A 57,671-nucleotide genomic window follows, 5' to 3' on the forward strand; every position below is an offset into this window, starting at 1 on the left:
AGCTTTCTCCTGGAGCAACACTGCCATAATCCTTCATTTCCCCTGTTTTTGGATCATAGCGGCCAGCTTTTGCATTTGGGAACGAACCAAAATAGACACGTCCCTCTTCATCATAGGACAAACCGTATACAACACTCTCTCCTATACCCCCAAGATTCCTAACTTCCTTTGTTACTGGGGAATATTCATATAGATACCCATTGCCGCCAATATAGACATTACCATTTGGTACCGTAATATGTGTCCAAACAGCTCCAGTTCCTTCTAGCGGATATGTTCTAAGTACCTCCTGGCTTTGAAGATCTATAACCTGAAAGATGGCCGGCTCACCGCTTGCAGTTGTGTACATTATATTCCTTCCATCTTCAACTCCATAAGTAGAGTCATATACTGCTACACTTTGAATGAGAGAACCCAAGTTAATAGGATCATTAAATCTTTTTTCTACTTCTGCAGAAACGGGATGGCTATAAAGAAATGAAGATGAAACAATTAATACAAGTGCAACTAAAAGAACTACAATATTTTTCGAAAACGCTTTCAAATTACTCCACTCCCTACTAAAGATATATTTTCATAAAATAATAACCTGTTATACTCCTCTCTTTTGTAATATTCTAAAAATATCAAATTTACCAATGCTTATAAAGGTCCATAAACTGCCTTAAATTAATTTCAGGAATATAGACCTGTGGAATTTAAATTTAAAAGATGATTCAGCGGTTATTACAGCCCTTATGATTCAAGCCTATACTACTACAACATATATATTACTACTGCATAATTGACTTCTGTTCCACAGAAATCCTCTTATCTTGTAATACCTTCATAAATTTTTATCATTCTTTTTCTTTAAATATGTTCTAAAACACCTATTAGGGTTCTCCGCTTATTGACTTAGGGACACATTGTAGAAGTATATACCACTCGCTTTAGTCAAAAGCATATCGAGGTTTACTTTGATGAAGTATTTTTATAGGTTGAAAAGCATCAAATTTCCTTCTCGTATCGGTATTTTTTACACCGTGTTGGTATCTTACGGGTATTATTATATCTAGATAAAATAGGGAGATATTCCCGTTTAGAACGAAATTATACATTGAAAACCTATATAAAAAAATTTTTATTAAAACAATACATAAGTACTAAACCAAAAAAACAAACCGCTTTTAAGCGATTTGTTTGGGATTCTAGCTATTTACTATTATCTTTTTTCACCTTATCCTCGTAAAACACACTAAAGTTAGGATCAACAATTCCTATATTTAAGTATCTAGCTTTGTAATCTCGAAGCAACTCGAAGAACTTTTTGCTTAAGAACAGTATAACGATTAAGTTAACAAAAGTAGGAATTGCTGTCGTAATATCCGCAAAATACCAAACTGCTTTTCCTGGCATGTCATTCATCACTGCATATATTACCATTAATGAGCCGGGCACAGGATATAGCCATTTAAACAGGGTTAATATTTTGTACTTCAATGCAAGCTTCTTCTCATTATTAAATACATGTCTTAACAATATCTCATAATACGTATACCAACCCGTAGAAGTGGTTAGTCCAAATAAGAAGATGGAGATTGTAATAATATATCTACCAAACTCTCCAATCCCAATTTCAAAAGCAGATAATGTAAGAGCAGCACCATCCAAACCTGAAGACCATACACCTGTTATGATAATAGTAAACGCAGTGATTGAACATACGATAATGGTATCCGCGAATACCTCCATCGCCCCCCACATTCCTTGCTTAACAGGGTGGGCAGTTTTAGCCGTGGAATGAATCATCGGGGAAGTACCCCATCCAGCCTCATTACTATAAACCGCACGTGCAACCCCCATACGAATAACCTGAGCAATTGCCGCTCCTGTGAAGCCACCTACTGCTGCCATTCCTGAAAAAGCACTATCAAATATTAAAGAAAAAACAGGAATAATTTCAGAGTAATTTTTAAAAATGATAAAAAGCCCAGCAATTACATAAAACAAGCACATAAACGGAACGAGCAAAGAAGCAATCTCACCAATCCGTTTGATACCACCATAAATAATAATATAAATAATAGTCAAATAAATAAATGAGGCAGGAATCATTCCGATATTGAACGTAGAGCTAACTGCTTCTGAAATCGTATAATTTTGAAGCGTAATAAAAAATGTTGTGAAAATACCTAAGCCGAATAGTATGGCCGGAACTTTCCAATACTTGAATTTCTTTTCCTCACCAAGACCTTTTTCCATATAGTAAGTTGGTCCACCATATGGGTTGCCTTTTTCATCTGTATTTCGGTAGTACACAGATAAGGTTACTTCTACCGTTTTTGTAATCATACCGAGTAAAGCGGTAATCCACATCCAAAAAACTGCTCCTGGTCCTCCAATAGCAATGGCAGTTGCAACGCCACCAATGTTCCCTACCCCTACACTCCCGCCTATGGCTGTACTGACAGCTTGAAAAGGAGTTAGTATTCCCTTTGTATCTTCCGATTTATCTTTTTTACCAAATACTTTTCCAAATGTTTCTTTAAAAATATGAGGTAAACGAATAAACTGAAAAAGTTTACTTCCAATGGTAAAATATAAGCCTACAAATAGAACCGTAAAGATTAGTGGTAATCCCCATAACCAACCAACAATCGTTTCTAGAATTGCATCCAAAAACATAACCCCTCTCCGATTTGTGATTTTACATGCTTATCTTTGGTACCTTATTTCTCCTCCAATGACGGTCATTTCCGCACTTGTTGTTAATAATTCATCGGGACTTTCCATTTGAAAAGGATCATGAGATAAAACAGTCATATCACCTAACTTGCCTCGTTCTAATGTTCCTTTCAAGTTTTCTTCATTGGTTGCGTAAGCGCCCCCCACTGTGAATAAATGAATAGCTTCATACATAGACAATTTTTCTTGCTCGATATAGCCTTCATGGTTTTCTCCAGCTTTCCTTCTTGTGAGGGCTGCATGAATACCTAATAAAGGATTTAAAGGTTCAATTGGAGCATCGGAGCTTCCCGCACTAATAACTCCATTTTCTAATAAGCTTTTAAAAGGATATGCAAATCTTGCTCGTTCCTTACCGATTCTGTCTTCAATCCAAGGAAAATCACTCGACACAAATTTAGGTTGCAAATCCACAATTCGATTTGGACTACTTAATCTTTGTATTAAACGTTCGTTCAATACAGAAACATGTATGAGCCTATCCCGATATTTGGACGGTTTGAATTGATCTAATATATCAAGGACATCGATAAGCGCCTGGTCCCCAATCGTATGTATGGCAACAGGCATATGCTGCAGTCTAATATCACGTATTAGTTGAAATAAGACTTCGTTATCGTACATTGCGTTACCAACATTATCAGGATCATCCAAATAGGGCTCTGATAGATGAGCTGTCCTGCCACCCAATGCGCCATCAGCAAATAATTTTATCGCCCCTATCATAACCTTGTCATTTCCATAGCCCGTTCTCATTCCAGAGGTAACCATCTCCTCTAAATAATCATAATCTATTAACAGATTACTTCGAGGTCCAATTCCATCATGATTGATAAGTTCATCGAATAATCGATATGTTTGTCGTGCACCGCCAAGATAATTCGGATCATTTGTATGGATACTTGTTAAACCTACACTTAATGCTTTTTGTAAGCCCGCTTGTAAAGCAATTTTCAATTGTTCGTAGCTCTTTGTTGGAATATGCTTCGAAACAATGACGGATGCAGTTTCAAGCAATAACCCATTAGGTTTTTTCGTAGAAGAGTCTAATACAATTGTCCCTCCATATGGAATATCCATATCTGGGTGGTAGCCACTTACTTTCAGAGCAATGCTATTAACCAAAAAAGCATGTCCACAAATTCGAGGCAAAAAAAGTGGATTATTCGGCGAAACCTTGTCTAACTCTTCAATAGAAGGAATTCTTCTATCTGGAAATATATTTTCATCCCAGCCTCTTCCCAAAATCCACTCACCAGGTTTCATATTAACTGCCCAACTCCTGATGGAAGCTAATAAATCATCTGTAGTTTTCACGTTAGTGAGATCCAGTTCTTGAGAATTGATACCAACACTCGAAATATGCAGATGACTATCTATCAATCCTGGCAAAACAGTCCTACCTTCCAAATCGATAATTTTAGCTCCATTTCTTCCCCATTGATGTAGAATTTCTTCATTCGTCCCAATATCTACTATTCGCTCATTTTGAGTAAAGATGGACTGCACAATAGGTTCCATTGGATTCATCGTGTATATCTGACCATTTATAAAAATAGATTTCACATTATTCCCCTCCTTTATCATATTTTTATTATAAAGTATGCTTGTAGCAAATTAAATGGAACATTTTGATATTTTATAATATTCGGTCTTTTAAAAAGTATATGAGGTCAAGAAAAAATGTAGAACAATTTAAAGTTAGCAACAAATAGTAAACACATTTAATAGTAGAAGAATTGTGAGTCACTCCCCAAACTGATTATGAGTTTCAACGACTAGTACGCTAGGTTTTTTGAGTTGAACAGGACTTTTCAAAATGAAAAACACTCTTTAGTCTTTCCATGACTAAAGAGGATCTTTTTAGTGTTATTCAGATGTGTTAGAAATTATCTTTTTACTATTAATTTTTGTCATGTATCGTTTTTAATCCTTAAAGCAACTCTACCGTTAGTCAGAACTATTCATTCAGAAAGATAGCTCTTCGTTTTATCGATCTCATGTCATCTTCCCAAATCCTTGACACTTGTACCACCAATAGCCCAATGCGTCTTTGGTACTTCTGTAACAATAACCCGGATATTTTTCTTTGGCGCATCCAAAGACTCACTGACTGTGTCAGTTACATTTTTCATTAAATCATTAATCATTTCCTGTGATCTGCCTTCTATAATTTGAATATTGACTAGCGGCAAATGTATCACTCTCCTGTATAGCCATTTTTATTTAGATTATATATACGTTAGATAAAAGGACTTAAACTGTAGTTGAGGGAGTAGGAGCTGAAATTGAAAGGAAAGCGAATGGCACCTGATTAACTTTCGATTTTCAAACAGCCCGAAAAAACTTTTACCTACTCCATTACTTCACAAAGAAAGATATATCCCCAAGCCCTCCATATTTGGCGCTTACATAGTCTCCTGGCGACAAATGTACCGCTGCTGTTAGAGCCCCTGTCAAGATTGGCTGACCAGCCTTGACCTTCTCCCCTTTTTTACTCAGCATGTTTGCCAATCTTGCAACTGAATTTGCTGGGTGTCCCAGCACTGCTGCACCAGCTCCGAGTGCCTGGATTTCACCATTGATAGATAAAGTCACGCCAACAACATCGAGTTCAACCTCATCTGCGCGCTTTAGGCTCGTTCCAAAAACCGCTCCGGCTGCAGAGGTGTTATCTGCAATGACGTCAGGCAATGTGAAATTGAAATTTTCATAGCGGCTATCTATGATTTCAATCGCCGGAAAAACATACTCAGTAGCACTCAAAACATCAAGTGCTGTCACCCCCGGACCTTCTAAATCTCGTGATAAAACAAATCCAATTTCTGGTTCCACTTTTGGATGGATGTAATCATCGATGGAAATGGATTCCCCTTCATTCACAACCATGTAGTCGAAAATATAACCATAAATCGGATTATCTACATTCATCTGTTTCATTTTCGCTTCACTGGTGATTCCCATTTTAGGCCCGATGATTTTTCTACCTTCTTCTAACTTTTGCTTAACCAATTCCTCCTGAACCAGATATGCATCTTCAATGGATAGCTCCGGGTACAATTCCGCAGTGATTTTAATTATTTCACGTTTTTCTTTTTCAGCATTATGAGTATAATCGGCAAGTTCTTTAATAAGTTCCTTATCCATTTTCTTCCTCCCAGTAACTTGCTAGATTCTATGTTTCTTTGCCATCTCTGGAGCGACATCGATAATCGTATCTTCCAGACCACCTATGATTCCAGATTACCAAGATCTATCAAAAATATTAAGTGAAGCCAAATTGTATCGCTTTGCTGCTGATTAGTACTATTGAAAGCTTGAGTACCTATCTGCAATTCCTAATGTCAAAACATCTTTTGTTAATTCTTGAGGCTTCGTCAGGATTGAGGTCTTCTGCGAAAGACGTTAGTCAATGCCTGTGTCGATTCCCATTTTTTTAAGCCTCGTCACAATTCCTCTGTCTGTATATTTCCCAAACCTTCTCCACGACAACGAACGCTAACATCAAGCTGTTCACAGTACTCAACCATTGCCATCCCAAACCGTATTTATTCAGTAAAACTTACACTCACTTCACCAAGCTCAGCAAATTTTGCTCTGAAATGATCGCCGGGTTTTGCCTCAACAGCTGCGGATAATGCTCCCGATAAAATTACTTCACCAGCTTTTAAGGTAATATCATATTTCGCCAGCTTATTCGCGAGCCATGCCACGCAGTTCACAGGATCACCAAGTGCCGCTGCACCCACCCCTGTATTTTGCAATTCATTATTCTTATATAGAGCCATGCCTATTTGTTTGATATCGATTTCCGTGATTTTCTTCGGAGTACCTCCTAGCAAATATAATCCCGAAGAAGCGTTATCTGCCACTGTATCTGCCAGTGTAATTTTCCAATCTTTCACCCTGCTGTCGACAATTTCAAGTGCCGGCACAATTACATCCGTAGCCTGAAGAACGTCCAGTGAAGTGACATTTGGGCCAACCAGATCTTCTTTTAAAATAAAAGCAAGTTCCCCTTCTACCTTAGGCTGCAACACACGTTTAAAGGAAATCTCCCCGCCATTCTTCACTTCCATAGCATCTGTCAAATGGCCATAATCTGGCTCGCCGACACCAAGCATATCCTGCATCGCTTTTGATGTCAGCCCGATTTTCTTACCAGTAATTTTTTGGCCGTTTTCAACATATTCCTGGATAGTGTGCAGCTGCACGTAATATGCATCATCAATGGATAACTCTGGATCCAGAGCTGTTAGAGGCTGAACCCCTTCCCGATTCCTCCAGGAACTAGCTAAATGCTTTGCATGACTTTCTATCTTCGAATCATTTTTCGTTTCCATAAACATCCTCCTACAGTTTCAATGTAACGTTCGTTAATTCCGTGTAGAAGTCCATACTGTGTGCTCCACCTTCACGACCAAGTCCACTGTGCTTCATTCCGCCGAATGGTGTTCGCAAATCACGTAGGAACCAAGTGTTCACCCATACCATGCCCGCTTCGATTTGTGCTGAGAAACGTGCAGCACGCTTAACATTTGTTGTCCACAAACTTGCACTTAATCCATAATGAGTATCATTTACCTGTTCAAGCACTTCTTCTTCAGAATCAAATGGAACCACTGTTACAACTGGCCCGAAAATTTCTTCTCGGACACATCTGGAATCTTTTCCAAGGTCAGTGATTATCGTTGGCATAATGTAGAATCCTTTATCCTCAAAAAGTGTGTTTCCGCCTATAAGGAAGGTTCCACCTTCTTCTTTGGCAATATCTAAATAGCTTACTACTTTGGTATAGTGTTCTTCACTTACCATTGCCCCTACTTTTGTATCAGGATTGAACGGGTCTCCCACTTTCAGTTCCTTCGCTTTTGCAGCGAATTTTTCCAAAAACTCATCGTAAATGCTACGTTCCACATAAATTCTAGAACCACAGAGACAAACTTCACCCTGGTTGATAAAACTTGATTTCAATGTTGTTTCAATCGTGTCATCCAGGTCGGCATCAGCAAAAATGATATTTGGATTTTTTCCACCTAGCTCAAATGATAATTTTTTCAGAGTAGGTGCTGCTGCTTTCATAATTGCACTTCCTGTTATTGTCTCACCTGTAAAAGCAATTGCATCCACATCCTCATGAGAGGTGATAGCTGCACCTGTTTCTCCCATCCCATGCACAAGATTTACAACACCCTCTGGTACTCCAGCGTCTGTACAAATCTGTGCCAAAACAGTGGCTGTCATTGGTGTTACTTCAGATGGCTTCATGACAACAGTATTTCCCGCCGCTAGTGCTGGAGCCAATTTCCAAGTCAACAGCAACAATGGAAGGTTCCACGGATTAATCAAACCAACCACACCAACTGGTTTGCGGACAGAATAGTGAATTGCGATATCATCTTGCTGATACGATTCATTTCCTACCGCAGTCATATAATCTGCGAAGAAATGGAAGTTATTTGCTGCCCTATCGATATCTACACTTTTTGAGAGCCAAAGTGGTTTCCCCGTGTCCAACGTTTCGAGCGCAGCCAATTCTGGCAATCTTTCTAAAATCAGGTCCCCAATTTTACGTAGAATCTGAGAACGTTTTTTCGCAGGCATGGTTCCCCATTCACCTTTCAGCGCTTTTCTTGCCGCCTTAACTGCCTGATCAACTTCCACTTTCCCACCAAGCTGAACTCTCCCTAGCACTTCCTTCGTAGCAGGGTTGATATTTTCAAATGTTTCTCCACTGTTTGACTGCACATATTTTCCATTAATATAATGTTCGCAATCAATAGGTTTTACTACTGGTGTTGTTCTAGTAACTTGCATGTGATATTCCTCCTTACGTTTTTTGGGAAACGCATTATTCTTTCCTTAATTTAAACCATTAATTTTATTTATTAATCTTGCATTTTCATTATAGGTTCGGTTAAAGAATTAAATAAGGCTCCAATTCCTCTATGCGGAACAAGTAGTAAAATAATATAGAAATTAGTGATTTCGTCAGGAATTCATTGATTTTCCGTTTCCTTTGTAAAGTTGAAGCGTGATTGATGAAAGAATTGTCACCAATTTTTTCGTTTAATCTCTATGTTTGTTCTTATCACTTAATTTCATCCTTTATAAGGATTTTTATAGACATCAGAACAATTTAGTAACCGTTTTGGAGAATAGCGAAATTAAATTTTCATAGTGCAATGATAATGATAGAACGTAAATACCCAATAAAATACACCATGCGGTTTCTCACGCACGGTGTGTTACCGGTTGAAATATTTAAAATTGGAAAACTTTTAATACATAACTGCCCCACCATCGACATTTATCGCTTGACCTGTTATATATCCTGCCTCGGAAGATGCCAGATAAGCTACCATTGATGCAATTTCATGAAGCTCCCCCGATCTATGTAGTGGGATATTACTGAGCATTTTTTCGATGACCTCTCCTTTTGGACGTTTAAAATTTTCGACATAGTGTTCGTCAATTTTATCCCACATTGTAGTATGGACAAAGCCTGGACAAACTGCATTTACATTAATATTATGCTCTGCCAGGTCGGTGGCGGCCGAGCGAGTGATGCTTATAACCGCAGCTTTGGAAGCTGCATAAACAGGATAATCAGGTCTGCTTGATTTACCTGTAATAGAGGAAATATTTATAATTCTCCCCCCATTACCGAGCAAAATCATATTTCTTGCGGCTTCTTGCATACTGAAAAAAAGTGATTTTGCATTTAAATCCATCACTACATCCCAGTCCTCTGGTGTGAGTTCCAAAAACTTATTTACTTTAATAATCCCAGCGGCATTTACTACGATATCAATCGAACCAAAATCATCGATAATTGATGCATACAGGGACTTAATCTCCTGTATTTGTCCCAAGTCTCTTACATATGAAACTGCTTTTACACCAAGCTCATTTAGCTGAGATGCGGTGACCTTGCCATTTTCCTCATCTATATCAACAACTGCAATATTGGCACTATTGGCTGCCAACTTCTCTGCAATAGCCTTACCAATTCCTTTTGCTGAACCGGTTACTACTGCAGTTTTCCCCTGTAAATTCATACATACAACCCCCTTGGATTATAAAATCCATAATTTATTCTGAAATCGAAGGAATCCATAATGTAAGACCTGGAATAAACGTAACTAGCAATAATATAACTATAGATACTAAAACAAATGGCCATACCGCTTTAACAAACGCTTCAATGGAAACCTTTCCTAAAGAAGTTGCTAAAAATAAACCGGAACCAACTGGCGGTGTCAGTATACCTATAACAACATTCAAACAAATAATCACTCCAAAATGAATTGGATCAATACCAAAAGCCGGTAAAATAGGAACGAAAATAGGAGTCAATATAATAATCAAAGCAATACCTTCTACCAGCATACCTAGCAGTAACAATAGTATATTTACAAGAATTAAGAACATAAGAGGATTACTTGAAACTGTTGTCATCCATTCCGCAATCGCCTGAGGAACACGTTCAAATGTCATTGCCCAGCCAAAAATATTTGCCATCGCTATAAGCAAGGTTACAATTGCAGTAGATATAGCTGTGTTCACGAAAATACCTGGGAGTTCTCTTAAATTTAATTCTTTATAAATGAAAAAACTGACAATCAATGCGATTACACAGGCAATACCAGCTGATTCTGTTGGAGTAAAAACACCAGTAACTATACCCCAAATTAAAACTCCTGGAACTAATAAAGCTGGTATTATTTGATAAAATGATTTTCCTCTTTCTCTCCAGGAGGCTTTAGGTCTCGAAGGGAAATTTTGTTTATACCCCAGATAAGCGACTAATATTATAAAAGCTAAAGACAATAGAATACCAGGTAAAATACCCGCTAGGAACATATCACCAATGGATGTGCCTGAAGTTGCCCCATAAATAATGAAAAGCATACTTGGTGGAATTATTGGACCAAGCATTCCAGCTGCTGCTGTCGTAGCTGCTCCGAATTCACGCTTATATCCTTCCTTTTCCATTGCAGGAACCATAATTTTTGTCATCATTGCAATCTGCGCAGAAGCCGAACCAATTATTGAAGCCAAGAAGGTATTAGCAACTATATTCACATAGGCCAAGCCTCCTCTGTAATGACCAACGAATTTCTGCGCAAATGAGATCAGACGACTGGTAATCCCACCTGTATTCATAATTTCACCGGCAAGCATAAATAATGGAATGGCTAGTAAACTATAGCTCTCCAGTGACGAAAACAGCCGTTGAGGTGAATTTAGAAGCATATCACTATTTCCACTAAGAAATAACAGCACACAGCCGGAAATACCTAAAACAATTGCTATTGGGATTCTTATAAGAAGCACGAACGCAAATATCAGCATTGTCAGTATCATTCAATCACCTTCCCTGCTCTGGTAAACCGTAATGATTCTAGGAACCAATTAATAAAATGGATGGACATAAAAAGCAGACTTAATGGAATGCAAATATACATATAAATCATGGGTGTTTGTGTTGTAATTGATTTTTGTAATAGAATTGTTGGATTCGTGATCCAATTGATAGATAAATAGAGTATCCAAATGGAAAATAAAGAAGAAACAAACAATCCTATTACGATTAGAATATTTCTTAATTTTGGATTAACTTTGTCAACGAAGAGGTTCACTGCAACTGCCTCTTTAGATTTAATACTCATACTGGCACCGATAAAACTTGACCAGACAAATGTATAAAGGGCATACTCCTGTCCCCATACTAATGGGGAATTTAGAAAATACCGGTAAAAAATATCAAAAGACATTGCCATTAGCATGAAAGGTATTAAAAGAATGACCAATATCTTTTCCACTTTAAAAATAGTATCGCTTATAGCTTTCATTTTCATCTCCTCCCATCAATAATTATTGAATTGCTTTGCTAATAACTTAAACTGGCCACCTGAGGTTAGTCCTCCATCAAGAATTACCTCAGTCCCTGTCATATATGAAGAATCATCTGAAGCAAGAAACGTCACTGCCTTAGCTATTTCAAAGGCTTCTCCTGCCCTGCCCAGTGAGTTCATACCATTGGACAACTTGATAAGATCCTGGATTGATTCATTAAATGGTGTATTGATAAAACCAGGATGAATAGAATTTACCCGGATACCTAATTCGCCAAATTCCATAGCAGCTGATTTTGTCATTCCTCTAACAGCCCATTTTGAAGCTGTATATGCTACTGCAAAATACCCAGTCAGACCTGTTATGGAAGACATATTGATAATGGAGGCATTTCCGGATTTTTTCAATAACGCCAAGCAATATTTCATTCCAAGAAATACCCCTGTTTGGTTAACGGTTATAACATGATTCCAATCTTCCAATGTGCATTCCTGAAAAGTAGCCCGTTTGTTTACACCTGCGTTATTAACCAGCACATCCAATTTATTTATTTTTTTGCTCATCTCATCAATAAAATCTTTCCACTCATTTTCACTGGTTACATCCAGACGATAAGTAATGATCTCAGCATTTCCATATTGTTTTACTGTCTCTTTTGCTTCCAATAATCTTTCATTATTATCGCTAACCATTATTACGGTATCTGCTTTTTCTTTAACAAATTCTATAGCATCTGCTAGCCCAATCCCATTGCAAGCTCCAGTCACTAATGCAGTCTTCCCGTTTAATTTTCCTGACATGACAATAACCCTCCATATAGATATCAAAAAGGTTGTCTGCACAAACATTTATCACTGTTTTGAGACAACCTCTTCATAAAATTATTGTTTCTTCACTGTGTCAATAAATTCTTTTATTAATTCATTGTTATTGGCGTATTCTTCATGAACTTTTTTAGCCTCTTCAATAAATTCATCACGGTTATCCAGTTCATAAATATTTATTAGTTCTTTCAGTTCTTTTTCGTCTTCAACATCATTAATAAGTAGTTGTTCTGTCCCCCACTTAACAGATGATGTAAACGCTTCATCAATAATTTTCCGGTCATTTTCAGGCATATTATCATAATTTGCTAGACTAGAAGCAACCACACCACCGAATACCATATGTCTAGTCAATACATAGTTTTCAGCTATTTCATAATACTTTTCTGATAAAATTGCATTTTTATCTATAGAAAGACCATCAATAACACCTGTCTGTAGGGCATTATATACTTCAGGTAATCCCATCGCTATTGGACTTGAACCAAGTCCTTTCCAAAAATCCAATACAGCTGCTCCACCAGTAAAACGCAATTTCTTCCCATTTACATCATCCATGACTTTTATTGGTTCCTCTTTGAGAAGAAGATTATGAGTTCCTGCATGTAAGTAACCCAATCCTTTAATGCCCTGCTCTTCAAGTAATCCAAGCATTTCCTTTGCTGGTGCTGTTTCAGTCGCTGCGACGGCAGCTTCCAAATCTTCAAATAAGAACGGTAGGTTCCATGCATCGAATTCAGGGACACGTGTGCTTAGATAAGGAACAGTAAGTATAGCAAAATCAAGTGAACCACTTGACATTTGTTGCACCATATCTGCTTCAGGACCTAACTGTGCTGCCGGAAAAAGTTCAAGTTTCATTCTGCCATCAGATCTCGCATCTAATTCTTCTTTGAACTTCTCTGCAAATTTATGCCAGTTATGACCTGTTTGCGTAACATATGACATTTTAAAGTTATAGGTACTCTCCCCCTCAGCAGTAGCAACATCTGTTTCAGTTTTACTATTACCACATGCACCTAATAAAAGAACAGCCGACATCAAAATCATGCCAAACATTTTTTTTGGATTCTTCATGAACTTGCTCCCCCCATTTTTTACTATCAAATTTTAACCAATTCATTCAATCCTAGAAATTCCAAAGCGTTCTGTCCAAGCATTAACTTTGCATCCTCTTCTGAAATACCAACAAGGTTGTCAATTACCTTTCCTACCGGTTTTTCACGCAGTAGGAATGGATAATCGGATCCGGCTATAATTTGCTTTGCCCCAAAACGATCGATCATGAATTTCAAATTATCTGGATCGTATACAAGTGAATCATAATACAATTTTTTCGCATAGGAACTTGGTGGTTGTACTGTATTCCGGGTTTCCGGCCAGACTTCCCAGCCTTGATCCATTCTTGGAAGGATATAAGGAAGGGACCCACCCCCGTGTGCAAAGCAAACTTTCAGATTCGGCAGTTTGTCCAGCAGCCCGCTCATAATGATACTTCCTGCTGCAAGAGCAGTTTCTGATGGCATTCCCACAGTATACATTGTATTGAAACGCTGCAACCTTTCTTTACCTAGAGTTGCCCATGGGTGAACAAAAAGTGGGACATTCATTTCTGCTGCTGCTTCAAAAAATGGATACAATGAATCGTCATCCAGGTTCAGTCCGTTTACATTGGAACCTATCTGTATTCCTCTAAGCCCTAGCGCTTTAACAGCCCTTTCCATCTCATCTACCGCCAGTTTCATATCTTGTAGTGGAACTGTTCCCATTCCGATAAATCTGTCAGGATATTTTTTCGACACAGAAGCGATAAAATCGTTTTGTGACTGGGAGAGCTCCAGTGCAGCCTGACTGTCCGACCAGTATGATAGAGTGACTGGAATCGGAGAGAGTACCTGAATATCCACTCCTTCCTTATCCATGTCTTCAATCCTCTTTTCAGGATCCCATGTCTGATCGGTTATTTTCCTGAACATTTTGCCTTGTATTCTTATTTCAGCACCACAGCTACAAGTCTTTTGAAGTGTTGGAAACCTGTCATCTTCATATTTTGCGGCTAGGTCAGGAAAATCTTCCGAAATAATGTGTGTATGAAAATCAACACGTAATTTTCTTTTCAAAGCTGAAAATCTCCTTTCTATTCTTTTAAACCTAGTCAACTGTCATTCTATTTCTTTATTTCTGTCCCATAAGTCAAGTAGCTCTCCGGTGGCGTGCTTCCCCACATATCAAGTCCAAACTTCCCAGTTCCTGATTGCCACTCGATCGGCTTCCAGTCTGGGGCGAAAATAAGCATTCCACCTGTCCATAGTTCAATCCGGTTGCCCGATGGTTCAAATGCATAGAGGAATTGCGCTCCACTTGTACCATGCTTTCCTGGTCCCCACTCGATTTTGATGTCATTTTCGGCCATGATATTTAAGGAACGCAGTAATTCATCTGGCGAATCCAAGTAATAAGCTACGTGATGGAGGTGTGCTCCTGATTGATTACTGTTGCGCATGAATGCAATTTCATGTGCGATATTTGTTTTGCTCAGCCATGAGCCGAGACGGACGTCTTCTTCATTTTGGATATAGTATCGATGATGGATTCCAAGGAAATTCGTCCACCATTCCTGTTCATTTCTAACATCATCCACCATCACATTCACATGGTCAAAGCGGCGAGGTGCTGCGCCTTTCCCGCTGTATTTCATTGGGTGACTTGGCAATTTTGAAGCTGTGAGTGGATTAGAGTACTTTTCCATATCCCAGTAAAGCTCAACGGGAATACCGGCAGGACTGTGGAATTTAATAGCATCCCCCTGTGCAAGTTCAGTACCTCCTTCTATCCACTTATAGTCAGTACCCGAATCTTTTAAAGCTTTTTCGAATGCGTATAGTGACTTTTCTGAGTTTACTCGCCATCCAAAATGGTCTAGGCCGGATTTTTCAGCTTTATTTAGTACCAATGTGTGATGATCCCAGTCTTGCCATGCTCTAAGATAAACCTTGTCTTCTTCTATAGAGGATATATGTAACCCCAGAACTTCTGTAAAAAACCATGTAGATTTTTCCAAGTTAGTCACATTGATTGATGCATGACCAATATGCGCAACACTCGATAATTTAAGATCCAGTTCAGTCAACTCTACTTCTTTTTGCTTTACATTTGTTGTAGTCATCTTTTCATTCCTCCAGGTTTTTAATCTATTTTTTAATCAATTATTCAGAAGCAGAAAACGCTTACATAAAACAGAATTTTTCGATAATTTATATTACTAAAATAACCTATCTTTGAATAACTCTGATTATATGAGGTAAATTGGATAAACAAAAGCACTGAATTCCTCTATGTGGAACAAATTATAAAAGTAGTAAAAAATATTTTTTTGGTTTAAATTGATGGAACTAATTGGCAAGAACTTTTTTGAGCTTTACATTTATGTGTTTCAGCTGTTTAGTCGGGCTCTTTTTATTTTGGACTGTAGGAAACTTTAAATTCAAATGCAGCCTTATACTGTTTAGATGTGGGAATTTGTTGTTCTAATTCTGCTGCGGCGCTAATTGGCCAATATGGATTTTTTAACATCCCTCGTCCTACAGCAACAAGATCAGCCACATTATTCTCAATCAATGCGTTAGCAAATTGTGCGTCTTCTAATCTCCCAACAGCAATAATAGGTATATTAAAAGTTTTTTTCATAGCTTTTGCAAATGGCACTTGATACCCTTGTTTAGACTCCGGGTTACCTCGAGGTGTCATCCCAGATTCTTCGTAAGATGCCTCCCCACCTGAACTAACATGAATTATATCGACGCCTGCCTTCTCATATTCCTTACATATTTGTTGAATGTAATCGACATCATATCCCCCTTCTACATACTCCTTGGCCGATATTCGCATAATTAAAGGCATATCAGCAGGCATTTCCCTTTTTACTGCTTCAATCACTTCTACACTAAATTTGGTCCGATCAAGACCATATTCATCCGTGCGTTGGTTGATATATGGTGAATGAAATTGGTGAATTAAATATCCATGCGCTCCTTGTAGCTCAATTGTATCGAAGCCTGCTTTTACAGCACGTTTTGCAGCTAAACCAAATTTTTCCACTACTTGTTTAATTTCATCTGTTGAGAGCATTTTAGGTTTATTGAACATAGTATCAAAAGGTATTTCCATTGAAGAGACAGGAACTTTACTATATTCCGATTTTCGTCCGGCATGTGAAATTTGAATTCCAATCTTAGAACCATATTGATGGCAACTTTCCACAATTTTCTTAAATGCAATAGCATGTTCATCCGACCATAAACCTAAGTCTTGCTCTGTAATTCTTCCGTCAGGATCGACGCTTGTAATTTCAACGATGATTAGTCCTGCTCCACCTATTGCCCTTGACGTATAATGTACATAATGCCACTCATTAGGCATTCCATCGACTGCAGAGTATTGGCAGACTGGCGGCATTACCACACGGTTTCTAAGCTCTAAACCTTTACATTTAAAAGGACTCATTAATTGATTCACTGATTTGCCTCCTCTATTATTCACTCTCAACAATTCCATTGAAATTTAAGTTAGAACATAATAGGAAATTTCATATAGATTAGACCCTTAAAATTAAATGAACTAATCTCCAACAAATATGCCCTCTATCAATTTAAATATCTCGTCAACTATTAATAATCCTATTTTTAAATATGCTCCTTATCTACTGAGAAAACACGCGTCCCTCTTCACTAACCGCTTCCTACCTCTTCTAGCTATGCTCAAAATTACCCCCTTATTTCTGAGTAATATGTGAAATATGCTTCAGGCTTTTACTGCCATACATATCTGACCAACAATTCCTTAGATTTATTCCTGCAACTAGCTCCTATTATACGAGGCTAATGTGCAAACAAAAGCCTTGAATTCCTCTATGTGGAACAAAAGTGAAAAATTTAATAATAATTCCGAAAACTTAGTTTGATTAATTTTTTAGTAATTGTTATTTGAAATACGTGTTTCCAAAGTGTTACTACGTGAACTTAAAAATAAGACGGTTAAAAGGAATGTAGTGCTTTTCCAAAAAGTGATATTTGAAAGTTATCAATCTATGTAGACATAAATATTTTAAAATGTTAGAATATTCAAAACCTTGTTATTCAGTTTCTCTATATGGAACAGCTAACGAAAGAGGAGTGTAAAATGTCTAAGCAAAACAATAATCCGCAAATTCTCTCATCTGTCAGTAATGCACTTCGTATTCTCAAAAGTTTTTCTACATTTGAACCAACACTAAAGGTAAGTGACCTCTCAGAATCTCTCGGTCTGGCTAAAAGTACTGTAAGCCGTTTACTTGCTACACTTGCTGAAGAAGATTTTGTTATAAAAGATAAAAAGACTGGAAAGTACAAACTTGGATTAACGGTATTAACACTTGGCGGGATTGTGACAAATCATTTAGAGATCCATAAAGAGGCAGCACCCGTACTAAATAAATTAGTACATGAAACTGGAGAAACAGCACATTTATCGGTTCTACATGGTATGGATACAATTTATATTCATAAGGAAGAATGTAGCCATCCAGTTCGTATCCTCACCCATTTAGGAAGAAAAAACCCATCATTCTGTACGAGCTCTGGGAAATTACTGCTTGCTTATGATGAAAATAATCTTGTGGAAGAGGTAATCAATGGAGGGTTGCATGCATATACAAGCAATAGTATTACAGATCCCGAGAAGTTACGAAATGAATTAAAACTAATCCGTGAAAGAGGATATGCAATAAGCACCGAAGAATTAACAGAAGGAACAAGATCTATCTCAGCACCTATTCGTGATTACACGGGGAAAGTTGTCTCTGCCATAAATGTGGTCGGCCCTATCCAACGTATGAAGGATTACAAGGTGCCGGACATCGCTAAAAAGGTTATGAGTGCAGCCGAAGAAGCTTCTGAAAGGATGGGATATGATAAACGATTTTTTGGAGTAAGATAAACCTTCTTTCTACAGTTAGAAGGTTATTCCTTAAATCGTAAGGTACTTGAAATAGTCACTTAGAACTAAAGCAACTCTTTGGGTAGCGCTGTAGATTGCACTTGAAGAAACAAGCAGTCCAGAGGGTTAGTGAAAAATGACTTTCTGTGACAGCTTTTTAAAAATGAATTTTATTTTGCACTGAGATGTTTTTGTAATTTAAGGAGTTTCATGCACAACAGAATTCTAATAAGAATTTGTTTACAACGTGTATAAAAAACACCTTATTATATTTGATTGGTTCTAAATATCCAAAAACATAAAAATGCTTCAAAACCTATAAAATAGGTCTTGAAGCATTTTCAATGTTGTACAAACTTATTCAATCTAAACCTTCAATGTCCCAGGAGGGATTCGAACCCCCGACCGACGCCTTAGAAGGGCGTTGCTCTATCCAGCTGAGCTACTGAGACAAGTACTCCCCCACCTAAACTGATAGGAAAGACAAGATTTATTATATAATGATAAGAAAGATAAGTCAACACTATTTCAAAAAATTTATAAAGTTACTTTTTCAAGCAGTATATGTTCATCTGAATAAAATAGAACTGTCCAAGAATCACCGTTATACTCAGCTATTGCGTAGCTTTTTTCTTTACGTCCACGAGGTTGTTGAAGACTACCAGGATTAATAAATAATATACCTTCCTTCATTTCTGCTCCTAATAAATGCGAATGACCGAAGCAAACAACAGAGGCTTGTACCTCCTGTGCTCGATAAAAAAGCGACATTATAGTCGATTTTACATTGTATTTATGGCCATGAACTACGAGTACTTTAGCATCCTGGACAGAGAATAACTCCTCTAAAGGAAAACGATTGTCGAGATCACAATTCCCCCGAACAACATGAGTAGGTTTTTCAAAAAAGTAACTTGCATCTAACTCACTATCCCCACAATGGATAATGGCATTCACTTCCTGCTGATGTCGCTCTATAACAAGTTCCATTGTCTCGGTGGCACTATGTGTATCACTCATTATTAATAGCTTCAATTTCCTCACCTATCCTTCTAAAATGGATTCTTTTAGAACTAAAGAAAGTTTATTAATCGCATTGCCACGATGAGAAATTGCTCCTTTTTCCTCAGCAGATAGCTCTGCCATCATCTTTTGTTCAGAAGGAACATAAAAAATTGGGTCATATCCAAATCCATTGGTCCCTTTTCTCTCGGTTCCAATTATTCCTTCACAAGTCCCTCTAACAGTTATAGGTTTATTGTTTGGAGAGGCAACTGCGATAGCACAAACAAAGCGTGCCGTTCTTTCGGGTTCTTTGACACCTTCTAACTCATGTAGAACTTTATCTATATTTGCCTCATCGCTTTTCTCTTCGCCCGCATATCGAGCAGAATAGATGCCTGGTCGTCCATCCAATGCATCAATTTCTAAACCACTATCGTCCGCGATGACCAACGTTTGTAAGTGCTCTGCTAGTGCAGAAGCTTTAAGTAATGCATTTTCTTCAAAGGTTGTCCCAGTCTCTTCCACATCCATTTCTTCCGCCACATCATGAAGTGTCTTAACTTCATAGCCTAATGGGTTAAATAATGCTTCAAAGTCTTTTGCTTTTCCTTTATTTTTAGTAGCTATAATAATTTGTTTCAAGTAAAATCGCACCCTTCTGTTGAATTTTAGAAAATTCCTTAGTCCTTTAATACGTATCAATAAGAAGAAGACCCCGCTAATCGAGGATTCTCAAGCTAACAGGGTCATTTAAATGAAATTGTTCGAATATCTGCACTCGGTATTTCCAACCACTTCTCTACAATCGTTTTGAATATTGGCACAGATCCTGTTGTATAAAATATGGGTGTTTTATTTTGTTTATTAGGATTATTAAGTTCATGATAATTTAAATACTCTTTGACATCATGAGCAGTTTCTTCGGCAGAAGAAAGTACTTTTACATCATTCCCTACTGCCTCTTCAATATGCTTTTGTAAAAGTGGATAATGCGTACAACCTAAAATAACGGTATCAAATTGCTCTTTCTTCAATGGAGTTAATGTTTCCAATACCATATTTCGAGCAAATTCACCTTCGTATTCATTACTTTCTACAAGTGGTACAAAGGTTGGGCATGCCAGTGGAATCACTTTACTAGACGTATTTAAGGAAGCAATAGCTTCCTCATACGCACCACTTTTTATAGTACCGCTTGTACCTAGCACTACGATTTCATTACTTTTTGATGCTTTAATTGCTGCCCTAGCACCTGGGAAAATTACCCCTATTACAGGAAAAGGCATCTTTTTGCTTAAAGAATTAAGTGCGACTGCAGTTGCAGTATTGCACGCAATTACTAACATTTTTATATTCATTTTTGCTAATGCATTAGCCAATTGCCATGTAAACTTTCGTACCTCTTCGCTTGTTCTAGGGCCATACGGGCATCTGGCAGTATCGCCAATATATATTATTTTTTCATTTGGTAGTAATTGCATAATTTCTTTCGCAACTGTTAACCCACCAACTCCAGAGTCTATAACACCAATTGGGGCTTTCACGTCAATTCCTCAGTTCTTCATCTCTTGATGTAGTTTTTCTAATAATATTGATAAATTTGTAACTTCAGCTTGATCGAAATGTTGAAGTACATCTTCCAAATACTGTTGTCGTTTATCGATAACCTCTTCTATAATTCGTGCGCCCTCTTCTAACAAATGTATACGAACAACACGGCGATCTTGTTCATCTCTAATACGCTTTACGAGTTTGCTTTTTTCCATACGATCAATCAAGTCCGTCGTTGTACTAAAAGCTAAATACATTTTATTGGATAAATCACCGATAGTCATATCACCAAGCTCTAGTAACCATTGTAGTGCTACAAACTGCGGTGGCGTAATAGTATAGGCACTTAAAATCTTTCGACCCTTTTGTTTAATGATTCCTGATATATGTCGAAGCTCTTTTTCTAAAAAAGCAACTTGATCTTGATCTAATATTGTCTTATTTATATCCTCTGCCATCTATTCCTTCACTCCTCAAAACAATAACCTTCTTTCTATTATTGTGACGTGTTATGAGGAAAATGGCAAGGATTCATATCAATTCAGTGATAGTTCACCTAATCGTAATAATTCCACAATCGCTTGTGACCTACCCGAAACTCCAAGTTTTTGTATTGTATTGGAAATATGGTTCCTAACTGTTTTCTCACTTATCGATAACAAAGCTGAAATATCTTTCGTAGAATTATCTTCTACTAATAATTGAAAAATTTGACGTTCTCTACTTGTCAAAATCGAACGATGCTGATTATTGTCGTACAATGCCATAGCCCCCTATCCACTCTCCTACTAACGTATGTAGCGTGGGGATGGTAGGTGACGGCTAGTTAATACTCTTTTGAAAAACTTCTCGTTCTTCCTCAGACCATTTTGCAGCTCGACCAGTTTTCTTGTCAATTTGGACGATGGACCCCCGACCTGTAAAGACAATTTCACCTTTTTCGTTCTTCGCCATGTAGTGGATATCTACAGAGGATGAGCCAATAGTATTTGCTTTCACATAAATGTGGAGCTTCTCATCAAAGAATACTTGCTTTAGGTAATCACATTGCAAATCAGCGACTACTGGAATTTTTTCTCCCTTTGGATTTAACCAATCATTCATAAGCTGAATATGCTTGAAGTATTCTATTCGCGCATACTCAAAATACGCAAATGTAACTGTATTATTCAAATGTCCATACATATCCGTTTCTGAAAAACGTACACTAACCTCTGAATAAAAATGGAAATCCCGCTCCCATAACGCAATATCTTCTATGTAATTAGCTTTCATAAATTAAACTCCTCCTAAAATGAATGAATATTCATTTATTGTAACAGAGAAAGAAAAAATCTGCATAGAATAGTGATATTCTACACAGATTTCCTATTTTATTCTCTATTAGTCAACCATATGGTCGCTTCCAAAGAAGTCTTTGAACATTTGAACAGTTGTATCACGGTTCAATGCAGCGATAGAAGTTGTAAGTGGAATACCTTTTGGACAAGCAACGACACAGTTTTGAGCGTTACCACAATTAGCAAGTCCACCGTCTCCCATAATTGTATTTAAACGTTCATCCTTGTTCATAGAACCAGTTGGATGTGCGTTAAATAAGCGTACTTGTGAAAGTGGTGCTGGTCCCATAAAGTTAGAACCACTGTTTACGTTTGGACAAGCTTCTAGACAAACACCACAAGTCATACATTTAGACAATTCATATGCCCATTGACGTTTGCGTTCTGGCATACGTGGTCCTTCACCAAGATCGTATGATCCATCAATTGGAACCCATGCTTTTACTTTTTTCAACGAATCAAACATACGTGTACGGTCTACTTGAAGATCACGTACAACAGGGAATGTTTTCATTGGTGCTAATTGGATCGGTTGTGTCAATTGATCGATTAATGCTGAACAAGATTGACGCGGACGACCATTAATCACCATTGAACAAGCTCCACAAACTTCTTCTAAACAGTTCATATCCCAAGTTACAGGAGTTGTTGATTTACCATCAACATTTACAGGGTTTTGGCGAATTTCCATTAGAGCCGAAATAACGTTCATATTTGGACGATAATTTACTTCGAATTTTTCCCAATATGGTGTAGATTCAGGTGTATCTTGACGTAAAATTTCAAATTTTACTTTTTTTGTTTCAGTTGCTGTAACCATTATTAATTATCCCCTTTCGCAGAATAATCGCGTTTACGAGGTGCAATAAGAGAAACGTCTACTTCTTCGTAATGGAAAACTGGAGCTCCAGTAGCTGGATCATATTTCGCCATTGTTGTTTTCAAGAACTCTTCATCATTACGTTCAGGGAAATCTGGTTTGTAATGTGCTCCACGACTTTCATTACGATTAAGTGCACCTAATGTAATAACGCGTGCTAAATATAACATATTTTTAAGCTGACGCGTAAATGATGCACCTTGGTTAGACCATTGTTGTGTATCATCCATATTAATATTTTCGTAACGCTCAAGCAGCTCTTGAATTTTCTTATCAGTTGCTTCTAATTTGTCGTTATAACGAACAACAGTTACGTTATCCGTCATCCACTCACCAAGCTCCTTATGAAGTAAGTACGCATTTTCCGTACCTTTCATAGAGATAGTTTTATCCCATTTCTCTTGCTCTAGTTTTACCTCAGCTTCAAAGATGGAATCATCCATATCAATTGCATGTGTTTTAAGGTGACTCATATATTTAACTGCATTTGGACCTGCAACACTTCCACCGAATACAGCAGAAAGCAATGAGTTAGCACCTAAACGGTTTGCACCATGTTGAGAATAGTCACACTCACCTGCAGCAAATAATCCAGGGATGTTAGTCATTTGATCATCATCTACCCAAAGTCCACCCATTGAGTAATGTACTGCAGGGAAGATTTTCATTGGCACTTTACGAGGATCATCACCAGTGAATTTCTCATAAATCTCTATGATACCACCAAGCTTAACATCCAGTTCATGAGGATCTTTATGAGAAAGATCTAGATAAACCATGTTTTCGCCGTTAATACCGAGTTTTTGGTTTACACATACGTCAAAGATTTCACGTGTTGCAATATCACGAGGAACTAGGTTTCCGTATGCAGGATATTTTTCTTCGAGGAAATACCAAGGTTTACCGTCTTTATATGTCCAAATACGTCCACCTTCACCACGAGCAGATTCTGACATCAAACGTAGTTTATCATCACCAGGAATTGCTGTTGGATGAATTTGGATAAATTCTCCGTTCGCATAATAAGCTCCTTGTTGATAAACGATCGATGCAGCAGAACCAGTGTTAATAATAGAGTTAGTAGTTTTTCCGAAAATAATTCCAGGTCCACCAGTAGCCATAATAACTGCATCTCCGCGGAATGCACGAATTTCCATTGTCAGAAGGTTTTGCGCTTTAATACCACGACAGACGCCTTCATTATCTTTAATAATTCCAAGGAATTCCCATCCTTCGAATTTTGTTACTAGACCATCAACTTCAAATCGACGAACTTGCTCGTCAAGTGCGTATAAAAGTTGTTGACCAGTTGTGGCACCAGCAAATGCAGTACGATGCATTAATGTTCCCCCGAAGCGACGGAAGTCTAATAATCCTTCAGGTGTACGGTTGAACATAACACCCATACGGTCAAATAGACTAATGATACCAGGTGCAGCATCTGCCATCGCTTTTACTGGTTTTTGATTTGCAAGGAAGTCTCCACCGTATACAGTATCATCTAAATGTACTGCCGGAGAATCTCCTTCACCTTTTGTATTTACAGCTCCGTTAATACCGCCTTGGGCACAAACTGAGTGCGAACGTTTTACGGGAACTATCGAAAATAGATCTACATGCGTGCCATCTTCGGCAGCTTTCATTGTTGCCATTAAGCCAGCTAATCCACCGCCGACAACAATTAGTTTACTTTTTGCCATGCTATTCTCACTCCTCAATTTAATAGTAGTTGAACGTCTTTACTGTTTCTTAAACGAATGCTAGAAGAGCTTGTACGCCAACTACAGATAACGCTAAGAAGATAATTAATGTTACATAAGTTGCAATTTGTTGTGATCTTGCAGATTGTGTGATTCCCCAGCTAACTAAGAATGACCAAATACCATTAGCTAAATGGAATGTAGCTGAAATAACACCTACGATATAGAAACCTAACATCCATGGGTTAGATAAAATTTCTGCCATCATATTAAAGTTAACTTCTTTTGCTCCGATTGCTGCTTGGAAACGTGTTTCAAATACATGCCACACGATAAATACTACTAGGAAAATACCAGTGAAGCGTTGTAAAATGAACAAATAATTTCTTAACGTACCAAATCTCTGCGGATTATGCTTTGCAGTAAATGCAATGTAAAGTCCGTAAAATGCATGGAACATTAATGGAAGAAAAATTACGAAGATTTCTAACATATAGCGAAATGGTAGACTCTCCATGAAGTGAGACGCATTATTGAATGCCTCTTCTCCTCTCGTAGCAAAATGATTTACTACTAAATGCTGCGTTAAAAACAGACCTACAGGAATAATACCTAGTAAGGAATGTAGTCGACGCCAATAAAATTCGCGTTCTTTCGACAAAACAATTACCCCCTCAAATTTCCGAGCAAAAGCAATGAAAACTATTGTAAAAAATCATTTGTTCTCAAAACTTTCACATCATCAAGTTACGTATTTATGACATATCCATTGTACTCTCATCATTTTAGAGCGTCAAGGCATCTTTCTGATTTTCCATGTGGATTCTTCTACCTTTCTTAGATAATAGTTTGATTATTAAATCACAATCTATCGGGTCCCAATTGCTATTAATTTATGATAAAATAAATAGGCAATAATGATTTTTGGAAAGAAGGGTTGCTACTTGGATGAAAAGAAACATTCACATGTAACTTCCTTTGGATATGAGATAATAAGAGACCACGTGCTTACTTCTATTCTCGGAAAACATGAAAAAGATATTTTATATTGGGCTGGAAAAGATTTAGCTCGTAAATTCCCCCTCTATTCGATGGAAGAAGCCGTTACGTTTTTCAATGAAGCCGGATGGGGTACATTACATTTAGAAAAAACGACAAAAGATTCGGCTTTTTATACATTAAGTACATATAATCTACCTCAGAGTGGACAAAGTAGAAGTCATCGATTAGAAGCAGGTTTTTTAGCTGAACAGCAGCAGAAGCTTAGTGGCTTTTTGACTGAATGTTATGATGAAGAAGTTAAAAAGAATGGCATCGTATCCTTACAAATAAAATGGGATTCTAAAACAAAAGGGTAATAGGATAGTCAATCGCTGACTTTTCCTATTACCTTTTTTTCAAAAGATATTATTTAAGATAATCCCTAGATACCGGCTCTTGATAATTAAACAAAAGAATATCGCTTTGATTTCCGCTCCAGGCGGACGCCTTCCGCTACATTCAATAAAATGTGTAGTACTTCACTTTAATCTAGAACAAAGTGTATCGCTTACATGACGAGTTGAATTATCAAAAAACGGACTCGAGCCATGGTTCCGGAAAGAGTCCACCCTAACGGAAAACAACTGTAGTGGTAATCAAATAAAAAGCCCTGAAAACTTTATTCTTCATAAAATTTTCAAAGGTTGGTTATAGTTTAAACTGATTGATGGGTTAACGAAAGATTGAATTCGTCATGCAGGGCATTGGCCGCTTCAATCATATGCTGCTGTGGCACTACAACGGACACTTTTATCTCTGATGTACTCACCATTTTCACCGGAATATTTTCAATTCTTAAACGGTCAAACATTTGAGCAGCTACCCCTGGGTTCGATACCATTCCAGAACCTACTATAGAAACCTTAGCTAGACCTACTTCAAAATCAGCGAAGGTAAAGCCAAGTTCTTGTTTATGTGTTTCTAAAACTTTGATCGCTTCAGCCAAAGACTCCTTCTTAATCGAAAATGAAACTGCCGGTTTTACTCCATCTACTATCGACTGAACAATAATATCCACATTTATATGATTTGCAGCTAGTGTTGTGAAAATAGAGGCTAATGAACCATTAAATGGCACCTCATATTCTATAGTTAATCGAACGATATCGGATTCAAATGCAATCCCACGAACTACTAAATTATTTTCCACATCTACTTCCTCCTTCAAAATCGTTCCTTCTCCATCTTTATAGCTTGGACGTACACGCAATGGAACTTTATAGTTTTTAGCAAATTCAACTGCCCGTGGATGTAATACACCTGCGCCTAAATTAGCAAGTTCGAGCATTTCGTCATATTCCAGCTGTTCAAGTTTACGAGCATTCTCAATATAGCGCGGATCTGATGTGTATATACCATCAACATCGGTGTAAATATCGCAAGTTTCCGCTTGGATGGAAGCAGCAATTGCAACAGCTGTTGTATCAGATCCACCTCTGCCAAGTGTGGTAATTTCACCATTTTCGGATATCCCCTGGAAGCCTGCTACAATTACTACTTTGTTCGAAGCGAGTAAATCATCAATTTTAGATGGATTCAACTTCAATATTTTCGCATTTCTATGCACATCATCAGTCACTAGACCTGCTTGAGCACCTGTTAGAGAAATGGCATCTATCCCTAATGCATTTAACTTAATAGCAAGTAAAGCCATCGTAATTTGCTCTCCATTGGACAAAAGCATGTCCATTTCTCGTTTTGATGGAGATTCCGCTAATCCGTATGCTAGGTTCGACAATTCGTCAGTTGTTTTACCCATTGCCGATACAACAACGACTACATCATTCCCTTTTTCCTTTTCATCTTTAATTCGAGTAGCAACATTTGCAATTTTTTCTGTTGATTCAACAGAAGTACCGCCAAACTTCATTACAATTTTAGTCATGAACATCCGCTCCCTAATTTCTCTGTAAGGATTAAAAAATGCTTTCCACATATTGTGAAAAGCATTCGTCTCATACACGGTCTAAAAAATCTGCCCATGAGAGATAGCCCTCCAGAATATAAATTCTGACAATCCTACATCTCTTAAATGCAGAACCAACAATAGAATAGGAAAAGCTATTCTATGTTTCGGCGAAAAACCCTTTCCACAGCCATTCTCGGAACTTTCCTTCCTCCTGCTGAGTACTGATGTTTTATCGCACCTCTATCTTCACTGTAAATATAGTGAATATAAAATTACGCCTCGGAGTAATTGCGTGCAGATTTTGAATTGCGCTTACGCAATTAACTCCCTTCAAAATCTGTGACATCCGCCGGAGGCTTAACTTGAATCAACAATTCCTATGTGTCCATTTGCAACATTCTTTTATTGATTCAAGTTAAATTGAATTAACTTTAACATACGATTATTCAGAAGACAATAATTTTTTCTGAAAATGATTAATCACAATCTCTGCCTGCTTACTCGGAAGACCAGCTTCTATGAGCTCTTCTTTACTGGCTGCTTGAATTTTCTTTAACGACCCAAAATGCTTTAAAAGTATTTTTTTCCGTTGAGGGCCGATACCTTCTATACCATCTAGCGAAGATGCAATCGTATGTTTTCCACGCTGCTGTCTGTGGAAAGTAATAGCAAAACGATGAACTTCATCCTGTATTCTTTGCAGCAGATAAAAACCTTCACTCGTCCGCTTCATAGGTATTAACTCCAAAGGATCGCCGTATATAAGCTGAGAGGTTTGATGCTTACCATCTTTTGCCAGACCTGCAATTGGAATATCTAACCCTAGTTCATCCTCTATAATTTCGCGTGCAGCTTCAATTTGTCCTTTCCCACCATCAATAATGACCAAATCAGGCAGGGGCAAATTCTCCTTCAGTACACGAGTGTATCTTCTACGTACAACTTCTCGCATTGCTCCGTAATCATCATGTTTCGCTGCTGTTTTTGTTTTATATTTTCGATAATCCTTTTTACTGGCTTTGCCGTCAATAAAAACTACCATCGCAGAAACCGCATCAGTGCCATGGATATGCGAGTTATCAAAAGCTTCAATACGCATAGGAGGAGCAATTCCCATTGAATCTCCCAGCTGCTCTACTGCACCAATTGTCCGTTCCTCTTGTCTTTCAATCAAATGGAACTTCTCAGAAAGCGCTATTTTAGCATTTTTTTCAGCTAATTCGACTAGATTTTTCTTCGTTCCTCTTTGCGGAACGAAAACCTTCATTTCTAGAAGTTTTGAAGCCAAATCGATGTCCGTAGTCAAAGGAACATAAATTTCTTTTGGCTTAATATGCTCTGACTTCGCATAAAATTGGCCTAAAAATGTTAGAAACTCCTCTTCAGGATCACGGAATAGAGGAAACAATGAAACGTCTCTTTCAATAAGCTTCCCTTGTCTTATAAAAAATACTTGAACACACATCCAACCTTTGTCTACATGCCAACCAAAAATATCTCTGCTTGTAAAATCATTCATCGTCATTTTTTGCTTTTCCATAACCTGTTCTATATGTGAAATTTGATCTCGATACTCTTTTGCCCGTTCAAATTCAAGTGCTTCTGCAGCTGCATTCATTTTTGCTACCAATTCTTTTTTCACTTGTGTGTGACCGCCATTCAAGAAGCTAATTATTTCTTGAATGATTGAATCATAAACATTCTCTTCAATTTTTTTCACACACGGAGCTAGACATTGACCCATATGATAGTAGAGGCAAACTCGATTTGGCATTTTATGACATTTACGAAGTGGATATAAACGATCTAGAAGTTTTTTCGTTTCATGAGCTGCATGTGAATTCGGATAAGGACCAAAATATTTCCCTTTATCTTTTTTAACCTGTCTCGTAATGATCAATCGTGGATCTTTTTCAGCAGTAATTTTAATATATGGATACGTTTTATCATCTTTTAACATAATGTTATATTTGGGATCATGCTTTTTAATAAGATGAAGCTCTAATATTAAAGCTTCCAGCTCAGATGATGTGACGATATATTCAAAGTCAACAATTTCTTGCACTAATCGAAGTGTTTTTCCATCGTGTGCACCTTTAAAATAAGAGCGTACACGATTTTTCAATATCTTCGCTTTGCCGACGTAGATAATAGTTCCTTGCCGGTCTTTCATTAAGTAACATCCTGGCTCATCTGGTAAGATGGCACATTTTTGTTCGATCAATTCATTCATATTATCACCTGTTTAAAAAAACCGGGCACTATGGAGCACCCGGTTTTATATTATGCGTTTTTTTCTACGAATTGTACTAATGCTTCTTTTGGTTGGAAGCCTACTGCTTTGTCTACTGGTTGACCGTCTTTAAATAATACTAATGTTGGGATAGACATAATACCGAATTGACTTGCAGTTGCTTGGTTTTCATCAACGTCTACTTTTACGATTTTAACTTTATCGCTCATTTCTGCGTCCATTTCTTCTAATACAGGAGCAATCATTTTACAAGGTCCGCACCATGTTGCCCAAAAATCTACTAATACTAAACCTTCTTCTATTTCTGCGTTAAAAGTTTGATCTGTTCCGTGAACTATTGCCATATTAAAATTCCTCCTTTGTCTACTATGTAATGATTATAGCAGACAGAAATATCAACTTCTACATTTTAGCTTGAAAGAGAAAACTCGACTCCCTCATAGGAACCGAGCATCTGTTTTTACGCGTTTACTTTAAGTTTTTTGAACTCTTCTGTAAGCATAGGTACTACTTCAAATAAATCTCCAACGATACCGTAGTCTGCTACTTTGAAAATATTTGCTTCTGGATCTTTATTGATCGCTACAATTATTTTCGAGTTAGACATACCTGCTAAATGCTGAATAGCTCCAGAAATACCTGCTGCGATATAAAGGTCTGGTGTTACCACTTTACCAGTTTGGCCGATTTGTAATGAATAATCACAATAATCAGCGTCACAAGCTCCTCGAGAAGCACCAACTGCTCCACCTAAAACATCTGCAAGCTCTTTTAATGGTCCGAAGCCTTCTTCACTCTTAACTCCACGACCACCAGCAATAACAACTTTTGCCTCCGATAAATCTACACCTTCCGTAGATTTACGAACTACTTCTTTAATAATAGTACGAAGGTTTGTAATATCTACCGACAAAGAAGAAACGTCCGCTGACTTACTGTCATCTTTTGCAAGTGGCGCAATATTGTTAGGACGGATAGTGATAAATTTAATACCATCCTTCACTTTAACTTTTTCAAAAGCTTTACCCGAATAGATTGGACGGATAAATACAGCCGCATCGCCTTCGCCTTCAATAGAAGTAACGTCTGATATTAAACCAATTTGCAACTTACTTGCAATTTTTGGAGATAAATCTTTCCCAAGAGCTGTATGACCAAAAACAATTGCTTCTGGATTTTCCTGCTCAATCACAGCTAATAATGCTTGACCAAAACCATCTGAAGTATATTGTTTTAAATGTGGATGCTCCACAGTGATTACACGATCAGCGCCATATTTTCCAAGCTCTGTAGCTAACTCGCCCACTGAATCTCCTAATAGAACACTAACAATTTCTCCACCGTCTGAAATTTGCTTTGCTGCAGCAATAGCTTCATAAGATACATTCCGAAGTGCACCTTCGCGTGCTTCTCCTAATACTAAAACTTTTTTAGACATATTATTTTCCTCCTAATATTAAAATTAATTCGAATTAAATTTGCTCCTGCGCAAGCTCGTCGCAGAAAAAATTTGCTGAATAGAGTTAAACGACTTTCGCTTCGGAATGAAGTAAATGAACTAACTCTTTTACTTGGTCTGCTAGCTCGCCTTCTAATACTTTTCCAGCTTCCTTTTTAGGAGGTAAATAAATCTCGATAGTTTCAGTTTTTGCTTCCACATCATCTTCATCAATATCTAAGTCATCTAATTCCACTTCTTCTAAAGGCTTTTTCTTCGCCTTCATAATTCCTGGAAGAGATGGGTAACGCGGTTCGTTTAGACCTTGCTGAGCAGTAACCAATAATGGCAAGGAAGTTTCCAATACCTCTGTATCACCTTCTACGTCACGCTTGATCGTAACTGTTGTACCGTTAATCTCTAGGTTTGTAATAGTAGTTACATAGTTAATACCTAAGCTTTCTGCAACACGTGGTCCTACTTGTCCCGACCCACCATCAATTGCAACATTACCAGCTAATATTAGATCCGGATTTTTGTCTTTTAAGTATTCTGCAATAACAAATGCAGCTGCAAATTCATCCATATCCTCTACATCGTCTTCAGTATTGATAAGGACAGCTTTGTCAGCACCCATTGCTAATGCAGTACGAAGTTGCTTCTCTGCGTCTTCGCCACCCATTGTAAGAACTGTTACTTCTCCACCTTGAGCATCACGAACTTGGATCGCTTCTTCTATTGCATACTCATCATAAGGATTAATAATGAATTCTGCACCATCTTCTTGAATTTTACCCCCGCTTACTACAATTCTCTCCTCAGTATCAAATGTACGTTTTACTAAAACATAAATATTCATTTAGATATCCTCCCAATGTAAATTATTATTTACCTTTAAATACAGGTGCTCTTTTTTCAATAAATGCAGAAATGCCTTCTTTTGCATCCTCTGAAACAAATACAGTTCCAAAAGCATTTGCTTCTGCTTTTACACCCTCATGATATGAAGCAGGTTTAGAATATTGAAGCATTCCTAATGCAGCTTTTATAGCAATTGGACTCTTCTTCGCAATCTTAACTGCAAGCTTTTTCGCATGTTCAAATAATTCTTCTTCCGCATAAGCATGGTTAGCAAGTCCTAACTGAGCTGCCTCTTTTCCACTAATAGGATCACTTGTCAACAACATTTCTGCCGCTTTCGCAAATCCAACATAACGTGGTAGTCGTTGCGTACCAGCAAACCCGGGTATTAATCCAAGCTGTAATTCTGGTAAACCGAGCTTTGCATTTTCAGATACGAGTCGGATATGACAACTCATCGCAAGTTCAAGTCCTCCACCAAGTGCAGCACCATGAATTGCAGCGATTACCGGTTTCGAGAAAGTTTCCACTCTTTCGAAAATTGTTTGCCCACTTGCTGCAAGCTCTGAGAACGCTTCTCCAGATGTAATGGAAGTAAACTCTTTTATATCTGCACCTGCGGAGAAAAATCTTCCTTCCCCTTTTAGCAGTATTACTCGTACTGCATCATCATTTTCTACTGCATCTAGCAACTCATTTACTTCTAAAATAACCCCTCTTGCTAGTGCGTTTGCAGGTGGACGATTTAGTGTAACAGTAGCTACACCATCTTCTACAGTCCATGATAGAAATTCCACTTTCCCACTCCCCTTTTGTTAACCTTTTACACCATTTAACAGTAGACGATGTACTTTACTTGTTAGATCAACTAAATTGTATTTATGCTCATTCATGACCCAAGTTGTAGTCGTCTCATCAATTGTACCAAAAACCATTTGTCTTGCTAAGCGAATATCGATCGTATGATCAAATTCTCCTTGTTCGATTCCTTCTTTCAAAATTGTATCTAATAATAATAAATAACTTCTTAAAACGGCATTAATTCGTAATCGTAATGCTAAATTGGCTTGTCTTAATTCCAATTGTGTTACTGTTGCTAAATGATGATCGCTTGATAACACAGTAAAATGATTTTCAATCATTTTATAAAGCTTTTCTGAGCAACTAATGTCCTGTTGAATAATTTCCTTCAAATTATCAGCGAATATTTCCATTTTCTCTTCAAAAACTGAAACTAAAATTTCTTCCTTGTTTTTAAAATATAAGTAAATTGTCCCGTCAGCCACTCCTGCCTGTTTGGCTATTTTAGAAACTTGTGACTGATGATATCCATTTTCAGCGATTACAATAATTGCTGCGTCAATGATTTGCTTATATTTTGGTTTATCCTTTTTCATATGAATTCACCACCATTTAATCAATTGCACCTGGCGTATTTGCGTCCAAATTTTGAATAGAGAAATCTCCATTCAATCCTTTCAAAATCTGTGACTTCCGCCGGAGCTTTTATTTTAATTCAGAGAGGGCTGTACCCCGGCTGAATAAAATAAAAATATGAATGATGATTCATTCATATTTTTATATTATATTTAATTTCATTGATTGTCAATAATCAATTAACTTTGAACGGTTTGTTTTTGCTTCGCTTTTTCTTCTTCTATTAAAGTTCTTCTCAAAATTTTTCCTACTGCCGTTTTGGGAAGCTCTGCTCTGAATTCGTAAATTCTAGGAACTTTAAACGCTGCTAAGTTTTCACGACAAAAAGTATTTAACTCGTCTTCTGTCACAGTTGCACCTTCTTTTAGTACTATAAAGGCTTTTACTGTTTCTCCTCTGTAAGCATCTGGAACTCCTGCTACAACACATTCCTGAATTGTCGGATGTTCATAAAGTACCTCTTCTACGTCTCTCGGGTAAATATTATATCCACCTGCAATGATTAAATCTTTTTTGCGATCCACTACATAAAAGTAACCGCTTTCATCCATATACCCCAAATCTCCCGTTAAAAACCAACCATCACGCATTGTCATTTCTGTATCTTCTGGTCGGTTCCAATAACCTTTCATCACTTGAGGACCTTTTACTGCAATTTCGCCAATTTCACCGTATGGTAAAGGTGTCGTCGAATCTACAGCAAAAACCGCCGCATCCGTATCTGGCCATGGAATACCAACTGAACCTTTAATACGATTCTCATTATATATTAAGTTAGCATGCGTTACTGGAGAGGTTTCCGTTAAGCCGTAACCTTCTACTAATCTACCACCAGTAATTTTTTCGAACTTTTCCTGAACCTCTAACGGTAATGGAGCAGACCCGCTTAAACAAGCTACAATTGATGATAAGTCATACTTTTGGATATCCGGATGATTCAACAAACCAATGTATATCGTTGGAGCTCCTGGGAATATAGTTGGCTTTTGCTTATCTATCGTTTTTAGTGCAGTTTCGACGTCAAACTTTGGCAATAATACCATTCTATTTCCTAGCATAACAGAAAATACTAATACAGTAGTCATGCCATAAACATGGAAAAATGGGAGAACTCCTAAAATTGTTTCTTCACCTTCTATACATTTATAATTCCAAGCTGTACACATAGTAGTATTAGTAACTAAATTTTTATGGGTAAGCATGACTCCTTTTGGAAACCCTGTTGTGCCACCTGTATATTGTAAAAGTGCTATATCTTCTTCAAAATCAAAAGGCATACTTATCGGTACAGCTTTTCCAACCTTCATAATTTCTGGAAATAAATGATTGATTCCTCGATGCTCTACTTTAACACTAAACCCATATTGCTTTTTTTGTATAAAGGGATAAATAAGATTTTTAGGAAATGGCAAGTAATCCTTAATACCAGTAACAATTACATTCTCTAAATTTGTTTCTTTTAAAACTTTGGAAACACGTGGATATAAAATATCCATTGCTAAAATAACTTTTGCACCTGAGTCTTTCATTTGATAAGCAATTTCTCTTTCTGTATAAAGAGGATTCGTTTGCACTACAATTGCTCCTGCATACAATGCACCGTAGTAACCAATTACTCCTTGTGGACAGTTTGGTAGCATAATAGCTACTCGGTCACCTTTTTTAATACCGAGCGATTGTAAATAGTTAGCAAATTTCAATGATGACTCGTAAAGCTCTTTGTACGATACATCTCTCCCCAAAAAATGGATCGCAATTTTTGTCGGAAATTTCTTATACGCTCTTGTTAAATATTCTTGAACGGGAATGTGTTCATAGTCGAGCGTATGCGGAATTTCAGGTGGATATTGTGCTAACCATGGCTTTTCTGTCAATTTAATGCCCCCTTTGTTTATAATAGCGTGAATATTCCTATTCTTAATTATAGAGAAAAATGAATGACAATTCAATTCTTTATAAAAAAAAGACTGCATCGCACATTTTCTCATCTTTAAGATAGATGGTGCAACATTACAGTCTTCCGTAAAGCTATTAATTTATTATATTAGTTTGTAACGACATATATTATACCTACTAAGATAAAAAGTAGGCCAACAGCCAACAAAATTTTAGACAATTTTTCCATTCTAACCGCTCCTATGAAATACTTGCTCCAATAACAAATGATAATCCTACAGAAATAACAAGTGAAATAAACCCTATTGAGCGATTATCTTTTTCGATTTCCTGATCAACATTAAAGCTGGGCGTTAAAAATTCAAATAATAAGTACGCAATAATTAATAACATAAAACCAAATAAACCCCAGCCAATCATTTCAAATAATGAATTATGTTGTTCAATGGAATACCTAAAAATATTACATACACCAAAAATTTTCCCGCCAGTAGCAAGTGCAACTGCTACATTACCTTTTCTTATTTCTTCCCAATTTTTATATTTCGTGACTACTTCGAAAATAACCATCGAAACGAGTAAGCATAAAATAACAACACTAAAATAACCTGCAGACTCTACGAGTGGGTTTGACCAGAAACTGGATAAAAGCATATATAAAAACCCCTTTTACACTTTTCCTTCTATACGGAGAGCCCGATAAAAAGTTTCATTTTTTAAAAATTATTTTAATTCGACAACTGTTACGCCGTGACCACCCTCACCAGCCTCGCCAAAACGATAGCTTTTCACACGAGAATGATTCTTCAAAAATTGCTGGATAGCTTGTCTTAATACACCAGTACCTTTTCCATGAATAATAGAAATTCTAGGATAATTTGCGAGAACTGCATCATCTAAATACTTTTCGGTACGGATGATAGCATCTTCATATCGTTCTCCACGAAGATCTAGCTCCAATTTCACATGTGAATCTCTGCCACGGATCGAATTCACCGAAACAGTCTGTTTTTGCTTTTCTGGTTTCACAAATTCTAAATCAGATTCGTCTAGCTTCATTTTTAGCATGCCAATTTGAACAGACCATTCTGTTGTAGATAATTTCTCTAACAAAGTGCCTTTTTGACCGAAGCTAATTACTTTTACTTCATCTCCAGATTTCAACTCTTGTGCCATTTCATTTAATTTCTTTTGCTTTCTCAAAACTGGATTATTTGGTAAAGCAGCATCTAAACGTTTTTTTGCATCGATCAGTTCATGCTCTTTAACGAACTTATGTGTATTAGATTGCATTTTACGCAACTCACTAATAATTTCATCTGCTTCTCGCCGAGCCTCATCAACAATTTTCTTAGCCTTGTCTTTTGCTTTTTGCTCTAGCTTCTCATTGTTCTGTTCTAAATCGGCTAGTCTTTGTTCTAAATCCTCTTTTACTTTACGCGCTTCTGCTAAATGGACCTCTGTTTCTTCTGCATCTTTTTCTGCTTGTCGACGACTGTCCTCTAGAGAGGCAATCATGGAGTTTACTTCTCCCCGGTCTGTCCCAGTAAACGTTTGTGCTTGGTTAATAATATATTCCGGTAATCCAAGTCGCTCGGATATTTCAAAAGCATTACTTCTTCCGGGTACTCCTATTAACAGTTTATAAGTTGGACTTAAAGTTTCAATGTCAAATTCAACACTTGCATTTGCCACACCTGGTCGATTGTATCCATAAGCCTTTAGTTCAGGATAATGAGTTGTAGCCATAACCCGAGCACCTGTCCCGTGCACTTCATCCAATATAGATATCGCAAGCGCTGCACCTTCTTGTGGATCGGTTCCTGCTCCAAGTTCATCAAATATAATCAATGACTTATCGTCATATTTCTTTAATATATCAACAATATTAACCATATGAGAAGAAAAAGTACTTAAGCTTTGCTCAATAGATTGCTCATCTCCAATATCCGCAAAAACGGATTCAAATAATGCCACTTCAGAGCCATCTAAGGCTGGAATAGGAAGTCCACTTTGTGCCATTAATGTGCAAAGACCTACTGTTTTCAGTGTAACCGTTTTACCACCTGTATTCGGTCCTGTGATTACAATAGTTGTAATGTCTTTCCCGAATTCGATTGTATTTGGCACAGCTGTCTCTTGCGGAATAAGTGGATGTCTTGCTTTCACTAAGCGGATAAACCCTTTGTTATTAATGACAGGCATTGTACATTTTTGGGCTTGTCCATATTTAGCTTTAGCTAAAATAACATCAACCTCTCCAAGTACATTTACTAATAGAAAAATGTCATGTCCTACTATTTCTACTTCAGCTGTCAATCTAATAAGAATACGATTTATCTCTTCCTGTTCTTTTACCTTTAAACTTCGGATATCGTTGTTAATTTGTACTACTGCTGAAGGTTCGATGAACAGCGTTTGTCCTGAAGATGATTGGTCATGAATAATTCCGCCGTAATGACTCCGGTATTCCGATTTAACCGGAATAACATATCGATCATTTCGAATAGTAATAATCGAATCGGACAGCATCTTCGCAGCATTTGCTCCCCTTGTATAGCTTTCTAGTTTTTCACGTACACGACTAACTTGAATGCGTAATTGTTGGCGAATAGATCGGAGTGTACTACTAGCGCTATCCAATACAGCACCATTTTCATCTATGCAATCATTTATCTCATGCTCAAGGGCTGTTAAAATCGGCAAGCCTTCCTTCAATCTAAGGAAGTGAGGGATTTTAACATCCTCTGATTCTGCAACATTGTCTATAAATTGGCGTAATATTTTGCTTGCACGAATCGTACTTGCGATTTCCATTAATTCCGTAGGGCTAAGCATCCCACCGATTTGGGCACGTTTCGCATGGGGACGTACATCTGTCATTCCACCCATGGGAACATTCCCACGAAGTCGAAGAATCGCCATACCTTCATCCATTTCCTCTAACAGCTTCGTAACTTCTGTAAAATCAACGGAAGGTATGAGTTTATCTATATGGCTTTTTCCAATAGAAGAAGTACAGTAACTTGAAACTTCTTCTCGAATTTTATAATACTCTAATGTTCTCAGTGCTCTTTCAGCTATCAACCGAGGCACCTCCTAATTATTTCTGTATATATTCCTTAAACTTCTCAAAGGACCAAGTGTTCACAATATTATCTTTATGCAACCAGGCTTTTTGAGCATAGCGGACACCAATATCCATATACTTCAACTGTTCGATATGATGAGCATCCGTATTAATGGCCATTTTGACACCCTTGTCTTGTGCTAGCTTTAAAAATTCTGTGTTCAAATCGAGACGGTAAGGACTTGCGTTTAACTCTAAAATCTTTCCATATTCCTTCGCCCATTCTATGAGAGTTGGAACATCTGGATTATAACCATCTCTCTGTTCAATTATTCTACCCGTTGGATGTGCAATCATATGTACATACGGATTTTTTAATGCTGTTAAGAGTCTTTCCATAATCTTTTCCTGTGGCTGACTAAAACTAGAATGAATAGAAGCTATAACAAAATCCAATTGCGAAAGTAATTCATCTTCAAAATCAAGCGATCCATCAGGTAGTATATCCATCTCGGTACCAGTAAGTATTTCAATATCTGTATATTTTTCATTTAGTTCTTGTATTATTTCCACTTGGTTTAATAATCTTTCTTTAGAAAGACCGTTAGCTACTTTCAAATAATTGGAATGGTCCGTTATCACCATATGAGAATAGCCTTTTCCACGACAGGCTTCTATCATTTCTTCTATAGAATGTGCTCCGTCCGACCAAGTAGTATGCATATGAAAATCCCCTTGGATATCATTTAACTTTACTAATGAAGGTAGCTGATCTAGCTTGGTAAATTCCGAGCCATCCTCACGAACAGTTGGAGGGATGAAAGGCAAGTCAAAATAAGCATAAAAATCATCTTCCGATTCAAAATGCTGTACACTGCCATCAGGTAGCTCAACCCCGTATTCACTAATCTTCTTTCCCTGGTCTTTTGCGATTTGTCGCATTTTTATATTATGGTCTTTCGAACCGGTAAAATGATTTAACGCTGAAGCATACTCACTTAACGCTACAAGTCTGAAATCGACATCAATCTCCACTTCTACATCTAGAGTAACGGAAACTTTCGTATCTCCAGCTGCAATAATTTTCTGAACTGGTAGTATCTTTAATAATTCTTCTCTAACTTCCTTAGGTGAACTTGTTGCAATTATAAAGTCGATATCCTTACTCGATTCCTTGACCCTTCTGTACGATCCTGCAACAGAAAACTTTTCAATTAATGAAATAGACGAAAGTTTGTGGTTGATTAACTCTACAATTGGTTCTATTTGCCAAACCGCCGTACGTTCCGGTTTAGATTGGAGGTTTACTATTTCTACTAATATTTTTTCTTCTGTTTTTTTAGCAAATCCAGGCAGGGTTTGAACTTTCCCTTCCTCACATGCAAGTTTTAGTGCTTCTATTGAATCGATATGCAATTCCTTATATAGCTTGGCGATTTTCTTGCCGCCAAGTCCTGGGATTTTAAGCATAGGAAGTAATCCGCTTGGAACAGATTGTTGTAATTCCACAAGCAAAGAAGATTCTCCAGTAGCCATTAAATCATCTATTACAGCCCCAGTAGCTGCTCCGATTCCTTTTAATGAAGTGATATTATCCATTTCTGCAAGACTTCTATCATCTAGCTCTAACACCTGTGCTGCTTTTCGAAAAGCAGAAACTTTAAAAGGATTTTCTCCTTGTAATTCCATATATAAAGCAATTCTTTCTAATGTTCTAATAATCGTTTTCTTATCCAACGATAACACCTCTTTCAATTCAATTAACTAATATAGCTAACTTAAGAAAAACCGGGCAAAAAAACGTCCGGTCCTTTAAGGTCAAAACCACTTTCTATCGTTTTCGGAGTGCTTCGGACAGACCTTTTGCTATATGATTACCGAGTGAATTTTTAGGGATGGTTGGTTGTGACGTCCGTCACAACCAACCATCATACTTTTTTTCGGTAATCTTATGGCGTTTGCCTGTCCGACGTCTTTCTAATACTTCTTGAATCAGATTAATACATTTTTAAATAACTAGAGAAAAAATCCTTTCCAATTCATAGAGGTGATGACAGTCTAAGTGCGCGACATCGTGTCGCAACGACTACCAAATTATTTTTGCGACGAGCTTTTGCGGGAGCATGACCCACATCGTGCAGGCCTCGAAGATACAATTTCGTCCGCTTTTTCGCTTCTTTACTTAGTAAATACTGACTATTTCTCTTTATATTAACTAGTAATAAAGGAAATCTACTTTCTTCCCTTCATTACAGAATAGTATTTCTAATTCATAAGCGATTACAAATAATTTATCACTTTCAAAAAATTGACCAATCTAATCATCTAAGTGATAAGCTATGCTATATCTTAGAGTAGAGTACTGCACATTCAATTGATTGGAGCGGAAGGCGGCGACCCCAGCGGGATTAGATTGAGCTGAAGAACCCGCGTTTAAGGTAGGAAGGCTAAGTGCGCCACATCGTGTGGCAACGCCTTCATGACCAACATCCTGTTGGCCCAAGGCTGAAGCCAAGCGGAAAGCGTCCGCCTGAAGCGAAAATCAGCAGTATAATCATTCTGTAATGTATTTTGAACCCCGCTTGCACGGTACATTTTTATATACTTAACTTTTAAAAAAACTTCCCTCTACTGAGAGAAGTTACTTTTCAATATAAATATACCACCAATTTTTCACCATTTCCGATAGAATCGGTGTATGGTCTAACATCCATCCTGTTAACACGGAACCTGAAATTAAGTTTTGAATAAATTCGATTGGCAATAGAGCTAATACATATAGTAATACAAATAAAATAAAATAAAATTCAATTAGCCCTAAGATTGCTCCCACAATATTGCTTACAAAACCTAATATTGGTAAATACTTTAAGAAGTCAAACATAGATGCAATCATTTGTAATGCAAATTTTACAACTATAAAAATAAGAGCAAAAGCAATAATACGATAAAAAGTTTGAGCCAAATCTAAACTCTCTACTGCGATTGTCAATTTAGAACCTGCCGTTACAGCAGGAAATGGAATCCATAAAACAAATTTATCTGCAAGTGGTTTATAATAAGTGTAAGCCACTACGAGTGCGATTATAAAACCGGTCATGTGGATCAGCTGTACAATTAGCCCACGTCTTGCACCAGTTATTAAACCACCTACAAGTAATATTAATATAATTATATCTAACATATTTTCAGTCCTTTAGTCTTTTCAATTCTTCTTCAAGTAGCTCTAATTGTTCTTTTACTTTTATGTAATCATGTATAGCATTTACAGCTGTGAGCACCCCAAGCTTTGCAATATCTAGCTGACTATTATGTGAATGTATTTCTCTCATTTTATCATCCACCATTGATGCTACAAGTCTCATATGGCCTGATGATTCAGAACCAACCATTTTATAATTCTGTCCATATATATCAACCGAAATTCGTGTTTTTTCTTGTTCTGACAAAGCCATAACCCTCCTCAGAAAATCCTAATACCTATAATAACACGAAATAGATTGCTATGTGAAGAAAGGAACGAACTAATGTCAAACACTGTCTTGTTATTGAGTCCAAATCAAATAGAAAAAGTAAAATCCCATTATATAAATTTTAAGATAGAACGCTCTGCTCCTGGTGTTGTTTTCGCAGCAAAACTAGCAGATACTACCATTACCATCTATAAATCTGGAAAGGTTATGTTCCAAGGAAATGGTGCTTCACGTGAGGCTTCACTTTGGGGAACAAGTTCAACTTCATCCACATCAACTAGTGAAGCTAAAGGAGACATTTTACCTCCCAACTTTTCTTCCTTATCAGTCCTTGGTTCTGACGAAACAGGTACTGGTGATTATTTTGGTCCTATTACTGTTGCCGCTTGTTTTGTAAGTAGCGGACAAGTAGAGCTAGTTAAAGAATTAGGAGTCAAGGATTCCAAAATGTTAACAGACAATGTGATGCGTAAAATGGCACCTGACTTAATGGCGACTTTAACACATAGTGTTCTAGTATTGAAAAACGAAAAATACAATGACATACAGTCCCGTGGGTGGTCACAGGGCAAAATAAAAGCACTTCTTCATAACCAGGCACTTAAACATGTGCTGAAAAAAATGGGGTCAGAAAAACCTGCATATATATTAATAGATCAGTTTGCCGAACGTGGCATTTACTATAATCATATTAAAGCAGAGAAAGAAATCGTTCGTGAAAATGTATTGTTTTCTACAAAAGCTGAGCAGCTTCATGTTTCAGTTGCTGCGGCATCTATAATTGCAAGATATGCATTCTTAAAAGAAATGGACCGTCTATCTCAAATAGCAAATACTACAATACCAAAAGGGGCAAGTGCAAAAGTCGATGAAATAGCAGCTAAAATTTATTTGAAGCATGGGGAAGAATTCCTTAAGTCCATTACTAAATGGCATTTTGCCAATACACAAAAAGCATTTAAATTAGTTAATAAGAAAAGATTTTAACACAAATAACACTAAGCTCTGTAAATGCATAAAATGTAGAGGTACATGTTTAAATAGCAATGGAGGTTTTAGTATGGTCAATTTTCTAGCTTTTCATGGTACCGTTACTATGATTAGTGATTTTATGATAGGGTCTAATGGTGAAGGAGAAGGTTGCTATACATTAATGTCTGTAGATAACGGCAACGGAGGATCAGTAAATTTCGTGGTGTCCCCCACTACTTATTTTGTAGATAATGCGTTGGTATCAGTGGGAGATAGGGTAACTGGTTACTATGATGGTGATGCCCCTGTTCCTCTTATTTACCCACCGCAATATCAGGCACTAGTTATTGTAAAAGAAAATCCAACTCAAAATGTAAAAGTGGGCTACTTTAATAGCCAATTAGAAAGCAGTGATGGTCAATTAAAACTAAATGTATCCCCATATACTCAAATATTACGGACAAATGGGCAACCTTTTACAAAAAGTCCTGCTAACCGAAATCTAATTGTTATTTACGGCCCAACGACCAGAAGCATTCCTCCCCAAACCACACCGTATGAAATTATTGTTTGGTGCTAATGTTTTGGGAGTAGCATCGTATGAAGGCTAATTTTCAGCACGAAATGTTAATTACATTTCGTGCAATTATTTTTCACAAAGATATGCAAGTCGGGTATTATCCATTTATTTTTCTTGCTTCATCCATAATCCTTTGAACAAGTTGTTCAACTGTCTCGATTCTCGCGAGGGTGCCACTTTGACCTGACCATAGTGACATATAGTCTTTAATATTTTGACTTGCAGAAGCTTTTCGAATCGATTGAGTTAGGGCATTTTGTATAGGAAAATTTGGCAAACTATTTTCATGTTCTTTCATTTCAGATATAAATTTATTCTTTATGCCTCTTGCCCATTTTCCAGAAAATGTACGAGTCAATGTTGTATCCCCATCTTTCGACTGCATGATTGCGTCTTTATGTAAAGGATGTGCACCACTTTCTTCACAAGTTAAAAAAGCAGTACCCATTTGTACAGCTTGTGCACCTAAACTTAAAGCGGCCATTAGCCCCCTACCGTCCATTATGCCTCCAGCGGCAATAATCGGAATACTTACTCTGTCTGCAACTTGCGGTATCAAAGACATTAAACCTATTAAGCTTTCCTCGTTTCCACGTAAGAAGGTTCCCCTATGGCCTCCCGATTCACTTCCTTGAACAACTACTATATCCATTCCAATTTTTTCAATTAATATAGCCTCTTCAACAGTTGTAGCAGTTCCGATTGTAGTTACATTGTGTTGTTTAAGTTGCTTCATCTCCTCTGCTGTTGGAATGCCAAAAGTAAAGGAACAAACAGGCACCTTTTCTTCTATTACTACTTGTATTTGTTCTTTATATGTGTGAAAAGCATTTTCCATGTTCGGAAGAGTGATATTTTCTTCATTTATGTTTAAAACCTCTCGATATTGGTCTAATAAATTTTTCGCCACTTCTACTTCGTTTTCTAAAATCTCAAATTTGCCTGGAACAAATAGATTTACACCAAAGTTAGTTGAGGTTAACTTTTTCACTTCTCTAATTTGTTCTCGTAATTGGTTTGGACTCATATATCCCGCACCGATCGTACCAAGTGCTCCATTATTGGAAACATTTGCTACTAATTCCGAAGTGGTAATTCCTCCCGCCATTGGTGCTTGAATGATGGGAAAGTCTATTTTTAATAGGTTGGTCAGATTGTTATTAAACATATTATTCCTCCTAATTCTTCTAAAAAGAGATAACTGAATCAATGATACTTCTCCGATTTACATAGTTTATGTAAATCTATTACAAATTCAATTCTTTCTGAAAGTAATACAAATAATATCAACCATTTTATTAACTTTGAAGTTTCATTTTCCAAACATCATAGTAATTAGCATCTAAACCTAAATCATTTGTTCTTAGCCATTCAAATGCTTTTAAGACTAATGGGGAAGCATTTTCAACCGAAATCTCTTCTTCCGAGATCCATTCTGCTCCACGTGAGTCTTTCCCTTCAAATTGTTCAAGCACTGCTAGAAAGCCACCTATTTGCTTTACTAAATAATACACTGCAATATGATGAATATCCGTGAAACCTCTCCAGTTAGATGAAATCATAAAGTCGGTAGTTCCAATTTGTTTAATAATTTCTATTTCAATGCCAGTTTCTTCTAGAAATTCTCTTCTCATTGCAACAGCTAAACTTTCTTTTTCTTCTAAACTACCACCTGGTAGATCGAAACGATTAATGTACGGGCCTCCACTTTTATTTATAACAAGCAACTTTTCATCTTGGACACAGATACCATAAACCCCAAATGCTCTGTAAAAATTTCGCTCTTCGATTTCTTTTGACCATAGGAGTGCTTGTCGCTCTATCTCCTTGGCTAATTTTTCTTTCCCATTAATATAAGCATCAATATTATATGGAAATTGCTTTGCTAACGCTTCTTTTAAATCTCCGTATGTTCTCGCAATATTAGAATGCACTCTTAAAAAGTCTCGAAATGCAAGATGTCGTTTAATTTCGGGATTGCCCAGTTCATACATATGAACCTGATGTGTTCGATTGTCTCCTCCTTTTTGGAAGTATCTTCGACCAGGAAGTCCATTTTCACCTTTAGGTATGTAGCCGTTAGCAATCATTGCTTTATTATACAGTTCAATTTTGTTTATATCTCGTACAACAGGCATCATATCGATAATCGGTTTTGCAGATAAATCTTTTACGGAAGTACTACCAATATGGTGAATCACTATAATTTCTGAACCAAAAATCCCTTGAATTTGCAGTGCTTCCTCCTCAAATTTTTTATTCCAACACTCTGAATATGCCACTACTTCCACTTTACGCATGTAAATCACCCATCCCTTATTTAAGAAGTGTCATTAATAGCTCCTTATGAACCGCGGAATAATTAAGTAAATTAAAATCTTCTTCCCTAATACTAGTAGTAATTTCATTCACTTGAACCCATGCCAAGTTATACATGCTTTGATCAACCCAACCGTTTATTAATGCTTCTTCCAGTTCATCTTCATCCTGTTGAATAATCTCACCTGTAGGTAATACGATAATATCTAAGAACAAGTCATCCCACCATGGAACATTATGTTCTATTCCTATTTCGTTACATATGTCTATATACCACTGGACTACTTTCCCATTTGCATCAAACATAGTAGTTACAGAGTAATTTTTTCCCGTTGGAAAGTGCTGCAGCCACATATATCCATCATCTACAATACACAAACTTTTTTCATCATACTTTACCCACAGAGGCTGTGTTACCTGAACTAAGTTTAATAGAGTTATATATCCAGTGAATTCTTCTGTCTCAACATAAGATTGTGCATAACCCCTCTTCGAAATCCGCTTCCAATCAGAACGATCCCCATATCTTCTTTTCAACATAGTTAGCCCCCTGTGATTACTCATTTTGTAAAATCAATACAGTGTAACGTCTATAGTGAACAAAGGAAGGTTTATATTATTCAATCCATATTGCTCTATAATTTCTGTTATTTCCTTTGGACTTTCTACAATTATCGATATAGTGTTGCCTTGTACGATAATTTCTCTGCCTGCTGCATCCATAAGAACATCATCGTTTTCTATACGACCGTCTGAACAGAGATACATATATACTGCTACAGATGTATAATGAATTAGGATTCCAATATCCTCTTCTTCAATAAATTCATCTTGCTCATCATAAACTTCTTTCTGTTCTTCTTTTTTGAACATATTAAACACTTTTTTCCTCCTTATCGTTGCTCTTTTATGTTAGAAATTATAACAGATTTATTATTCTGACTTGCAAATAAATTTTGAGCTTGCTTGTTTATTCATCTAAAACTGCTAATCATTAATAAAATCAGTTACAATAATTAAGCTAATAATCTTAAATTCATCTATGATTAGTTTTTAGAAGAGGAGAATTCTTATTGAAAGTTCATGTTTTATTAAAAGGATATAATTTTTTATTTTTTGGTTTACTCGCACTCTTTATTCCTTTTTTACCTGTGTATTTAGGTGAACAAGGGTTATCCACGAGTGAAATCGGAATGATTATTGGGACTGGAGGATTTGTGACGTTATTTGCGCAGCCTTTATGGGGATTCATCAGTGATAAAACAAAAACAATCCGCAAGGTGATGCTAGTACTCGTTTGTTCGACCGCCGTTTCCGGTTACTTTCTATTTAACTTTGATAGCTTTGTGTTACTAATTATTTTTGCGTTGTTAGTTTATTTTTTCCTAATGCCACTTGATCCATTAACGGAGAGCTTAAATTTCACTGTTTCGGAATTGGCTCGTATTAGCTATGGTTCTATTCGTACATATGGAGCACTAGGCTATGCAGTTTTGGCATTAATTTCTGGTTTTGCAATGGATTATTTTGGAGTGAGCAGTCTATCGGTCTTGTTTGTTTTGTTAGGAGTTCTATCATTCGGAATTGTGTGGTTCATGCCTGATGTACAAGCATCATCGAAACCGGTGACTATGCAGGGATTAAAAACAGTATTACGAAACAAAGAAATGCTTCTATTTTTAGCATTAGTATTTATTAGTTCAGTACCAGCTCGGATGAACGACACGTTTTTAGGGATTCATATTAAAACACTGGGTGGAGATACATCCTTAGTGGGAATTGCATTTTTCTTGGCAGCTACAAGTGAAATCATAATTTTTGCTCTTAGTTTTTGGTGGCTGCGAAAAGGTAAGGAACTGGAAATAATAACGATAGCTACGTTCTTTTACTTCTTACGTTTTTTTGTATCAGGTTATGTAACGAGCCCGGTAACTCTAACTATCTTACAGTTATTGCAAATGTTAACATTCCCTGTTTTTTACACTGCTGCCATTCAGTACTTGTATAACATTATGCCGAAGGAATGGCGCGCTACTGGTCAAACTGTTCTAGCATTATTATTCTTTGGATTGTCTAGCATTATCGCTTCATACGCAGGTGGATTCCTTTATAAAGAATTTGGCGGTCAAACATTTTACTTTATCATTTCAGCGATGTCCTTCATCGGGGTTGTATTTGGAATACTCTTGGCTATTCGGAAGCAAAAAATTAATGTATGATTATTTTCTTTAAAAATGGGTATTAAAAATACATAGCCTCAAAATTAGTACTTTTTACTAAACTTTCTTTATTAAATGAAAGAGATTTTGGTGGGAGGTGATTAATTGAGAAGAGCCTATGGGGTAAAAAAGCTATCTTCTTATTTAGATACGGTAGGATACCCACTTACTGAAGAGGAAATTAATGAATTAATCATGAACAAAGAGATTCCTCACTTAAAACCAATGACAAATATGATCGTTTTTAATTTGGATCATATAGATTGGTGGAACAGTCAAAAAGAAAACTCTCCAAAATGATAAGCCCTGCGAAATGCAGGGTTTTTCATTTTGCCATATCAATTCTTTGCTAGCGAACTTACCATACTATCATTTGAAGGTAATAGCTTAGAGATAAACATTGTCAGTATAACCGATACAAGTACACCCCATAAAATACCCAACGTTAGGGAAACCACCGCTCCAGCAACGATACCAGCACGAGCCCCCCAAACTGAAACTCGGCTATTCCTAGTACCCATTTCAAAAGCAGAGGCTTTCTTATTCTTCCATATTAACCCTACAATTAAAACAGGTACCACTCCTCCTCCAGCCATAGAGTATGCAAGAGAAAACAAGTCAATAATCGAGTCTGCCCAAATAGCAGTAACGATCGTGAACATACCAAATACAACGACACTAACTCGTGTTAGCTTGAGATAAAACATATCTTCCATTTCTTTCATATTCGGAATAACCAAATCATTGATGATTACAACTGCAGCTGAGTGAAGAAGTGATGAAGCACTAGATATAGCAGCCATGAAAATCATGATAAAGAAAGCAAGAGCAGCGAATTGTGTCATTTCTTCTAATATCAGCCATGAAATAGCATTTTCAGCATCGAGCGTTGGATTTTGTATATTAACTATCAATCCACTAATAGTTGCTAGAGTCGTAAATATAATTGCTACAATACCACTTATTAGCATGGCAAGACTTGCTGACTTTGAATTTTTAGAAGCAAAGCAACGTTGCCAATAAACTTGAGCAGCTAAAACCCCTAAAGTTCCAGTCACAAAAAGTGTTAAAACTTCCATGACTGATAGATTCATTTGAACTAGTTCACTTGATCCAACGTCAGCTAAACCAGCTTTTAAATTCGAATAACTAAAGTCGATTCGATTAAATACTTGAAAATAGAACCACACCGCTATCGCAATGAGAATAGCTCCTTGAATTAGGTCTGTCCATACAACTGAATACATACCACCCACTGCCGTATAAATGATAAATACAGCAGAGAATACTAATACCATTAGAACTGGATCAGTGCCAGTAAAGGTTGAAAACAAAGCACCCATACCCATTGCCTGTCCACTCACCCACGCAATCATAATAGATGAAGTCAAAAATGCTACTAGACTCCGAGTAATGCGGTCACGCACGATTAGATCATTCATCATTTCCGCTAATGTTTTATAAGTAAACTTTGCAGCAAAGCCTGCAAATACTAAAGCAAATATTATCTTCGCACCTTGCTCGCCAATGACAAAAGGAATGTTTGCTATTCCGATCTCATAGCCCTTTGAAGAATGCCCAACAAAATTTCCAACGCCCATTATCGTTGCAATATCCGTAAATAATAATAAGAAAAATGGCAACGTCCCTCCAGCTATTGCATAATGAGCGAAACTAGCATCTGCCTTCTTTTTAAAGAAAAAGGACATCCCGATAAAAAACAAAGATATTACTATTGTTATAGTCCACGTCCAAAAAGCTAATCCCATAAAACCCCTCCCGTTTTCTAAATTTTCTATATTATCAAGACATTGTTATCATTCCCCTTGTGACACACAGTTGAAACCCAATTTTGTATCAAATTGATTTTCATTAATTAAGAAAAATAAAAAACCATAAAAAAACCGGGCCAAAAGACGCCCGGTGCTCAAACCCAATGTTCATACTACATTTTTAAATACTTTCTTATCTTTTAAGAAAAGAGCAGCGCCAAGAATCGACGCTGCTCCACTTACTTATTATCCTCGTAACTCTGCTCCTGCTTTTTCTGCAAGTGCTTTTAATACTTTGTTATGTGCATTTACTACTTCTTCGTCCGTAAGTGTACGTTCTGGATCGAAGTATGTTAGAGAGAATGCAACTGACTTTTTGCCTTGTTCCATTTTTTCACCCTCGTATAAATCGAACAGATGTACATTTTTAAGCAATCTACCACCAGATAACTGGATAATTGCTTGTAGTTCACCAGTAGCTTTTTCACTATCTACCACTAAAGCTATATCACGAGTAATTGACGGGAATTTAGAAACTGGCACATAATACAATGCTTCTACTTCTTTGTTTAATACTTTCGCTAAGTTCAATTCCATTACATATGTCTCTTTCAAATCACGCTCTTTTTGCTCAGATGGATGCAACTGAGCGATTAGCCCGATTTCTTCTCCAGCTAATTTAATAGAAGCTGTACGTCCTGGATGTAAGCCGTCCACTACTGAACGTTCAAATGTTAGCTCACTTGAATGCCCAAGAAGGTCCATTAAACCTTCCACAATTCCTTTTAATACAAAGAAATCAACTGCTTTTTTCTCACCTTGCCAGCTATGATCTAACCATTTACCAGAGATTACTGCTGCTAGATGCTCTTGCTCATGAGGTAATCCTGATTCCGTTTCACCTAAGAAAACCGATCCTACTTCATAAAGTGCAACTGTATCTGCTTGGCGTGCTGTGTTATACGTTACCGCTTCAAGTAAATGTGGTATTAAACTTTGGCGAAGGATACTGCGGTCTTCGCTCATTGGCATTAATAATTCTGTTACAGGAGCAGTTTCTAACGCAAATTTCTGAGACATTTCTTTAGAAGTTAATGAATACGTAATCGCTTGATATAGACCAGCACCCTCTAAGTAAGCACGTACTTGACGACGTTTTGCTTGATAAGATGAGAGTCCACCTGGTTTTGATTCCTCAACTGGTAATGTCATTGGAATTTCATCATAGCCATACATACGAGCAATCTCTTCTATTATATCTTCTTCGATTTTAATATCTTGGCGACGAGTAGGAGCTTTAATATATAAAAGACCATTCGCAGCTTGATAGTCAAATTTCAATCTCGATAAAATGGATGTCATATCTTCTAAAGAAATCTTCATCCCTAAACGATTATTGATGAAGTCTGGAGATACAACCACCTCTGCAGGAGTTTTGTCTAGCTCATCAACAATGACAGAACCTGCTAACACTTCACCACCTGCAAGCTCAGCAAGTAAACTTGCCGCACGCTCTGCTGCAAGAATAACGCGATTTGGATCTACACCTTTTTCAAATCGTGCACTCGCATCACTGCGTAAATTATGGTCTTTCGATGTTTGGCGAACAGATCCACCTACAAAGTATGCTGACTCGATGACAACGGTTGTCGTTCCATCATGTACTTCCGAATTTGCTCCACCCATTACACCTGCAATTGCAACTGGCTCATTGCCATTTGTAATAACTAAGTGATTTGATTTCAGTGTACGTTCTTGATCATCAAGGGTAACAATTTTTTCCCCTTCATTTGCAAGACGAACAACAATCTCTTTTGTTTCTAAGCGGTCATAGTCAAATGCATGAAGTGGTTGACCATATTCCATTAATACGTAGTTTGTAATATCTACTACATTATTATGAGGACGAACTCCGGCAGCCATTAAACGATGCTGTAACCAAAGTGGTGATTCTTTTACTTGAATATTTTTCACAACTTTAGCAATATACATCGGATTTTCTTCGATTGCATCTACTTTCAGCTTTAAATAATCTGCTGCTTTATCTGTACTTTCTGTGTACGTTGTTTCTGGATACTTCATATCCTCAGATAAAATAGCCCCTACTTCATAAGCAACACCAAGCATGCTTAATGCGTCTGAACGGTTTGGAGTCAAACCAAGTTCTAACACAATGTCATCTAAACCTAGAAGAGGAAGTACGCTTTCTCCAGGAACAGCTGTTTCCGGAAGAACATAGATCCCATCTGCATATGCTTTAGGAACAAGACGTCCTTCAATACCAAGTTCTTGAAGAGAACAAATCATACCGTTCGATTCTTCGCCACGAAGCTTTGCTTTTTTTATCTTCATACCGCCTGGAAGTACTGCTCCTGGACGAGCAACAATCACTTTTTGTCCCGCTTCTACATTAGGTGCCCCACAAATAATTTGTGTAGTTTCTTCCCCAACATCTACTTGACAAATATTCAGTTTGTCTGCCTCTGGATGCTTCACTTTTTCTTTTACATAACCAACGACAACATTGGTCATTCCATGAGAACGATCAATCACAGCATCCACTTCGATACCAGCACGCGTGACCTTCTCCCCTAAATCTTTTGGATCTAACCCTTGTGTATTTACATATTCTGATAACCACTTCGTCGAAACTAACATGTCAAATTCCTCCTCACACTTCTGTTCGGTGGAATTGCGATAAGAAACGCACATCATTCGTATAGAAATGACGAATATCTTCCACACCGTATTTCAACATTGCAATACGTTCTGGACCCATACCAAATGCAAATCCAGAAAGCTTTTTAGAATCATAACCAGCCATCTCTAAAACATTCGGATGAACCATACCGGCTCCTAAAATTTCAATCCAGCCAGTTTTCTTACAAACGTTACAGCCTTCTCCACCACATTTGAAGCAAGAAATATCCATTTCAACAGAAGGCTCTGTGAATGGGAAAAAGCTTGGACGTAGACGGATTTCACGATCATCCCCGAACATTTTCTTCGCAAATACAGAAAGAGTTCCTTTAAGATCACTCATGCGGATATTTTCTCCGATTACAAGTCCTTCAATTTGCGTAAATTGATGAGAATGTGTCGCATCATCATTATCACGACGATACACTTTACCGGGACAAATAATTTTAATCGGTTGACCTTCTTTTGCTTCCATCGTACGTGCTTGAACTGGTGACGTATGTGTACGCAATAGAATATCCTCTGAAATATAAAAAGAATCCTGCATATCTCGAGCTGGATGACCTTTTGGTAAGTTCAAAGCTTCGAAATTATAATAATCTTTCTCCACTTCTGGACCTTCCGCAATTTCATACCCCATGCTAATAAATAAATCCTCAATTTCCTCTACTACTCGAGTAAGTGGATGGTGATTTCCAGTCTTCACGGGACGACCTGGTAATGTTACGTCAATAGATTCTTTTTCTAATTGCTCATTAATTGCCTGTTCTTGAAGTAATGTCATGCGGGCTTCTAATACAGTTGTTACCTCTTCACGCACGACATTTACTAGTGCACCCATTTTCGGACGCTCCTCTGCAGGAAGTTTACCCATTCCTTTTAGTAGATCTGTTATCGGTCCTTTTTTCCCTAAATAGGCAACACGAACATCGTTTAATTCTTTGACGTTCGCTGAAGCTGCAATTTTTTGTAGTACTTCTTCTTTTAACTGTTGAAGTTGTGCTTCCATGTTTATAAATTCTCCTTTTCGACAAAATAAAAACCCCGCCCCTATAAAAGGGACGAGGACTAATTTCGCGGTACCACCCTGATTATTGCACAAACATAAGTGCAATCACTCAATTCGACTAACGGCTCTACACCGGCTCACCTTTACAGCAATTGCTGGTCCCGGTGGCAGCTAACGGGGCGAACTTCTATACGCATTCTCCATTTACACTTTCAGTCAAGGTGCAAATTCCCTTCATTTCGAATGTTCATATATACTTTTCCCGATTACAGCTTTTATGTATCAAATTACATCTATTATACGGAATTTTGCATTTTTCTTCAAGTCTGATTTATTTTAAAGTAAGACCGTATAGTAAAATTCCAGTAGCGACTGCAACATTTAATGATTCTGCTTGTCCTAGTAAAGGGACGATTATATTTTGGTCGGTTTGCTCGAGTAGTTCCGAGTTTATACCGCTTCCCTCGTTTCCTACAATTAACGCAAACGAAGCTTCTTTTTTCACTTCATTGAAAGGTGTAGAATTTTCAAAAGCTGTACCATACACGGATACATTTCGTTCCTTTAGCTTCACTACCCATTCAAAGAGGTCCCCTTTTACGATTGGCAAATGAAAGTGCGAACCTTGTGCTGAGCGTAATGTTTTTGAATTATATGCATCAGCTGATCCTTTTCCAAGAACAACAGCATCAATACCAGCTGCATCTGCAGTACGAATCATTGTGCCGATATTCCCTGGATCCTGCACAGCATCTATTAATAATAGACGATTCCAGCTAATATACTCTTCTTCATCTACAGTTTGTTGCTTGCAATGCGCAAATATACCTTGTGTATGCTCAGTTTCAGCTAGCTCTTTTTTTATCAAGTCATTTATTTCTATAACTTCTAAATTTTCTAAATCCCAGTTTTCTGGTATTTCAGCGGTATCACTTATCATTATGGTAAGTACATTTTCTTTTTGCTTTATAGCTTCTTCTACTAAATGATACCCTTCCATTAAAAATTCGCCTGTTTTGTCCCGTTCTTTTCTAACACTTAATAATTTTTTCCAATGCTTTACTAAAGAGTTTTGCGGAGATTCAATTCGTTTCATATATAGGTGACCGCCTTTTTTATTTAAGTGTAACAAAATCATGTATAGCTGGCGAGAGTTTGGGGAAGATAATTGCGAGGAGTGATAAAATGGATTTTCAAATTAGAGAAGCTATTACAGCTAATATGAAAGGTCATACGGCAACAGATATTCGAGGAGTAGTAGAAGACGCTATTCAAAGAGGCGAGGAGCATTTGCTACCTGGACTAGGTGTGTTCTTCGAAAAATGGTGGAACATGACAGATGAGTCCAGCAAACAATCTGTATTAAGTGAATTGGCAACTGCATTCGCAAAATGAAAAAATCCCGTGAAGATGAATTATCTTCACGGGATTTTTAATTTTTTAAATTTTATCGAAAAGAAGTAAAGCGTTTACATTCTATTTAAAATGGTATTCGCAACAAATATGCAATATATTAAATTACATTTATACCCATAATATACAAAATATAATTTTACTTTTTTAAATTACTACTTATAATTGTTTTATTGGAACAATAAAAAATATTCTAATAAATACGTCAACAGATTAAAGAGGGGAATAAAGTGAGTAAATCTATCGAAAATATTGTACTTGAACTGAAGAATTTTTTAGAGGAGGAACAGGTTTCAGTCAATCTTACCGTAAGAGAATTACATGGAAAAGACGAGTCTTATCATGAGGTAAGTATTCCGGATATAGTTGTATTTCCTAAAGATACGAACGAGGTTAGTGAAATTATGAAACTAGCCAACAATTTTCAAATACCAGTTGTCCCATTTGGGCGTGGTTCCAGCTTAGAAGGTCATATAATTCCATACGATAACGGTATTACTATAGACTTTTCGCTAATGGACAAAATACTGGAGGTTCGCGAAAACGATCTGCTTGTGAAGGTTCAACCTGGTGTAACACGTACGCAATTAAACAAGGAGCTTAAAAAGTATGGGTTATTCTTCTCCGTTGACCCGGGAGCAGATGCCACACTCGGAGGAATGGCGGCCACGAATGCAAGTGGAACAACGACTGTAAAGTATGGTGTTATGCGCGATCAGGTTCGTGATTTAGAGGTTGTTCTTGCAGATGGGACTATCATCCACACGGGGAGCTTAGCTGCAAAATCTGCATCAGGATTCCATTTAAATGGGTTATTTGTTGGTTCGGAAGGAACTCTTGGTTGTTTTACAGAGTTAACATTAAGAGTGTACGGAATACCAGAATTTACTACAGCCGCTCGAGCTGTGTTCCCTTCTGTTCAAAGCGCAGTAGAAGCCGTTACATCTATTTTACAAGCCGGAATTCCAATCGCGCGAGTAGAATTGGTCGACGAAGAATCCATCCGTCAAGTAAATCGTTTTAGCGAAACAAATTATGCAGAAAGACCAACCTTATTTTTAGAATTTGATGGCAATGAAGCAGGATTAAAACAGGATGTCGAGTTTACGAAAGAAATAATGGAAGACCATGGTTGTGAGGAAATTCAATTTGAATCTGATAATACAGCACGCACTAAGCTATGGGATGCAAGACATAACCTAGCCTATGCTTATATTCATAGCAATGTTGGGAAAAAAATGATGGTGACAGATGTTTGTGTACCTATATCCGAACTAGCTGAAGCAGTAATATATGCACGAAATGAATTAAACTCTATTGGTTTAATTGGAGGACTTACTGGACATGTAGGAGATGGTAATTTCCATGCGATAATCATGATTGATATGAATGATCCTGATGAAGTTGCGAAGGCAGACTCTTTCAATGAAAAAATAGTGCACTATGCTTTAGATCGTAATGGTACTTGTACAGGAGAGCACGGAGTCGGCATCGGCAAACAAAAATACCAAGCTTTGGAGCATGGAGCTGCCTTACAGGTGATGGAAAAGATTAAAATCGCTCTTGATCCTAACAATATTTTAAATCCACAAAAAATCGTAAAAATAGAAAGTACAGGTGTATAATATGAAATTATTAGAATCAATAAGTAATTTTGCAGGTAAGAATTTTGCTTTTCTCGTAATTATCGTAGCAGTAGTAGCATTCTTCATTCCAGAAACGTTTTTACCATTTGGTAAGTATATTACGATTTTACTAGGTATTGTTATGTTTGGTATGGGTCTAACTTTGAAGGCAGTCGATTTCAAATTAATCGCAACACACCCTAAACCAGTTATCTTCGGTGTAATTGCACAATTTGTCATAATGCCCATTACCGCTTTTGCCATTGCTTATATTTTAAATTTGCCTAGTGAATTAGCAGCTGGACTTGTATTACTTGGTTCCGTTCCTGGGGGTACTGCTTCTAACGTAATGGTTTACTTAGCTAAAGGTAATGTACCACTTTCTATTACGATGACATCATTCTCTACACTGCTAGCTCCTCTCTTAACACCAGCATTATTGCTTTTATTCGCTGGACAATGGATGCCTGTAGATGCATTTGCTATGTTTAAGTCAATCGTGCAAGTAATTATTATTCCAATCGTACTTGGATTACTAGTAAAAAAATTGTTCCCCGCTGCTGTAGAGAAAAGTATAAACGTCGTACCGTTAATTTCTGTATTAGCCATTATCACAATTGTTTCTGCAGTTGTAGCTGGTAATGTAAACAATATCGCTTCAGCTGGTTTGCTAGTATTCTTAGGAGTATTCTTGCATAATGGAGCAGGTCTATTATTAGGGTACTATGCAGCGAAATTTATGGGATTATCCGTGCTAGATCGCCGCGCTATCTCGATTGAAGTTGGCATGCAAAACTCTGGTTTAGGTGTTGCACTTGCGA

At 37.2% G+C, this 57,671-nt stretch carries 53 protein-coding genes, 1 tRNA gene, 2 pseudogenes, 1 riboswitch and 1 other annotated feature (2 of these 58 only partly in view); of the genes and pseudogenes, 9 read left to right on the top strand and 47 right to left on the bottom strand.

What is annotated here, in order from left to right:
• From ACIQX2_RS10930 to ACIQX2_RS11000, 15 genes are all read right to left on the bottom strand, one after another.
• On the bottom strand, window positions 1-544 hold the beginning of the coding sequence (locus ACIQX2_RS10930) for an FIMAH domain-containing protein (protein ID WP_402849945.1). 1,685 nt of this gene lie to the left of the window's left edge; the window shows 544 of its 2,229 coding nt (coding positions 1-544); the start codon lies at window positions 542-544; its stop codon lies off the left edge, out of view.
• A 650-nt stretch (window positions 545-1,194) separates the two neighbouring features.
• Complete coding sequence (locus ACIQX2_RS10935) at window positions 1,195-2,661, bottom strand: alanine/glycine:cation symporter family protein (RefSeq protein WP_402849947.1); 1,467 nt, start codon at window positions 2,659-2,661, stop codon at window positions 1,195-1,197.
• Window positions 2,662-2,697: 36 nt separating this feature from the next.
• Window positions 2,698-4,293: an amidohydrolase gene (locus tag ACIQX2_RS10940; protein WP_402849950.1), complete on the bottom strand. Its 1,596-nt coding sequence runs from the start codon at window positions 4,291-4,293 to the stop codon at window positions 2,698-2,700.
• A 437-nt stretch (window positions 4,294-4,730) separates the two neighbouring features.
• Window positions 4,731-4,922 carry a 4-oxalocrotonate tautomerase gene (locus ACIQX2_RS10945; RefSeq protein WP_402849953.1) on the bottom strand — a complete coding sequence of 64 codons (192 nt, stop codon included), beginning with the start codon at window positions 4,920-4,922 and terminating at the stop codon, window positions 4,731-4,733.
• Window positions 4,923-5,088: 166 nt separating this feature from the next.
• Window positions 5,089-5,874, bottom strand: a complete 786-nt coding sequence (locus tag ACIQX2_RS10950) for a 2-keto-4-pentenoate hydratase (protein WP_402849956.1) — start codon at window positions 5,872-5,874, stop codon at window positions 5,089-5,091.
• 401 nt (window positions 5,875-6,275) lie between these two features.
• Entirely contained in the window at window positions 6,276-7,070 is a 795-nt protein-coding gene (locus ACIQX2_RS10955; protein WP_402849959.1) for a 2-keto-4-pentenoate hydratase, read from the bottom strand.
• 10 nt (window positions 7,071-7,080) lie between these two features.
• A complete protein-coding gene (locus ACIQX2_RS10960; RefSeq protein WP_402849961.1) occupies window positions 7,081-8,544 on the bottom strand; it encodes an aldehyde dehydrogenase in 1,464 nt (487 codons plus the stop codon).
• A gap of 464 nt (window positions 8,545-9,008) precedes the next feature.
• Window positions 9,009-9,788: an SDR family NAD(P)-dependent oxidoreductase gene (locus ACIQX2_RS10965; protein WP_402849963.1), complete on the bottom strand. Its 780-nt coding sequence runs from the start codon at window positions 9,786-9,788 to the stop codon at window positions 9,009-9,011.
• A gap of 34 nt (window positions 9,789-9,822) precedes the next feature.
• Window positions 9,823-11,097 carry a TRAP transporter large permease gene (locus tag ACIQX2_RS10970; protein WP_402849966.1) on the bottom strand — a complete coding sequence of 425 codons (1,275 nt, stop codon included), beginning with the start codon at window positions 11,095-11,097 and terminating at the stop codon, window positions 9,823-9,825.
• Window positions 11,094-11,585: a TRAP transporter small permease gene (locus tag ACIQX2_RS10975; protein WP_402849969.1), complete on the bottom strand. Its 492-nt coding sequence runs from the start codon at window positions 11,583-11,585 to the stop codon at window positions 11,094-11,096. The genes ACIQX2_RS10970 and ACIQX2_RS10975 overlap by 4 nt, the downstream gene beginning before the upstream one ends.
• A 15-nt stretch (window positions 11,586-11,600) precedes the next feature.
• The gene (locus ACIQX2_RS10980) at window positions 11,601-12,389 is read right to left on the bottom strand and encodes an SDR family NAD(P)-dependent oxidoreductase (RefSeq protein WP_402849972.1); all 789 of its coding nucleotides are present in this window, start codon (window positions 12,387-12,389) and stop codon (window positions 11,601-11,603) included.
• Window positions 12,390-12,470: 81 nt separating this feature from the next.
• Window positions 12,471-13,490 (bottom strand): TRAP transporter substrate-binding protein, encoded by a 1,020-nt coding sequence (locus ACIQX2_RS10985; protein WP_402849975.1) that lies wholly within the window; start codon window positions 13,488-13,490, stop codon window positions 12,471-12,473.
• Window positions 13,491-13,516: 26 nt separating this feature from the next.
• The gene (locus ACIQX2_RS10990) at window positions 13,517-14,533 is read right to left on the bottom strand and encodes an amidohydrolase family protein (protein WP_402849978.1); all 1,017 of its coding nucleotides are present in this window, start codon (window positions 14,531-14,533) and stop codon (window positions 13,517-13,519) included.
• 47 nt (window positions 14,534-14,580) lie between these two features.
• The gene (locus ACIQX2_RS10995; RefSeq protein ID WP_402849980.1) at window positions 14,581-15,579 is read right to left on the bottom strand and encodes a VOC family protein; all 999 of its coding nucleotides are present in this window, start codon (window positions 15,577-15,579) and stop codon (window positions 14,581-14,583) included.
• Between the two features lie 290 nt (window positions 15,580-15,869).
• Window positions 15,870-16,928 (bottom strand): NADH:flavin oxidoreductase/NADH oxidase, encoded by a 1,059-nt coding sequence (locus ACIQX2_RS11000; protein WP_402849983.1) that lies wholly within the window; start codon window positions 16,926-16,928, stop codon window positions 15,870-15,872.
• A 663-nt stretch (window positions 16,929-17,591) separates the two neighbouring features.
• Between ACIQX2_RS11000 and ACIQX2_RS11005 the strand changes: the two genes are divergently transcribed.
• The gene (locus ACIQX2_RS11005; RefSeq protein WP_402849986.1) at window positions 17,592-18,386 is read left to right on the top strand and encodes an IclR family transcriptional regulator; all 795 of its coding nucleotides are present in this window, start codon (window positions 17,592-17,594) and stop codon (window positions 18,384-18,386) included.
• Between the two features lie 378 nt (window positions 18,387-18,764).
• Here ACIQX2_RS11005 and ACIQX2_RS11010 read toward each other — a convergent pair.
• The 10 genes from ACIQX2_RS11010 to ACIQX2_RS11055 all read right to left on the bottom strand — a co-directional run bounded on the left by ACIQX2_RS11010 (window position 18,765) and on the right by ACIQX2_RS11055 (window position 25,523).
• A tRNA-Arg gene (locus ACIQX2_RS11010) sits at window positions 18,765-18,838 on the bottom strand.
• Window positions 18,839-18,923: 85 nt separating this feature from the next.
• Complete coding sequence (locus tag ACIQX2_RS11015; protein WP_402849989.1) at window positions 18,924-19,421, bottom strand: metallophosphoesterase family protein; 498 nt, start codon at window positions 19,419-19,421, stop codon at window positions 18,924-18,926.
• 9 nt (window positions 19,422-19,430) lie between these two features.
• Window positions 19,431-20,033 carry an XTP/dITP diphosphatase gene (locus tag ACIQX2_RS11020; protein WP_402849992.1) on the bottom strand — a complete coding sequence of 201 codons (603 nt, stop codon included), beginning with the start codon at window positions 20,031-20,033 and terminating at the stop codon, window positions 19,431-19,433.
• A gap of 104 nt (window positions 20,034-20,137) precedes the next feature.
• Window positions 20,138-20,935, bottom strand: coding sequence for a glutamate racemase (gene racE / locus ACIQX2_RS11025; protein ID WP_402849995.1), 798 nt, complete (start codon window positions 20,933-20,935; stop codon window positions 20,138-20,140).
• A 9-nt stretch (window positions 20,936-20,944) separates the two neighbouring features.
• Window positions 20,945-21,400 carry a MarR family winged helix-turn-helix transcriptional regulator gene (locus ACIQX2_RS11030; protein WP_402849998.1) on the bottom strand — a complete coding sequence of 152 codons (456 nt, stop codon included), beginning with the start codon at window positions 21,398-21,400 and terminating at the stop codon, window positions 20,945-20,947.
• 78 nt (window positions 21,401-21,478) lie between these two features.
• Entirely contained in the window at window positions 21,479-21,703 is a 225-nt protein-coding gene (locus ACIQX2_RS11035; protein WP_254771325.1) for a helix-turn-helix domain-containing protein, read from the bottom strand.
• Window positions 21,704-21,764: 61 nt separating this feature from the next.
• Entirely contained in the window at window positions 21,765-22,217 is a 453-nt protein-coding gene (locus ACIQX2_RS11040) for an acyl-CoA thioesterase (protein WP_402850002.1), read from the bottom strand.
• A gap of 108 nt (window positions 22,218-22,325) precedes the next feature.
• Complete coding sequence (gene sdhB, locus ACIQX2_RS11045; RefSeq protein ID WP_093060469.1) at window positions 22,326-23,102, bottom strand: succinate dehydrogenase iron-sulfur subunit; 777 nt, start codon at window positions 23,100-23,102, stop codon at window positions 22,326-22,328.
• 2 nt (window positions 23,103-23,104) lie between these two features.
• On the bottom strand, window positions 23,105-24,862 hold the full coding sequence (gene sdhA / locus ACIQX2_RS11050; RefSeq protein ID WP_402850005.1) for a succinate dehydrogenase flavoprotein subunit: 1,758 nt from the start codon (window positions 24,860-24,862) through the stop codon (window positions 23,105-23,107).
• A gap of 49 nt (window positions 24,863-24,911) precedes the next feature.
• On the bottom strand, window positions 24,912-25,523 hold the full coding sequence (locus tag ACIQX2_RS11055; RefSeq protein ID WP_402850008.1) for a succinate dehydrogenase cytochrome b558 subunit: 612 nt from the start codon (window positions 25,521-25,523) through the stop codon (window positions 24,912-24,914).
• A 283-nt stretch (window positions 25,524-25,806) separates the two neighbouring features.
• Between ACIQX2_RS11055 and ACIQX2_RS11060 the strand changes: the two genes are divergently transcribed.
• The gene (locus tag ACIQX2_RS11060) at window positions 25,807-26,220 is read left to right on the top strand and encodes a YslB family protein (RefSeq protein WP_402850011.1); all 414 of its coding nucleotides are present in this window, start codon (window positions 25,807-25,809) and stop codon (window positions 26,218-26,220) included.
• 338 nt (window positions 26,221-26,558) lie between these two features.
• Here the strand turns inward: ACIQX2_RS11060 and ACIQX2_RS11065 are convergent, their stop codons facing one another.
• The 13 genes and pseudogenes from ACIQX2_RS11065 to zapA all read right to left on the bottom strand — a co-directional run bounded on the left by ACIQX2_RS11065 (window position 26,559) and on the right by zapA (window position 42,217).
• Window positions 26,559-27,788: an aspartate kinase gene (locus ACIQX2_RS11065; RefSeq protein ID WP_402850013.1), complete on the bottom strand. Its 1,230-nt coding sequence runs from the start codon at window positions 27,786-27,788 to the stop codon at window positions 26,559-26,561.
• Between the two features lie 96 nt (window positions 27,789-27,884).
• Window positions 27,885-28,063, bottom strand: a riboswitch (Lysine riboswitch).
• A gap of 191 nt (window positions 28,064-28,254) precedes the next feature.
• The gene (gene uvrC, locus ACIQX2_RS11070; protein ID WP_402850016.1) at window positions 28,255-30,045 is read right to left on the bottom strand and encodes an excinuclease ABC subunit UvrC; all 1,791 of its coding nucleotides are present in this window, start codon (window positions 30,043-30,045) and stop codon (window positions 28,255-28,257) included.
• A gap of 50 nt (window positions 30,046-30,095) precedes the next feature.
• A pseudogene (gene trxA / locus ACIQX2_RS11075) lies at window positions 30,096-30,416 on the bottom strand (thioredoxin); the annotation flags it as partial.
• 110 nt (window positions 30,417-30,526) lie between these two features.
• Window positions 30,527-31,504: an electron transfer flavoprotein subunit alpha/FixB family protein gene (locus tag ACIQX2_RS11080; RefSeq protein ID WP_402850018.1), complete on the bottom strand. Its 978-nt coding sequence runs from the start codon at window positions 31,502-31,504 to the stop codon at window positions 30,527-30,529.
• A gap of 85 nt (window positions 31,505-31,589) precedes the next feature.
• Window positions 31,590-32,363 carry an electron transfer flavoprotein subunit beta/FixA family protein gene (locus ACIQX2_RS11085; protein ID WP_402850021.1) on the bottom strand — a complete coding sequence of 258 codons (774 nt, stop codon included), beginning with the start codon at window positions 32,361-32,363 and terminating at the stop codon, window positions 31,590-31,592.
• Window positions 32,364-32,388: 25 nt separating this feature from the next.
• Complete coding sequence (locus ACIQX2_RS11090; protein ID WP_402850024.1) at window positions 32,389-33,162, bottom strand: enoyl-CoA hydratase; 774 nt, start codon at window positions 33,160-33,162, stop codon at window positions 32,389-32,391.
• 18 nt (window positions 33,163-33,180) lie between these two features.
• Window positions 33,181-33,762 (bottom strand): fatty acid metabolism transcriptional regulator FadR, encoded by a 582-nt coding sequence (locus ACIQX2_RS11095; RefSeq protein ID WP_402850027.1) that lies wholly within the window; start codon window positions 33,760-33,762, stop codon window positions 33,181-33,183.
• Between the two features lie 219 nt (window positions 33,763-33,981).
• Window positions 33,982-35,676 carry a long-chain-fatty-acid--CoA ligase gene (locus ACIQX2_RS11100; RefSeq protein WP_402850029.1) on the bottom strand — a complete coding sequence of 565 codons (1,695 nt, stop codon included), beginning with the start codon at window positions 35,674-35,676 and terminating at the stop codon, window positions 33,982-33,984.
• A 262-nt stretch (window positions 35,677-35,938) separates the two neighbouring features.
• Complete coding sequence (locus tag ACIQX2_RS11105; protein ID WP_402850032.1) at window positions 35,939-36,352, bottom strand: DUF350 domain-containing protein; 414 nt, start codon at window positions 36,350-36,352, stop codon at window positions 35,939-35,941.
• A gap of 69 nt (window positions 36,353-36,421) precedes the next feature.
• The gene (locus tag ACIQX2_RS11110) at window positions 36,422-38,785 is read right to left on the bottom strand and encodes an endonuclease MutS2 (RefSeq protein WP_402850034.1); all 2,364 of its coding nucleotides are present in this window, start codon (window positions 38,783-38,785) and stop codon (window positions 36,422-36,424) included.
• A 16-nt stretch (window positions 38,786-38,801) separates the two neighbouring features.
• Entirely contained in the window at window positions 38,802-40,505 is a 1,704-nt protein-coding gene (gene polX / locus ACIQX2_RS11115) for a DNA polymerase/3'-5' exonuclease PolX (RefSeq protein WP_402850036.1), read from the bottom strand.
• 904 nt (window positions 40,506-41,409) lie between these two features.
• Window positions 41,410-41,952 (bottom strand): CvpA family protein, encoded by a 543-nt coding sequence (locus ACIQX2_RS11120; RefSeq protein WP_402850039.1) that lies wholly within the window; start codon window positions 41,950-41,952, stop codon window positions 41,410-41,412.
• A 4-nt stretch (window positions 41,953-41,956) separates the two neighbouring features.
• Window positions 41,957-42,217, bottom strand: a complete 261-nt coding sequence (zapA, locus tag ACIQX2_RS11125; RefSeq protein ID WP_093060453.1) for a cell division protein ZapA — start codon at window positions 42,215-42,217, stop codon at window positions 41,957-41,959.
• A 78-nt stretch (window positions 42,218-42,295) separates the two neighbouring features.
• Between zapA and rnhC the strand changes: the two genes are divergently transcribed.
• Both rnhC and ACIQX2_RS11135 read left to right on the top strand, forming a co-directional pair.
• Window positions 42,296-43,228: a ribonuclease HIII gene (gene rnhC / locus ACIQX2_RS11130; protein ID WP_402850044.1), complete on the top strand. Its 933-nt coding sequence runs from the start codon at window positions 42,296-42,298 to the stop codon at window positions 43,226-43,228.
• Between the two features lie 73 nt (window positions 43,229-43,301).
• Window positions 43,302-43,793: a hypothetical protein gene (locus ACIQX2_RS11135; protein WP_402850047.1), complete on the top strand. Its 492-nt coding sequence runs from the start codon at window positions 43,302-43,304 to the stop codon at window positions 43,791-43,793.
• A gap of 97 nt (window positions 43,794-43,890) precedes the next feature.
• Here ACIQX2_RS11135 and ACIQX2_RS11140 read toward each other — a convergent pair whose 3' ends face one another.
• From ACIQX2_RS11140 to ACIQX2_RS11160, 5 genes and pseudogenes are all read right to left on the bottom strand, one after another.
• Window positions 43,891-44,961, bottom strand: a complete 1,071-nt coding sequence (locus ACIQX2_RS11140; protein ID WP_402850050.1) for an NAD(P)H-dependent flavin oxidoreductase — start codon at window positions 44,959-44,961, stop codon at window positions 43,891-43,893.
• 130 nt (window positions 44,962-45,091) lie between these two features.
• On the bottom strand, window positions 45,092-45,583 hold the full coding sequence (locus ACIQX2_RS11145) for an NUDIX hydrolase (RefSeq protein WP_402850523.1): 492 nt from the start codon (window positions 45,581-45,583) through the stop codon (window positions 45,092-45,094).
• Between the two features lie 36 nt (window positions 45,584-45,619).
• A pseudogene (locus ACIQX2_RS11150) lies at window positions 45,620-46,093 on the bottom strand (GrpB family protein); the annotation flags it as partial.
• Window positions 46,094-46,109: 16 nt separating this feature from the next.
• Window positions 46,110-46,652 carry a ribonuclease FAU-1 family protein gene (locus ACIQX2_RS11155; protein WP_402850053.1) on the bottom strand — a complete coding sequence of 181 codons (543 nt, stop codon included), beginning with the start codon at window positions 46,650-46,652 and terminating at the stop codon, window positions 46,110-46,112.
• A 33-nt stretch (window positions 46,653-46,685) separates the two neighbouring features.
• Window positions 46,686-46,994 carry a hypothetical protein gene (locus ACIQX2_RS11160; RefSeq protein WP_402850056.1) on the bottom strand — a complete coding sequence of 103 codons (309 nt, stop codon included), beginning with the start codon at window positions 46,992-46,994 and terminating at the stop codon, window positions 46,686-46,688.
• 191 nt (window positions 46,995-47,185) lie between these two features.
• Between ACIQX2_RS11160 and ACIQX2_RS11165 the strand changes: the two genes are divergently transcribed.
• Window positions 47,186-48,331 (top strand): MFS transporter, encoded by a 1,146-nt coding sequence (locus ACIQX2_RS11165; protein ID WP_402850059.1) that lies wholly within the window; start codon window positions 47,186-47,188, stop codon window positions 48,329-48,331.
• Window positions 48,332-48,436: 105 nt separating this feature from the next.
• Window positions 48,437-48,631 (top strand): hypothetical protein, encoded by a 195-nt coding sequence (locus ACIQX2_RS11170; protein WP_402850062.1) that lies wholly within the window; start codon window positions 48,437-48,439, stop codon window positions 48,629-48,631.
• A 38-nt stretch (window positions 48,632-48,669) separates the two neighbouring features.
• On the opposite strand, the gene ACIQX2_RS11175 is transcribed toward ACIQX2_RS11170, so the two are convergent.
• From ACIQX2_RS11175 to ACIQX2_RS11190, 4 genes are all read right to left on the bottom strand, one after another.
• Window positions 48,670-50,100 (bottom strand): sodium:solute symporter family protein, encoded by a 1,431-nt coding sequence (locus ACIQX2_RS11175; protein ID WP_402850065.1) that lies wholly within the window; start codon window positions 50,098-50,100, stop codon window positions 48,670-48,672.
• A 249-nt stretch (window positions 50,101-50,349) separates the two neighbouring features.
• A complete protein-coding gene (gene pheT, locus ACIQX2_RS11180; RefSeq protein ID WP_402850068.1) occupies window positions 50,350-52,761 on the bottom strand; it encodes a phenylalanine--tRNA ligase subunit beta in 2,412 nt (803 codons plus the stop codon).
• A gap of 13 nt (window positions 52,762-52,774) precedes the next feature.
• On the bottom strand, window positions 52,775-53,812 hold the full coding sequence (gene pheS / locus ACIQX2_RS11185) for a phenylalanine--tRNA ligase subunit alpha (protein WP_402850071.1): 1,038 nt from the start codon (window positions 53,810-53,812) through the stop codon (window positions 52,775-52,777).
• A 45-nt stretch (window positions 53,813-53,857) separates the two neighbouring features.
• Window positions 53,858-54,091: a binding site (T-box leader), on the bottom strand.
• Window positions 54,092-54,143: 52 nt separating this feature from the next.
• Window positions 54,144-54,908: a TrmH family RNA methyltransferase gene (locus ACIQX2_RS11190; protein ID WP_402850074.1), complete on the bottom strand. Its 765-nt coding sequence runs from the start codon at window positions 54,906-54,908 to the stop codon at window positions 54,144-54,146.
• A gap of 89 nt (window positions 54,909-54,997) precedes the next feature.
• Between ACIQX2_RS11190 and sspI the strand changes: the two genes are divergently transcribed.
• The 3 genes from sspI to ACIQX2_RS11205 form a co-directional block, all read left to right on the top strand.
• Window positions 54,998-55,207, top strand: coding sequence for a small acid-soluble spore protein SspI (gene sspI, locus ACIQX2_RS11195; RefSeq protein ID WP_402850076.1), 210 nt, complete (start codon window positions 54,998-55,000; stop codon window positions 55,205-55,207).
• Window positions 55,208-55,455: 248 nt separating this feature from the next.
• Window positions 55,456-56,850, top strand: coding sequence for an FAD-binding oxidoreductase (locus tag ACIQX2_RS11200; RefSeq protein WP_402850078.1), 1,395 nt, complete (start codon window positions 55,456-55,458; stop codon window positions 56,848-56,850).
• Between the two features lies 1 nt (window position 56,851).
• On the top strand, window positions 56,852-57,671 hold the 5' portion of the coding sequence (locus ACIQX2_RS11205) for a bile acid:sodium symporter family protein (RefSeq protein ID WP_402850081.1). 164 nt of this gene lie beyond the right edge of the window; 820 of the gene's 984 nt are visible here — the first part of the coding sequence; it begins with the start codon at window positions 56,852-56,854; its stop codon lies beyond the right edge, outside the window.

Origin of the sequence: Psychrobacillus sp. NPDC096623 (assembly GCF_044762655.1) — a bacterium.
GTDB lineage: Bacteria > Bacillota > Bacilli > Bacillales_A > Planococcaceae > Psychrobacillus.

Bases quoted from the DNA above. Each gene is read 5' to 3' on its own strand.
- ACIQX2_RS10950 (WP_402849956.1), bottom strand. From the start codon at position 5,874: ATGGATAAGGAACTTATTAAAGAACTTGCCGATTATACTCATAATGCT.
- ACIQX2_RS10955 (WP_402849959.1), bottom strand. From the start codon at position 7,070: ATGGAAACGAAAAATGATTCGAAGATAGAAAGTCATGCAAAGCATTTA.
- ACIQX2_RS10960 (WP_402849961.1), bottom strand. From the start codon at position 8,544: ATGCAAGTTACTAGAACAACACCAGTAGTAAAACCTATTGATTGCGAA.
- ACIQX2_RS10965 (WP_402849963.1), bottom strand. From the start codon at position 9,788: ATGAATTTACAGGGGAAAACTGCAGTAGTAACCGGTTCAGCAAAAGGA.
- ACIQX2_RS10970 (WP_402849966.1), bottom strand. From the start codon at position 11,097: ATGATACTGACAATGCTGATATTTGCGTTCGTGCTTCTTATAAGAATC.
- ACIQX2_RS10975 (WP_402849969.1), bottom strand. From the start codon at position 11,585: ATGAAAGCTATAAGCGATACTATTTTTAAAGTGGAAAAGATATTGGTC.
- ACIQX2_RS10980 (WP_402849972.1), bottom strand. From the start codon at position 12,389: ATGTCAGGAAAATTAAACGGGAAGACTGCATTAGTGACTGGAGCTTGC.
- ACIQX2_RS10985 (WP_402849975.1), bottom strand. From the start codon at position 13,490: ATGAAGAATCCAAAAAAAATGTTTGGCATGATTTTGATGTCGGCTGTT.
- ACIQX2_RS10995 (WP_402849980.1), bottom strand. From the start codon at position 15,579: ATGACTACAACAAATGTAAAGCAAAAAGAAGTAGAGTTGACTGAACTG.
- ACIQX2_RS11005 (WP_402849986.1), top strand. From the start codon at position 17,592: ATGTCTAAGCAAAACAATAATCCGCAAATTCTCTCATCTGTCAGTAAT.
- ACIQX2_RS11030 (WP_402849998.1), bottom strand. From the start codon at position 21,400: ATGGCAGAGGATATAAATAAGACAATATTAGATCAAGATCAAGTTGCT.
- ACIQX2_RS11040 (WP_402850002.1), bottom strand. From the start codon at position 22,217: ATGAAAGCTAATTACATAGAAGATATTGCGTTATGGGAGCGGGATTTC.
- sdhB (WP_093060469.1), bottom strand. From the start codon at position 23,102: ATGGTTACAGCAACTGAAACAAAAAAAGTAAAATTTGAAATTTTACGT.
- sdhA (WP_402850005.1), bottom strand. From the start codon at position 24,862: ATGGCAAAAAGTAAACTAATTGTTGTCGGCGGTGGATTAGCTGGCTTA.
- ACIQX2_RS11065 (WP_402850013.1), bottom strand. From the start codon at position 27,788: ATGACTAAAATTGTAATGAAGTTTGGCGGTACTTCTGTTGAATCAACA.
- uvrC (WP_402850016.1), bottom strand. From the start codon at position 30,045: ATGAATGAATTGATCGAACAAAAATGTGCCATCTTACCAGATGAGCCA.
- ACIQX2_RS11080 (WP_402850018.1), bottom strand. From the start codon at position 31,504: ATGTCTAAAAAAGTTTTAGTATTAGGAGAAGCACGCGAAGGTGCACTT.
- ACIQX2_RS11085 (WP_402850021.1), bottom strand. From the start codon at position 32,363: ATGAATATTTATGTTTTAGTAAAACGTACATTTGATACTGAGGAGAGA.
- ACIQX2_RS11095 (WP_402850027.1), bottom strand. From the start codon at position 33,762: ATGAAAAAGGATAAACCAAAATATAAGCAAATCATTGACGCAGCAATT.
- ACIQX2_RS11105 (WP_402850032.1), bottom strand. From the start codon at position 36,352: ATGCTTTTATCCAGTTTCTGGTCAAACCCACTCGTAGAGTCTGCAGGT.
- ACIQX2_RS11120 (WP_402850039.1), bottom strand. From the start codon at position 41,952: ATGTTAGATATAATTATATTAATATTACTTGTAGGTGGTTTAATAACT.
- rnhC (WP_402850044.1), top strand. From the start codon at position 42,296: ATGTCAAACACTGTCTTGTTATTGAGTCCAAATCAAATAGAAAAAGTA.
- ACIQX2_RS11135 (WP_402850047.1), top strand. From the start codon at position 43,302: ATGGTCAATTTTCTAGCTTTTCATGGTACCGTTACTATGATTAGTGAT.
- ACIQX2_RS11140 (WP_402850050.1), bottom strand. From the start codon at position 44,961: ATGTTTAATAACAATCTGACCAACCTATTAAAAATAGACTTTCCCATC.
- ACIQX2_RS11155 (WP_402850053.1), bottom strand. From the start codon at position 46,652: ATGTTGAAAAGAAGATATGGGGATCGTTCTGATTGGAAGCGGATTTCG.
- ACIQX2_RS11175 (WP_402850065.1), bottom strand. From the start codon at position 50,100: ATGGGATTAGCTTTTTGGACGTGGACTATAACAATAGTAATATCTTTG.
- pheT (WP_402850068.1), bottom strand. From the start codon at position 52,761: ATGTTAGTTTCGACGAAGTGGTTATCAGAATATGTAAATACACAAGGG.
- pheS (WP_402850071.1), bottom strand. From the start codon at position 53,812: ATGGAAGCACAACTTCAACAGTTAAAAGAAGAAGTACTACAAAAAATT.
- ACIQX2_RS11190 (WP_402850074.1), bottom strand. From the start codon at position 54,908: ATGAAACGAATTGAATCTCCGCAAAACTCTTTAGTAAAGCATTGGAAA.
- sspI (WP_402850076.1), top strand. From the start codon at position 54,998: ATGGATTTTCAAATTAGAGAAGCTATTACAGCTAATATGAAAGGTCAT.